The organism is Agrobacterium larrymoorei, from assembly GCF_013322225.1.
Classification (GTDB): Bacteria; Pseudomonadota; Alphaproteobacteria; order Rhizobiales; family Rhizobiaceae; genus Agrobacterium; species Agrobacterium larrymoorei_A.
The window spans coordinates 56,569-114,239 of record NZ_JAAMFB010000024.1; the positions used below are offsets into that span (position 1 = coordinate 56,569).

At 58.5% G+C, this 57,671-nt stretch carries 52 protein-coding genes and 1 tRNA gene (2 of these 53 only partly in view); 32 read left to right on the forward strand and 21 right to left on the reverse strand.

The features are described 5' to 3' along the window. Positions 1–761, forward strand: partial view of a bile acid:sodium symporter family protein gene (locus tag G6L28_RS15560; protein WP_174064793.1) — the 3' portion only. 256 nt of this gene lie to the left of the window's left edge; the window shows 761 of its 1,017 coding nt (coding positions 257–1,017); the start codon falls outside the window, past its left edge; the stop codon is at positions 759–761. A 319-nt stretch (positions 762–1,080) separates the two neighbouring features. Here the strand turns inward: G6L28_RS15560 and G6L28_RS15565 are convergent, their stop codons facing one another. Continuing rightward, positions 1,081–1,566, reverse strand: coding sequence for an Hsp20 family protein (locus G6L28_RS15565; protein WP_174064744.1), 486 nt, complete (start codon positions 1,564–1,566; stop codon positions 1,081–1,083). Positions 1,567–1,979: 413 nt separating this feature from the next. Here G6L28_RS15565 and G6L28_RS15570 point away from each other — a divergent pair, with 413 nt between their 5' ends. Next, complete coding sequence (locus G6L28_RS15570; protein ID WP_174064745.1) at positions 1,980–2,921, forward strand: alpha/beta fold hydrolase; 942 nt, start codon at positions 1,980–1,982, stop codon at positions 2,919–2,921. Here the strand turns inward: G6L28_RS15570 and hisN are convergent, their stop codons facing one another. Both hisN and G6L28_RS15580 read right to left on the reverse strand, forming a co-directional pair. Further along, positions 2,922–3,698, reverse strand: coding sequence for a histidinol-phosphatase (gene hisN / locus G6L28_RS15575; RefSeq protein WP_174064746.1), 777 nt, complete (start codon positions 3,696–3,698; stop codon positions 2,922–2,924). 360 nt (positions 3,699–4,058) lie between these two features. Beyond that, on the reverse strand, positions 4,059–4,943 hold the full coding sequence (locus G6L28_RS15580) for an N-formylglutamate amidohydrolase (protein ID WP_174064747.1): 885 nt from the start codon (positions 4,941–4,943) through the stop codon (positions 4,059–4,061). Between the two features lie 180 nt (positions 4,944–5,123). Between G6L28_RS15580 and cpdR the strand changes: the two genes are divergently transcribed. Then, positions 5,124–5,486, forward strand: coding sequence for a cell cycle two-component system response regulator CpdR (gene cpdR, locus G6L28_RS15585; RefSeq protein WP_027675545.1), 363 nt, complete (start codon positions 5,124–5,126; stop codon positions 5,484–5,486). A gap of 82 nt (positions 5,487–5,568) precedes the next feature. Further along, positions 5,569–5,643, forward strand: a tRNA-Val gene (locus G6L28_RS15590). Positions 5,644–5,782: 139 nt separating this feature from the next. Here the strand turns inward: G6L28_RS15590 and G6L28_RS15595 are convergent. The 3 genes from G6L28_RS15595 to G6L28_RS15605 are packed head-to-tail and all read right to left on the reverse strand — an operon-like array spanning position 5,783 to position 6,742. Continuing rightward, positions 5,783–6,061, reverse strand: a complete 279-nt coding sequence (locus G6L28_RS15595) for a helix-turn-helix domain-containing protein (protein WP_174064748.1) — start codon at positions 6,059–6,061, stop codon at positions 5,783–5,785. After that, entirely contained in the window at positions 6,030–6,302 is a 273-nt protein-coding gene (locus tag G6L28_RS15600; protein WP_174064749.1) for a BrnT family toxin, read from the reverse strand. Before G6L28_RS15600 ends, G6L28_RS15595 begins: the two co-directional genes overlap by 32 nt. Positions 6,303–6,361: 59 nt before the next feature. Further along, positions 6,362–6,742 (reverse strand): acyl-CoA thioesterase, encoded by a 381-nt coding sequence (locus tag G6L28_RS15605; RefSeq protein WP_174064750.1) that lies wholly within the window; start codon positions 6,740–6,742, stop codon positions 6,362–6,364. Between the two features lie 304 nt (positions 6,743–7,046). Between G6L28_RS15605 and G6L28_RS15610 the strand changes: the two genes are divergently transcribed. Beyond that, complete coding sequence (locus G6L28_RS15610; protein ID WP_174064751.1) at positions 7,047–7,250, forward strand: hypothetical protein; 204 nt, start codon at positions 7,047–7,049, stop codon at positions 7,248–7,250. On the opposite strand, the gene G6L28_RS15615 is transcribed toward G6L28_RS15610, so the two are convergent. Continuing rightward, positions 7,195–9,003, reverse strand: coding sequence for an ABC transporter ATP-binding protein/permease (locus G6L28_RS15615; protein ID WP_234902599.1), 1,809 nt, complete (start codon positions 9,001–9,003; stop codon positions 7,195–7,197). The two genes, G6L28_RS15610 and G6L28_RS15615, sit on opposite strands and share 56 nt — an antisense overlap. 253 nt (positions 9,004–9,256) lie before the next feature. Here G6L28_RS15615 and G6L28_RS15620 point away from each other — a divergent pair, with 253 nt between their 5' ends. The 12 genes from G6L28_RS15620 (at position 9,257) to G6L28_RS15675 (ending at position 30,882) form a co-directional block, all read left to right on the forward strand. Next, on the forward strand, positions 9,257–12,586 hold the full coding sequence (locus G6L28_RS15620; protein WP_174064752.1) for a DUF2126 domain-containing protein: 3,330 nt from the start codon (positions 9,257–9,259) through the stop codon (positions 12,584–12,586). Position 12,587: 1 nt separating this feature from the next. Then, a complete protein-coding gene (locus G6L28_RS15625) occupies positions 12,588–15,008 on the forward strand; it encodes a circularly permuted type 2 ATP-grasp protein (protein WP_425292684.1) in 2,421 nt (806 codons plus the stop codon). 3 nt (positions 15,009–15,011) lie between these two features. Then, positions 15,012–15,893, forward strand: a complete 882-nt coding sequence (locus G6L28_RS15630; protein WP_174064753.1) for a transglutaminase family protein — start codon at positions 15,012–15,014, stop codon at positions 15,891–15,893. Between the two features lie 265 nt (positions 15,894–16,158). Continuing rightward, positions 16,159–17,466: a vWA domain-containing protein gene (locus tag G6L28_RS15635; RefSeq protein ID WP_234902600.1), complete on the forward strand. Its 1,308-nt coding sequence runs from the start codon at positions 16,159–16,161 to the stop codon at positions 17,464–17,466. Positions 17,467–17,686: 220 nt separating this feature from the next. Beyond that, entirely contained in the window at positions 17,687–20,149 is a 2,463-nt protein-coding gene (locus tag G6L28_RS15640; protein WP_174064754.1) for a glycogen/starch/alpha-glucan phosphorylase, read from the forward strand. Continuing rightward, a complete protein-coding gene (glgB, locus tag G6L28_RS15645) occupies positions 20,149–22,356 on the forward strand; it encodes a 1,4-alpha-glucan branching protein GlgB (protein WP_174064755.1) in 2,208 nt (735 codons plus the stop codon). The genes G6L28_RS15640 and glgB overlap by 1 nt, the downstream gene beginning before the upstream one ends. A 70-nt stretch (positions 22,357–22,426) precedes the next feature. After that, positions 22,427–23,689, forward strand: coding sequence for a glucose-1-phosphate adenylyltransferase (gene glgC, locus G6L28_RS15650; RefSeq protein WP_174064756.1), 1,263 nt, complete (start codon positions 22,427–22,429; stop codon positions 23,687–23,689). A 5-nt stretch (positions 23,690–23,694) separates the two neighbouring features. Next, complete coding sequence (gene glgA, locus G6L28_RS15655) at positions 23,695–25,137, forward strand: glycogen synthase GlgA (RefSeq protein ID WP_174064757.1); 1,443 nt, start codon at positions 23,695–23,697, stop codon at positions 25,135–25,137. Continuing rightward, entirely contained in the window at positions 25,138–26,769 is a 1,632-nt protein-coding gene (locus G6L28_RS15660) for an alpha-D-glucose phosphate-specific phosphoglucomutase (protein ID WP_174064758.1), read from the forward strand. A 532-nt stretch (positions 26,770–27,301) separates the two neighbouring features. Further along, entirely contained in the window at positions 27,302–29,254 is a 1,953-nt protein-coding gene (glgX, locus tag G6L28_RS15665) for a glycogen debranching protein GlgX (protein WP_174064759.1), read from the forward strand. A gap of 80 nt (positions 29,255–29,334) precedes the next feature. Next, the gene (locus G6L28_RS15670; RefSeq protein WP_174064760.1) at positions 29,335–29,823 is read left to right on the forward strand and encodes a MaoC family dehydratase; all 489 of its coding nucleotides are present in this window, start codon (positions 29,335–29,337) and stop codon (positions 29,821–29,823) included. A gap of 27 nt (positions 29,824–29,850) precedes the next feature. Next, complete coding sequence (locus G6L28_RS15675; protein ID WP_174064761.1) at positions 29,851–30,882, forward strand: DUF2332 domain-containing protein; 1,032 nt, start codon at positions 29,851–29,853, stop codon at positions 30,880–30,882. A 93-nt stretch (positions 30,883–30,975) separates the two neighbouring features. Here G6L28_RS15675 and G6L28_RS15680 read toward each other — a convergent pair whose 3' ends face one another. Then, a complete protein-coding gene (locus tag G6L28_RS15680) occupies positions 30,976–31,674 on the reverse strand; it encodes a nucleotidyl transferase AbiEii/AbiGii toxin family protein (RefSeq protein WP_174064762.1) in 699 nt (232 codons plus the stop codon). A 10-nt stretch (positions 31,675–31,684) separates the two neighbouring features. Further along, entirely contained in the window at positions 31,685–31,888 is a 204-nt protein-coding gene (locus tag G6L28_RS15685; RefSeq protein ID WP_174064763.1) for a hypothetical protein, read from the reverse strand. 120 nt (positions 31,889–32,008) lie between these two features. Between G6L28_RS15685 and G6L28_RS15690 the strand changes: the two genes are divergently transcribed. Together G6L28_RS15690 and G6L28_RS15695 are read left to right on the forward strand one after the other, a co-directional pair. Then, positions 32,009–33,379, forward strand: coding sequence for an APC family permease (locus G6L28_RS15690; RefSeq protein WP_174064764.1), 1,371 nt, complete (start codon positions 32,009–32,011; stop codon positions 33,377–33,379). 106 nt (positions 33,380–33,485) lie between these two features. Then, the gene (locus G6L28_RS15695) at positions 33,486–33,671 is read left to right on the forward strand and encodes a type II toxin-antitoxin system VapB family antitoxin (RefSeq protein WP_174064765.1); all 186 of its coding nucleotides are present in this window, start codon (positions 33,486–33,488) and stop codon (positions 33,669–33,671) included. Positions 33,672–33,711: 40 nt separating this feature from the next. Here the strand turns inward: G6L28_RS15695 and G6L28_RS15700 are convergent, their stop codons facing one another. The 5 genes from G6L28_RS15700 to G6L28_RS15720 are packed head-to-tail and all read right to left on the reverse strand — an operon-like array spanning position 33,712 to position 39,203. Beyond that, a complete protein-coding gene (locus tag G6L28_RS15700; protein WP_174064766.1) occupies positions 33,712–34,275 on the reverse strand; it encodes a sarcosine oxidase subunit gamma in 564 nt (187 codons plus the stop codon). Continuing rightward, positions 34,268–37,225, reverse strand: a complete 2,958-nt coding sequence (locus G6L28_RS15705; RefSeq protein WP_174064767.1) for a sarcosine oxidase subunit alpha — start codon at positions 37,223–37,225, stop codon at positions 34,268–34,270. Before G6L28_RS15705 ends, G6L28_RS15700 begins: the two co-directional genes overlap by 8 nt. Further along, positions 37,222–37,536: a sarcosine oxidase subunit delta gene (locus G6L28_RS15710; protein WP_174064768.1), complete on the reverse strand. Its 315-nt coding sequence runs from the start codon at positions 37,534–37,536 to the stop codon at positions 37,222–37,224. Before G6L28_RS15710 ends, G6L28_RS15705 begins: the two co-directional genes overlap by 4 nt. A gap of 9 nt (positions 37,537–37,545) precedes the next feature. Beyond that, positions 37,546–37,947, reverse strand: coding sequence for a hypothetical protein (locus tag G6L28_RS15715; protein WP_202033670.1), 402 nt, complete (start codon positions 37,945–37,947; stop codon positions 37,546–37,548). 2 nt (positions 37,948–37,949) lie between these two features. After that, positions 37,950–39,203 carry a sarcosine oxidase subunit beta family protein gene (locus G6L28_RS15720; protein ID WP_174064769.1) on the reverse strand — a complete coding sequence of 418 codons (1,254 nt, stop codon included), beginning with the start codon at positions 39,201–39,203 and terminating at the stop codon, positions 37,950–37,952. A 304-nt stretch (positions 39,204–39,507) separates the two neighbouring features. Here G6L28_RS15720 and rpsU (G6L28_RS15725) point away from each other — a divergent pair, with 304 nt between their 5' ends. From rpsU (G6L28_RS15725) to G6L28_RS15745, 5 genes are all read left to right on the forward strand, one after another. After that, a complete protein-coding gene (gene rpsU, locus G6L28_RS15725; protein ID WP_045228355.1) occupies positions 39,508–39,738 on the forward strand; it encodes a 30S ribosomal protein S21 in 231 nt (76 codons plus the stop codon). 227 nt (positions 39,739–39,965) lie between these two features. Beyond that, positions 39,966–40,790 (forward strand): tetratricopeptide repeat protein, encoded by an 825-nt coding sequence (locus G6L28_RS15730; protein WP_174064770.1) that lies wholly within the window; start codon positions 39,966–39,968, stop codon positions 40,788–40,790. A 323-nt stretch (positions 40,791–41,113) separates the two neighbouring features. After that, positions 41,114–41,323: a cold-shock protein gene (locus G6L28_RS15735; protein WP_174064771.1), complete on the forward strand. Its 210-nt coding sequence runs from the start codon at positions 41,114–41,116 to the stop codon at positions 41,321–41,323. Between the two features lie 445 nt (positions 41,324–41,768). Further along, positions 41,769–42,005, forward strand: a complete 237-nt coding sequence (rpsU, locus tag G6L28_RS15740; RefSeq protein WP_174064772.1) for a 30S ribosomal protein S21 — start codon at positions 41,769–41,771, stop codon at positions 42,003–42,005. Positions 42,006–42,031: 26 nt separating this feature from the next. Next, complete coding sequence (locus G6L28_RS15745) at positions 42,032–42,256, forward strand: hypothetical protein (protein WP_174064773.1); 225 nt, start codon at positions 42,032–42,034, stop codon at positions 42,254–42,256. Between the two features lie 208 nt (positions 42,257–42,464). On the opposite strand, the gene G6L28_RS15750 is transcribed toward G6L28_RS15745, so the two are convergent. Both G6L28_RS15750 and G6L28_RS15755 read right to left on the reverse strand, forming a co-directional pair. Continuing rightward, positions 42,465–42,998: a hypothetical protein gene (locus tag G6L28_RS15750; RefSeq protein ID WP_174064774.1), complete on the reverse strand. Its 534-nt coding sequence runs from the start codon at positions 42,996–42,998 to the stop codon at positions 42,465–42,467. A 136-nt stretch (positions 42,999–43,134) separates the two neighbouring features. Beyond that, positions 43,135–43,356, reverse strand: coding sequence for an aa3-type cytochrome c oxidase subunit IV (locus tag G6L28_RS15755; protein ID WP_174064775.1), 222 nt, complete (start codon positions 43,354–43,356; stop codon positions 43,135–43,137). A gap of 425 nt (positions 43,357–43,781) precedes the next feature. Here G6L28_RS15755 and G6L28_RS15760 point away from each other — a divergent pair, with 425 nt between their 5' ends. Then, on the forward strand, positions 43,782–44,321 hold the full coding sequence (locus tag G6L28_RS15760; RefSeq protein WP_174064776.1) for a TRAP transporter small permease subunit: 540 nt from the start codon (positions 43,782–43,784) through the stop codon (positions 44,319–44,321). 28 nt (positions 44,322–44,349) lie between these two features. Next, positions 44,350–45,852 carry a TRAP transporter large permease gene (locus G6L28_RS15765; protein ID WP_174064777.1) on the forward strand — a complete coding sequence of 501 codons (1,503 nt, stop codon included), beginning with the start codon at positions 44,350–44,352 and terminating at the stop codon, positions 45,850–45,852. A gap of 98 nt (positions 45,853–45,950) precedes the next feature. Here the strand turns inward: G6L28_RS15765 and G6L28_RS15770 are convergent, their stop codons facing one another. Then, entirely contained in the window at positions 45,951–46,706 is a 756-nt protein-coding gene (locus G6L28_RS15770; protein ID WP_174064778.1) for a gamma-glutamyl-gamma-aminobutyrate hydrolase family protein, read from the reverse strand. 296 nt (positions 46,707–47,002) lie between these two features. On the opposite strand from G6L28_RS15770, the gene G6L28_RS15775 reads away from it, so the two are divergent. Further along, on the forward strand, positions 47,003–48,109 hold the full coding sequence (locus G6L28_RS15775) for a TRAP transporter substrate-binding protein (RefSeq protein WP_174064779.1): 1,107 nt from the start codon (positions 47,003–47,005) through the stop codon (positions 48,107–48,109). Between the two features lie 103 nt (positions 48,110–48,212). Here G6L28_RS15775 and G6L28_RS15780 read toward each other — a convergent pair whose 3' ends face one another. From G6L28_RS15780 to G6L28_RS15790, 3 genes are all read right to left on the reverse strand, one after another. Then, a complete protein-coding gene (locus tag G6L28_RS15780) occupies positions 48,213–49,175 on the reverse strand; it encodes a 2-hydroxyacid dehydrogenase (RefSeq protein WP_174064780.1) in 963 nt (320 codons plus the stop codon). Between the two features lie 79 nt (positions 49,176–49,254). Further along, a complete protein-coding gene (locus G6L28_RS15785) occupies positions 49,255–50,277 on the reverse strand; it encodes a LacI family DNA-binding transcriptional regulator (protein ID WP_174064781.1) in 1,023 nt (340 codons plus the stop codon). A gap of 127 nt (positions 50,278–50,404) precedes the next feature. Further along, positions 50,405–50,914, reverse strand: a complete 510-nt coding sequence (locus G6L28_RS15790; RefSeq protein WP_174064782.1) for a MarR family winged helix-turn-helix transcriptional regulator — start codon at positions 50,912–50,914, stop codon at positions 50,405–50,407. Positions 50,915–50,994: 80 nt separating this feature from the next. Here G6L28_RS15790 and G6L28_RS15795 point away from each other — a divergent pair, with 80 nt between their 5' ends. The 3 genes from G6L28_RS15795 to G6L28_RS15805 all read left to right on the forward strand — a co-directional run bounded on the left by G6L28_RS15795 (position 50,995) and on the right by G6L28_RS15805 (position 54,158). Then, on the forward strand, positions 50,995–51,804 hold the full coding sequence (locus tag G6L28_RS15795) for a creatininase family protein (RefSeq protein WP_174064783.1): 810 nt from the start codon (positions 50,995–50,997) through the stop codon (positions 51,802–51,804). A gap of 93 nt (positions 51,805–51,897) precedes the next feature. Beyond that, a complete protein-coding gene (locus G6L28_RS15800) occupies positions 51,898–53,010 on the forward strand; it encodes a CobW family GTP-binding protein (RefSeq protein ID WP_174064784.1) in 1,113 nt (370 codons plus the stop codon). A gap of 155 nt (positions 53,011–53,165) precedes the next feature. Beyond that, on the forward strand, positions 53,166–54,158 hold the full coding sequence (locus G6L28_RS15805) for a WD40 repeat domain-containing protein (RefSeq protein ID WP_174064785.1): 993 nt from the start codon (positions 53,166–53,168) through the stop codon (positions 54,156–54,158). A 309-nt stretch (positions 54,159–54,467) separates the two neighbouring features. Here the strand turns inward: G6L28_RS15805 and G6L28_RS15810 are convergent, their stop codons facing one another. Beyond that, on the reverse strand, positions 54,468–54,773 hold the full coding sequence (locus G6L28_RS15810) for a hypothetical protein (protein ID WP_174064786.1): 306 nt from the start codon (positions 54,771–54,773) through the stop codon (positions 54,468–54,470). A gap of 262 nt (positions 54,774–55,035) precedes the next feature. Here G6L28_RS15810 and G6L28_RS15815 point away from each other — a divergent pair, with 262 nt between their 5' ends. Both G6L28_RS15815 and G6L28_RS15820 read left to right on the forward strand, forming a co-directional pair. Beyond that, a complete protein-coding gene (locus G6L28_RS15815) occupies positions 55,036–56,199 on the forward strand; it encodes a hypothetical protein (protein WP_234902602.1) in 1,164 nt (387 codons plus the stop codon). Between the two features lie 225 nt (positions 56,200–56,424). Next, positions 56,425–57,671, forward strand: the 5' portion of a protein-coding gene (locus G6L28_RS15820) for a methyl-accepting chemotaxis protein (RefSeq protein ID WP_174064788.1). 568 nt of this gene lie beyond the right edge of the window; only the first 1,247 of its 1,815 coding nucleotides appear in the window; the start codon lies at positions 56,425–56,427; its stop codon lies off the right edge, out of view.

Genomic DNA, 57,671 nt, shown 5'->3' on the forward strand with positions numbered 1-57,671 from the left:
GTTACATTCCTGAAAGCATCCTGCCGCCACCACTTTATATGGGAATGCTGTTTCTCTGCGTGTTGCCCTCAACCGTACAGTCTTCCATCGCCTTCACCTCCATGGCGGGCGGCAACGTGCCTGCGGCGATCTGCTCGGCCTCCGCATCGAACATCTTCGGCATGTTCCTCACGCCCCTGCTTGTCGGTCTGCTCTTCACCGTTGGCGGCCATGGCGGTGGTTTCTCGCTGGATGCCTTCGGCCAGATCTTTCTGCAACTTCTGCTGCCATTCATCGCTGGTCAGGCACTTCAACCATGGATCGGCGACTGGATTCGCGCCCGCAAGAAACTGCTTGCCCCGGTTGACCGCGGTTCGATCCTGATGGTCGTCTATCTAGCTTTTTCGGAAGCGGTGATCGAGGGCATCTGGCAGGAATTCACCGTTCGCGACATCGCTGTGGTGATCGGCATCAACATTCTGCTGCTCACCCTCGTCCTCTGCGTCACCATGTTCGGCAGCCGCGCACTCGGCTTCAACAAGGCCGATGAAATTGCCATCACTTTCTGCGGTTCCAAAAAGAGCCTCGCCAGCGGCGTTCCCATGGCAAGCGCCATCTTCGCCGGACAAAGCATCGGCGCAATCGTGCTGCCGATCATGCTCTTCCATCAGATCCAGTTGATGGCCTGCGCGGTGATTGCGCAGAAATATGCGAGCAAGGCGAAACAACTCGAAGTGGCCAAAGCCGTGGAGTTGGAGGCGGCGGCGGTGAAGGTGCAGTAAGAAGAGGCGCAAGCAGGAGGCGTGACCCCTCACTTGCAATTTCTAACACTTAGCCTTTGGCTAAGATGTTGAAATTGCTTTCTCTCCCACAGGGGGAGAGATAAACCCGGCCGCACGCTGGAATTACGATTAAAGGGTGCGGTGGGATAGAAAGGCTGCCGCGGATTTACCTCTACCCTTGTGGGAGAGGAAGAAAAATCATGATCTTAGCTTCAGCTAAGTCATAGATTTTTCAGGTGAGGGGTTATGCCTGCCTCCATCACGACATAAAAAACGGCCCCCTCTCGGGAGCCGTCATCACATTCACCAATCAACTGGATCAGTTGACCTGAGCGGGCGTAACCTGGGCCTCGATCTGCTTCGGCGCATCGGAAGCGTCGGTGGCGATCGAAATACGGCGGGGCTTCATGGCTTCGGGAATGTTGCGAAGAAGGTCGATATGAAGAAGACCATTCTTCAGCGAAGCATTCTGCACCTCTACATGATCGGCAAGCTGGAAGCGGCGCTCGAAGGCGCGCGTGGCGATGCCGCGATAGAGGAACTCACCCTCGGAACCCTTGGTGGTGTCGTTGGCCTTCTCGGCCTTGATCGTCAGCACATTGGCGCGGGATTCGATGCTGAGTTCGGTTTCATCGAAACCGGCAACCGCCATGGTGATGCGGTAGGCGTTATCGCCCGTGCGCTCGATATTGTAAGGCGGGTAAGCCTGCGCCTGTTCAGGCTGGCCGATGCCGTCCAGCATCGAGAAAAGGCGGTCGAAGCCGACGGTGGAGCGATAAAGTGGCGAAAAATCAACGTGACGCATGGTGTCCTCCTAGGAAGCGACTGTTTGCGGTTAATGGTTTCCCATCCCGTTCTGGCGATGAAGAAACCGAAGCACGGCCCCGTTCTGGCGACCGTGACCAATAAGTGGGTAAGCAATTTTCGGAGTTCAAGGGGGTATTTCACCACCACCTCGCCTGAATGAAATCTGAACGACCGGTTCCGAAATCGTTCAGTTTCCAACCACTAGAAATCAATGCATCGGAGGTCATCTCCGCCGGCAGAAGTATATCGTCCCTTCTTCTTCTGTCTTATTCGCCGGAACCGCGACTGCTAACACCGACGGTTCCGGCAATTTTTCCGCAATTTTCCTTTGACGTGAAAAAGCGGCGCACCTATCCCATTATGAAACAAGGGGCGCTCCACCGATCCCCTTCTGTTTCAAGCAGGACATAGATGACCGAAGCCACTCTCTACGCGACAACTGGCAATCCAGTGCCAGGCCATCACATCGTCGGCACCTTCACCGGTCATCGTAATAAGACGTTGCGCTACGCCATCTTCAAGTCGGATCGTTCGGTCGCGCGCGGCACCATCGTGCTGCTGCATGGCCGCAACGAGTGCATCGAGAAATACTTCGAAACGATCAACGACCTGACCGCGAAAGGCTTTTGGGTCGCCACGTTCGATACACGCGGACAGGGCGCTTCCGAGCGGCTGCTGAAAAAAGCCCATGCGGGCTATGTGCGCCGGTTTTCCGATTATCAGAAGGACATTTCGCTGTTTCTCGAGCAGGTCGTCTTGCCCGACACGCGACTGCCTTTTTTCCTGATGGCGCATTCCACCGGCGGATTGGCGGCCCTTTCCATGGCACCGCAGCTTTCCAATCGCATCGAGCGCATGGCGCTCTGCTCACCCTTCATCGCGCTCAGCGGCCAGTCCGTTTCCCCACGCTGGATCAGGCTCATCGCCACCGCCCTTACTTACATGGGCCTTGGCGGCATACAGCTTGGCAGGAACCGCCGTGAACGCGATTTCGAGGGCAATCCGCTGACATCGGATCAGGCCCGCTTTGCGCGTACCCTTGCGATCCATACCGAGCACCCGGAGCTTTTCATCGGCGCACCCACGGCGCGCTGGCTCCATGAAGTTTTAAAGACGATGCCGAAGGTGACGAAGCAGGATCACCTGACGCGTATCTTCGTTCCAACGCTTCTTCTGGCACCGGTGCGCGATACGCTCATTCCTTATGCAGCCCAGGAAGAACTCTCCCGCAATTTTCGTGCGGCACAACTGGTACCCATTACCGGCGCACGTCATGAGCTTTTTCACGAGCGAGACGTCTATCGCGCCCAGGCGCTGGCAGCCATCGATGCGTTTTTCGCACCGGAGGAGTAATTAAAGACCGGAAAGAATCGCCAGCGCCTCTTCATGAACAGCCTTGCTCCCGGCTGCGATGATGCGTCCCGCCCCTTCCGGACGTCCGCCATCCCAGGTGGTGATTACACCGCCAGCCTGCTCGATGAGCGGGATCAGCGCGCCGACATCGTAAGGCTTCAGCCCCGATTCGATGACGAGATCGACATGACCTGCCGCAAGCAGCGCATAGGCATAGCAGTCCACGCCATAGCGGAACAGCCGAACCTTATCCTGCACCTGGCCGTAGCGCTGCGCTTCTTCCGTGGTGAAGATATGCGGCGAAGTGGTGAACAGCACGGCATCCGACAGGGCTTTGCAGTTACGCGTCCGAATCTGCTTTTCGCCATCCGGCCCCTTATACCAGGCGTTCTGCCCGTCTGCGAAATAACGCTCGCCGATGAAGGGCTGATCCATGACGCCCATGACGGAGCGTCCATTGGACTGGAAGCCGATCAACGTTCCCCAGACCGGCACGCCGGAAATGAAGGCACGCGTGCCGTCGATGGGATCGATAACCCAGACATGCTCACGGTCCAGCCCGACGCTACCATGCTCTTCACCCAACACGCCATGATCGGGAAATTCGCTTGAAATCAGCGCGCGAATAGCTGTTTCGGCAGCCTGATCGCCCTCGGTGACCGGATCGTATCCCCCCGCCTGCTTGTTATCCACGGCGATGCCGGTGCGAAAGCGCGGAAGCGTCTCCGCCTTGGCAGCGTCAGCGAGACGAAAGAAGAAATCACGATCTGGCAGCATCAAAAATCCCCGGCATCTGTCATTGGCTGAAGATGACATAGCGCGCCTTTGCCTGTGGCGTCCACTCTCTTGAGCCTGCTCGCGCACCAAGGTGATTCTTTCCCGAGATGCCTGTTCGGGAAGCATTTCCCTCCTCATTCCGCATCACGATGAGGCAAGCAGCCGGACGATTGTTCAATTAATAGGCATAAATAAAAATGATTGACAAATAAGCAAAATAACCTACTCTCTGAAGCACAGTCTTCGACTGTAAATACCCTCCTTGGGTGTTTCCTCCCTAGACTTGACCGCGCCAAGGCGCGGTTTTTTTTGCCCGGTCAACAGCTTCAAACTCTTCGGATTTTGGTAAGGATGCGTGGCCTACTCGGCAGCGAAGGCCATATCCACGGCATATTCCGAGACGAAGGCCGAAAGCTGGCGCATGAACATCTCAAGCGCGGCTTGGATGGCCGGGAAATCCGCAGCCCTCAGCAGTGTCTTTTCATCGACATAAAGCGCCCGGTTGACCTCGATCTGCAAGGCATGCAGCGAGCGGATCGGGCGACCGTAATGTTCGGTGATGAAACCGCCCGCATAGGGCTTGTTGCAGACGGCGCTGAAGCCAAGCTCTTCAAGAAAGTGCAGCGCCGCCCGCGAGATTTCCGCAGAGGCGCTGGTGCCGTAGCGATCTCCAATGATGATATCCGGACGGATATTCGATCCCGCAAGACGGATATTGCCGGGCATGGAGTGGCAATCCACCAGCACCGCCATGCCGAATTGCGCATGGGTGCGGGACACCAGCCGGCGCAGGCAGGCGTGGTAAGGCTTGTAAATGCCCTCGATACGCTCAATGCCCTCTTCCACCGGCAGGCGGTGTGCATAGATGTCCATATTCTCCGCCACGATGCGCGGCACGGTGCCCAGCCCGCCTGCAACCCGCATGGAGCCGATATTCGCATAGGACGGAAGCTGACCGTCGAACATGCGCGGATCGAGCTCATAGGGCTCGCGGTTGACGTCCAGATAGGCGCGCGGAAAATTGGCTTTCAGCATCGGCGCGCCGATATCGGGCGCTGCCGAAAACAGCTCGTCGACGAAGTAATCTTCGGATCGGCGGATCTCATAGGAGTCGAGCCGGGAGGCTTCCAGAAAGGAAACGGGGTAGCAGCGACCGCTATGGGGCGAATTGAAAACGAACGGAATCGTGTGAGCTGCGGGCTCGCGCACCTCGAAAAGCTCGTATTCGCCCGTTACCCAATCCATTCCGCGCCGTTTACCATGTCATAATTCTGCCAGATGCATCATGTTGCCAGTTGGCGAAGAGCAAGTCCATACTGGACAATAGTCACCGCGTCATGATTCGACCATTCACACGATATTTACTCTGGAAATGGTACAATCGCGATAAGGTATTCCAATAATTCAGTAGTTACGGTCACTTACATGGTTCAGAAAATTCTTCTCGCCGAAGACGACAACGATATGCGCCGCTTCCTCGTGAAGGCGCTGGAAAAGGCAGGATACAAGGTTTCCTCCTTCGATAATGGCGCAAGCGCATATGATCGGCTTCGCGAAGAGCCTTTTTCGCTCCTCTTGACCGATATCGTCATGCCGGAAATGGACGGCATCGAACTCGCCCGCCGCGCCACCGAACTCGACCCCGACCTCAAGGTCATGTTCATCACCGGCTTCGCAGCGGTCGCACTCAACGCTGATTCGAAGGCTCCGAAGGACGCAAAAGTCCTTTCCAAGCCTTTCCACCTGCGTGACCTGGTGGATGAAGTCAACAAACTCCTTGTCGCATAAGGGTTCTCACAAAAACCTGTCACAAAATCGAAAAAGGCAGTTGACGCTCCATCCGATTTTGTGATTTATGCGCCGCAACGGAGGGCGTGTAGCTCAGCGGGAGAGCACTACGTTGACATCGTAGGGGTCACAGGTTCAATCCCTGTCACGCCCACCATCCGAATTCAGAAATATCAAGGCCTTGCGAGAAATCGCGAGGCCTTTTTGCATGGTGGGCTGGAGGTTTGTTGAACTTGCCAGAGTGATGTAAAATCGAAAATCAGGCCGCCCTTTGAAATGGTGACACCTTATCGGCCTTATGCCACGGCCTGCGCCACCATATCAGGATGCCGCCCGATGACGCGCACGTAAGCCACGGCGAAATCCGGTGCGGTGGCCCTGGCCTGCTCCCAATCCCGCAACGTTCCAACCGGGACGCGGAATCGGCTTGCGAATTCCGATTGCGATAGGCCGAGCGCCGTTCGCGTCTTGCGGATCAGCCGGGCGCGCTGGCCGCGATCCATGGCCTCTGCCGTCACGTCGAAGTCTTCCGCATCGGACGGGTCAGTAGGCAGAACGATATGCTCTTTCTTCACCTTTATTGCTCCTTCTTACCGATATGAACCGGGGTAAGTCGTTCCGCCAGACAAAGACGCCCGTAAACAACCTGCCCTCAACGACCCCGACCACCTTGAACCGCTCTTCACCATCAACCTCGCGGATGGACGGAATGATCAGATGGTCGTCATCGTCAAAAATACGATCCCCGAAATCCAGCGGCAACTTATGCTTCTCGCGGTTTGCCGCATCTTTCGCCGGATCGAATTTCTCACTCATACTTCAGATCATACGGGATTTCAGTACATCCAGCAAGTGACGATTACCTTCTGCGGATTTCAGGCCACCGCCCGCGGCTTCCCCTCTTCATCCACCGCCACCATAATAAACACCGCCTCCGTCACCTTGTCCCTCGATTGCTCGGAATGTCTGCGGGTCCAGGCTTCGATTTTGAGCGTGATCGAGGTGCGGCCGACCTTTTCGATGCGGGTGTAGACGCAGAGGGTATCGCCTATTTTTACCGGCTTCTTGAAAACGATCTCGTTGACGGCGACGGTGACCGTGCGTCCGCCTGCCACGTCGTTCGCACGCACGAAGGCGGCGAGGTCCATTTGGGACATGACCCAGCCGCCGAAGATATCGCCTGCTGGGTTGGCGTCGGCGGGCATGGCCAGCGTGCGCAGGGTGAGTTCCATGTCAGCGGGCGGTTGAATATCCATCTTCGAAAACCTTCTCGTCACCGGCCTCCCGACCAGAGGGATACCGCAGGCACCCCTCACCTCCAAGTGCGAATTCATCCCGGCTGCCCTTCGCTGTTTGCACGGGACGCCAACGCAGTGCCGGACCCTGCCGCGTAAAGCTGCACAGCTGTGCAAAGGTCGCGCGTTCATGACGTGCAACAAAACAACAGCTTAACGCGCGTCCAAGGCGACGCGCTTTAAATGTTAATTAACCATAATTTGGCAGTCTCTCGTTGAATTAGCTTATCTTCATATACTTCCAGATGCGGGCGAGGGTTCCGAAATGGCATATGACTGGAGTGGCAACGAGATCAAACAGAAATACTGCGATCTGGCTATCGTCGCGGGCATGCTGACAATCGTATCGATGATGGTCACCGCACCCTTCATGCTGCGGCTTGAAGGGCCGCCGCAACCGCCATCGACCTATGTCAAGATCCCGGGACAGGATCGGGAACTGACGCCGATGCTGCTTGCCCGGTCTTGACGATATCGAGGTGCAGTACGCGCGGGGACATGGTCTGGAGCACGGCTTCTGAGCGTCCTATATAGATGATCGCGGTGTCTTTCATGTCCGAAAGCACCGCCGTCAGCCGGTCTATCGTGTCGGGCTCCAGCCCTTCGAGAAGATCGTCGATGAAGAGCCAGCGTGGTTTCAAAAGCACCGCATTCGCCACGCGAATGCAGGCTTGCTCGTCGGAGTCGAATTTCTTGTCCCACCGGATATTGTCGTCCATCCGGGGGATGATGTGGCCAAGCCCGCAGAGTTGCAGGGCGTGGAGAAAGTCCTGCTCCTTGAATTTTTGTGGGCTGCGTGGATAGGACAGAATTTCGCGCAACGGTGCTGCGGGTAGATAGCCGTGCTGGGCGATAAACAGCGTTTCCTCGCGAGGCGGCATGGTAATCTTACCGCGACCCCACGGCCATAATCCGGCAAGTGCGGCAAAGAACAGACGCCGGTTTACACCCTGGTCGCCGTTTACCATCACCCGGTCGCCGGCGTTGATTTCCACCGGAACTTCCCGCAGCCTGAAAACCCGCGACATGTCCTGCCCGCCCGCGTCCGGGCATATTTCGACGGAGCTCAACCGCACCGGGCCTGTTGCGCTTTTTTCGACGTCGATTGTGTTTGCCTGCCGCTCCACGCTGTCCATCTGGATCAGCGCATTGCGAAAGGTGGAAACACGCTGCAGATTTGCTTTCCACGCGGCGATCGGACCGAAATTATCAATATACCAGCGCAGTGCGACATTCACCTGGTTGAACGCGCCGACGGCCATCATAAGCCCACCGAAAGTGAGGTGGCCTGAGAAATAGACGGGCGCGGCGATGAGGATCGGCGCAACGATGGCAAGCCAGCCATATCCGGCAGACACCCAGGTCAGATGCGTCAGCGCCATGGCGAGCCCGCGAATGACGCCGAGAACGGAGTCGATATCTTCCCGAATGCGATGCCGCTCGTTCTTTTCGCCACGCGCCAATGTGATGGCCGTCAGGTTTTCACTGGCCCGCATAAGCGAGAACCGAAGCTCTGCCTCCTTCGAATAACGCTCGGCATTCAGCGGCACCATCCTGTAGCCGACGAGGTTGCTGAGCAGCGAGGCAGACCCGGCATAAACCAGAACGGCCCAGACCATATAGCCGGGAATGGCCACCATCTGGCCACCGATCTCGATGGCGAAACCGGCAGAAAGCCCCCATAGCACACCGATGAAACTGACCAGCAGAATGGTGGCGTTGACGAGACCGATGGAAAGCGCCGTGCTGCTTTCCGCCAGATTTCGCACGTCGTCATGCAAACGCTGGTCGGGATTGATGGCAATCGATCCGAAGCTCGCCAGCTTTGCGGCGCGCCCCGGCTTGAACCACTGGTCCACCATATCCTTTGCCAGACCCTCGCGCATGTTGAGCGCCGTCATCTGGTTCAGCCACGTCTGAAACACGTTAAGCAGAAGGAGGGAGCCCGCAATGACGGCAAAGACCTGTAGCTGGTGCAGGAAGGCGCTCAGATCCCGCCGCTCCAGCGCGTTGTAAAAAGGCGCGTTCCACTCGTTCAGTTTTATCTGCCCGTATGCCGTCACGAGGATGATGGTCAAAAGCGCGCAGGCAAGCAGAATGAGGCGATATCGCACCGGCGAGCCCCAGAAGGCGCGACCCATCATGCCGAGCTGCGCGCTGAAACTCAGGTCGAAGCTTGAATAATTGACAGCCTCAGGCGAAGATTTATCTTGAGCTTTCAATACCTTGCCACTTCCTGAAATCGTAACGCCGGATATGCTTATAAAATCGGATTATCTGTATTTGTCGTGACAGCAATATCATTCCGACACCGCTTGTCCACACACGCCATATTGCCTTGGCAAATCATGTGCGAGGCAATGCGAAAGCCGCGCCAAATGTTCCTTGCATTCTTTTCGTGCATTGCACAAAATCGGGCAAACAGAGGGGGCGGAGGAAATCCGCATAGACCGGAAAAACCGGGCAAGGGCACGCATGTCGATCAAAGCCAGTATCTACCACCTGACGCATTATAAATACGACAGGCCGGTCCGCCTCGGGGCCCAGATCATCAGACTGAAACCCGCCCCGCATTCCCGCACCCATGTCATCAGCCACTCGCTGAAGGTTTCGCCCGCCAACCATTTCGTGAACCTCCAGCAAGACCCCTATGGCAATTTTCTGGCCCGTTACGTGTTTCCCGATCCGGTCAGCGAACTGAAGATCGAGGTCGATCTGGTCGCGGATATGGCGGTCTATAATCCCTTCGATTTCTTCGTCGAGGAAAGCGCCACCAAGTGGCCCTTCGATTACCCCGAAACGCTACGGGAAGATTTGTCGATCTACCGCACGCCGGAGCATGGCGGGCCGCTGTTCAACGCGCTGATGCAGACCATCGACAAGACGCCGGGCCAGCCGACCGTGGATATGGTGGTTGGTCTCAACGCGCGTTTGCAGCAGGAAATCGGCTACGTCATTCGCATGGAACCGGGCGTGCAGACGCCGGAAGAAACGCTCGCCTCCGGCAAGGGCTCTTGCCGCGATACCAGCTGGCTGCTGGTGCAGGTGCTGCGCAATCTCGGTCTCGCCGCCCGCTTCGTCTCCGGCTACCTCATTCAGCTTGCGCCGGATCTGAAGGCGTTGGACGGGCCTTCGGGAACGGAAGTGGATTTCACCGATCTGCACGCCTGGGCGGAGGTCTATCTGCCGGGCGCGGGCTGGGTTGGCCTGGATCCTACCTCCGGCCTGTTGACCGGCGAAAGCCACATCCCGCTTTCCGCGACCCCGCATTATCGCAATGCCGCGCCCATTTCCGGCGGTTATTACGGTGAGGCGAATATCGAGTTTGCCTTCGACATGAAGGTCACCCGCGTGGCAGAGCATCCGCGCATCACCAAGCCTTTCTCGGATGAAAGCTGGGACAGGCTGAATGCGCTGGGCGAAGAGGTGGACCGGGTTCTGAATGCCGAGGACGTGCGCCTAACCATGGGCGGCGAGCCGACATTCGTATCCATCGATGATTTCGAATCCGATGAATGGAACACCGGCGCGGTTGGCCCGACCAAACGCGAAAAGGCCGATGTGCTGATCCGCAAGCTGCGCGAACGCTTTGCGCCCAACGGCTTCCTGCATTACGGTCAGGGCAAGTGGTATCCGGGTGAAAGCCTGCCGCGCTGGACCTTCTCGCTCTACTGGCGCAGGGATGGCAAGCCGGTCTGGCACAATGCCGATCTGGTGGCGGCTGAAGGCGTCGATACCGGCGTTACCGCGCAGGATGCGGAAAAGCTGCTCGCAGGCATCGCCTCCAATCTCGGCATAGCGCCGGAACTGGTCTTGCCTGCGTATGAAGACCCGGCGGAATGGCTGATCAAGGAAGCCAACCTGCCGGATAATGTCGATCCGTCCAATTCGAAGCTGAAAGACCCGGAAGAACGCAGCCGCATCGCCCGCGTGTTCGAGCGCGGCCTGACGGAACCCACCGGCTATGTCCTCCCCGTTCAGGCGTGGAATGCGCAAGCCGCTGATGGCAGGCGCTGGATGAGCGAGAAGTGGAAGACGCGGCGCGGCCGCATCTTCCTCGTTCCCGGCGATAGCGCGGTTGGATATCGCCTGCCGCTCGGTACGTTGCCGCATGTGCCGCCGTCATCCTATCCCTATATCCACGAGGCCGACCCTTCCATTCCACGAGGACCGCTGCCGGAAACCGTGGCACCCGCTGCACGCCCGCAGCAGGAAGCATCCTTCCAGCCCAGCGAAGCGGCAACACAGCAGCGCATCGAACAGTCGATCAGCGATATCAACGGCGAGGTCCGCACGGCCATGTCGGTGGAGGCGCGTGATGGTCGCCTTTGCGTGTTCATGCCGCCCGTGGAAAAGATCGAGCATTATCTCGACCTCATCGCCGCCGCAGAAGCCGCCGCGACCGACCTAAATTTGCCCGTTCACATCGAGGGTTACGCGCCGCCGCATGACGAGCGGATGAACGTCATCCGCGTCGCGCCCGATCCCGGCGTCATCGAGGTCAATATCCACCCGGCATCCAGCTGGAAGGAATGCGTCGATATCACCACCGCGATCTATGAGGATGCGCGGCAATCACGTCTGGGCGCCGACAAGTTCATGATCGACGGTCGCCACACCGGCACCGGGGGCGGCAACCATGTGGTGGTGGGCGGGGCGAACCCGAACGACAGCCCGTTCCTGCGTCGCCCGGATTTGCTGAAAAGCCTCGTGCTGCACTGGCAGCGCCATCCTTCCCTGTCCTATCTGTTTTCCGGCCTGTTCATCGGCCCGACAAGTCAGGCACCGCGCATCGATGAGGCCCGCCACGACAGCCTCTACGAGCTGGAAATCGCCATGGCGCAGGTGCCAGCGCCGGGCGAAGGAACCCCGCCGCTGCCATGGCTGGTGGACCGGCTGTTCCGCAACCTTCTGACAGACGTGACCGGCAACACCCACCGTTCCGAGATCTGCATAGACAAGCTGTTTTCGCCGGATGGCCCCACGGGTCGCCTCGGCCTCGTGGAATTCCGTGGCTTCGAAATGCCGCCGAATGCGCGCATGTCGCTCGCCCAGCAGCTTCTCGTGCGGGCGCTGATCGCGCGCTTCTGGAAGAACCCGATAGGCGGCAAGTTCGTACGCTGGGGTACGGCGCTGGCCGACCGCTTCATGCTGCCGCATCATGTCTGGGCGGATTTCCTCGATGTTCTCGCAGACCTTCGGCAACACGGCTTCGACCTGCAACCGGAATGGTTCGCTGCGCAGCTTGAGTTCCGCTTCCCCTTCTTCGGAGAAGTGGAATATGAGGGCTCGAAGCTGGAACTGAGGCAGGCGCTGGAGCCATGGCACGTCATGGGCGAACAGGGCGCCATCGGCGGCACGGTGCGTTTCGTGGATTCCTCCGTCGAACGCCTTCAGGTGAAGCTGGAAACCGCCAACCCCGCCCGTTACACAGTGTCCTGCAATGGCCGCGCCGTGCCTCTGAAGCAGACGGAGCAGTCCGGCGTCTCGGTTGCGGGCGTGCGCTTCAAGGCGTGGCAGCCTGCATCGGGCCTGCATCCCGTGCTGCCCGTCAACACGCCGCTAACCTTCGACATTTATGATACATGGTCGAACCGATCGATCGGCGGCTGCATCTATCATGTTGCCCACCCGGGCGGGCGAAATTATGAGACATTCCCGGTCAACGGAAATGAAGCGCAGGCACGGCGGCTGGCGCGTTTCGAACCATGGGGGCACACGTCCGGCAGCTACACTCTGTGGCCGGAAACGGTGTCGCCAGAGTTCCCGCTGACGCTCGATCTCAGACGCCCGCAAGGAGTATAAGGTGGCGAAAGCACCGGCAATGGAACGGAAAGGGGAGGAAACCGGCATGGCGTCCATGCTCGGCTATCGCGCCCTGCCCGGCGTTGCCGATGAAATGCTGGATATAGATGGGCGCATCCGCCCCGTCTGGCAGCCCTTCGTCAACGCGCTGTCGCGCATGGACGAGCGCGAGTTGCACGAGCGCTTTTCCCGCACCGACCGTTATCTGCGCGACGCCGGTGTGTTCTATCGCGATTACAGCGCGCAAGGCAGCGGGGGTGGCAGCAGCGAACGCAACTGGCCGATTTCCCACGTTCCGGTGCTGATCGACGAGAAGGAATGGGAGGCCGTACAACGCGGCCTTGTCCAGCGTGCCAACCTTCTGGAAGCGGTGGTCGCCGATATTTACGGCGAAAACAAACTGGTGCAGCAAGGCTTCGTGCCGCCGTCCCTGATCGCCTCCAACCCGGAATATTTGCGCCCGCTGGAAGGGGTCAAACCGGCGGATGGCCATTATCTGCATTTCTGTTCCTTTGAAATCGGTCGCGGGCCGGATGGCAACTGGTGGGTGCTGGCAGACCGCACGCAGGCGCCCTCAGGCGCAGGCTTTGCGCTGGAAAACCGCGTGGCGACCACCCGCGCCTTTTCGGATATCTACGCCGAATCCCACGTTCACCGCCTCGCTTCCTTCTTCGGCGCATTCCGCGACACGTTGCAGGCTCGCCGCCAGCACCCGGATGACCGTATCGCCGTTCTGACCCCCGGCCCTGCCAGCGAAACCTATTTCGAACATGCCTATATCGCCCGCTACCTCGGCTTCATGCTGCTGGAAGGCGAAGACCTGACGGTCGTCAACAACCGCGTCATGGTACGCACCGTCGCGGGCCTTAAGCCCGTCGGCGTGCTGTGGCGGCGGCTGGATGCCTCCTATGCCGACCCGCTGGAGCTGGACCAGAACTCCCATATCGGCACCCCCGGCATGGTGCAGGCGCTGCGTGCCGGTTCGCTCAGCATCGTCAACGCGCTCGGCACCGGCATTCTGGAAACCCGCGCCCTTCTCGCCTTCATGCCCGCCATCTGTCGCCATCTCATGGCCGAAGACCTCGCCATGCCGTCCATCGCCACATGGTGGTGCGGCCAAGGGTCGGAACGGGAACATGTGGCGCGCAATATCGAGCGCATGGTCATCGGCCCCGCCTATTCCCGCCTGCCCTTCTTCGATGATAACGGCCAGTCCGTGCTCGGCTCCAAACTGCGTGAAACGGCCAAGGATTCCATCAGCGACTGGCTGGCAAGCGACGGCCAGAAGCTGGTCGGTCAGGAAGTGGTCACGCTCTCCACCACACCCGCCTTCGTGGATGGCAAGCTGGTGCCGCGCCCCATGAGCCTTCGCGTCTTTGTCGCGCGCACGCAGGATGGCTGGCAGGTCATGCCCGGCGGCTTTGCCCGCATCGGCCGCAGCAACGATGTGGCGGCCATCGCGATGCAGGCGGGCGGCAGTGCTGCCGACGTCTGGATCGTCTCAAACAAGCCGGTGGAGCGCACCACGCTTCTGCCGCCGGAAGAAAACTTCATCCGCAACATGCCAGGTAGCCTGCCCAGCCGCGCTGCGGACAATCTCTTCTGGCTGGGCCGCTATATCGAGCGCTCCGAAGGCGCGCTGCGAATCTTACGCGCATGGCACGCCCGCTATGCCGAGTCCGCCGATCCGAAACAGCCGCTTCTTGCCCATGTGACGAAGTATCTGGAAACCGTCGATATCGACGTAGACGAGCCGGTTCCCGCCAGCCTGATCGCCAATATCAACAGCGCCATCTATTCCGCCAGCAATATCCGCGATCGCTTCTCGCCGGATGGCTGGCTGGCGCTGAACGATCTGGCAAAGACCGCCCGCCGTTTCCAGAGCAAGATCAGCGCGGGCGATGACGCCACCCACGCCATGACCATCCTCCTGCGCAAGCTCGCGGGCTTTGCCGGTCTGGTGCATGAAAACATGTACCGCTTCACCGGCTGGCGCTTCCTCGCTGTCGGTCGCTATCTGGAACGCGGCCTGCATATGACGCGCCTGCTCGGCCACATGAGCGGGCCGGATGCGCCGGATGGTTCCTATGACATGCTGCTCGAAATCGGCGATAGCGTCATGACCCACCGCCGCCGCTACAATGTCGCCACGGCAGGCCTCACCGTCATGGACCTGCTCGGGCTCGATCCGCTCAACCCGCGCTCCATCCTGTTCCAGCTCAACGAAATCCGCACCGAGGTGGAGCAGTTGCCGAACGCCTTCGTCAACGGCCAGATGTCGCCTTTCTATCGGGAGGCGATGCGCATCCATTCCGGTCTCGCCGTCATGACGCCCGAACAGCTCTCCGGCGCGGTCTTCAGCCAGCTGGAGAAGGATCTGGAGCGGCTCTCCGACATTCTCGCACAAACCTATCTCGGATAACCGATGCTCTACGATCTTTCGCTGCACATGGGTTATCTCTACGATACGCTTGCCTCAGGCGCGCGCCACATCATCCGCGTGACCCCACTCTCCATTCCCGGCAGGCAGCGGCTGGTGGCGGGCTCGCTCAGCGTCTCCCCGACCCCGGATGAGCGCACCGTCTTCAATGATTTCTTTGAGCAGAGCGCCACATCGGTTTACCTGCGCACAGCCCATGACAAGCTGGATATCCGCATGCAGGCGCGCGTAGCGGTGGAGAACCCCTCGTTGACGGCTGATTTTTCGCCGGAATTGCCAAAGCTTCAGGCCGAGCTTGCCGATGTCTGGTCGCTTGATCCACAATCGCCGCATCATCTTGCGGGCAACAGCCCCCGCATCGGCGAAAACGCAGCGATTGCCGCCTATGCCCGCGAAACGATCAAGCCCGGCATGACCATCCGCGAAATCGCTTTCGCCGTCTGCAATCGCATCTACAAGGACTTCACCTACGACAGCGAAGCGACGACCGTGGATACGACGCCAGCGCAGGCTTTCAAGCTGAAGCGCGGCGTCTGTCAGGATTTCTCCCACATCATGATCTCAGCACTCCGCAGCCTCGGCATTCCGGCGGGTTACGTCAGCGGCTTCCTGCGCACCATTCCGCCACCGGGCAAGGAGCGGCTGGAAGGTGCAGATGCCATGCATGCATGGGTGCGCGTCTGGTGCGGCGAATCCACCGGCTATATCGAACTCGACCCGACAAACGATATCGTCGCTGGCGGTGATCATATCGTTGTCGGCTATGGTCGCGACTATGCCGATATCGCCCCTGTCATCGGCGTGCTGAAAAGCTACGGAAACCAGCAGACGATGCAGGCCGTGGATGTCGTGCCCGTCAAGAACTGAGCGTTCTTTTACGGCACAGCCGTCATCGCAAAACCTGTATCAAAAGAAGCGATGGCGCAGTGTTACAACAAAAAATTGTCCCATTTCAGAGACTCGATAAAATTGCTCACGTAACGTTAGGGGAATCTATACCCGCATAATTGTAGTCAAATATCATGATTTACCGGAGCTATTCTGCATTTCTTCGAAACGCTAAACCGCTCCTCCTTATTTTCACGCATTGTCCAGACGCAAAACCGCTTCACACTTTTGCTGGAAATGCTCGATGGGGTTGAACATGATGTTCATGAAGGCTGCGGGTATGAGATCGATACGGGCTTTCCTTGCCGACCGGCAGGGCAATTTCGCTATGATGACAGCAATAACCCTGCCCGTGCTTTTCGGCGTTGCAGGTGCCGGGGTGGAAATGACCCGCGTCATGCAAATCAAGTCCGAGTTGCAGAACGCAGCGGACGCGGCAACGCTTTCGGTTGCAACCGACGCCCGGATTTCCGAGGGCAAGAAAAGCGATGCGGAATATGCCCAAGCCGTGAAGGACCATATCAAGCGTCATCTGGACGAGATTCACCAGCGCGAGGAACAGACGACCGCGACAGAACAGGGCGAGGAGCAATATGTTAATGATGACGGAAAGGACGATTTAGACGTCGAACTCGATCCCGTCGCCAGCCGTTCTGAAACGTCCAAAGGCACCGTCTTCAATATTTCTGCCACGATGAATTACCCCATCGCGCTTAACCCGCTGCTCGGCTTCATCGGCGCGGAAACCATGACCGTCAGGATCAGCAGCACGGCGCAAAGCACCTTCAACAAGGGTGTGCCGATGTCGATGTATCTCGTGCTGGACCGCTCCGGCTCGATGTCTTTCAGGACGGATACGCTGGACAGCAAGAAGTCCTGCCAGAACTACGAGTTGAGCAACTGGAACAGGTATCCGACCCTGCCCAACTCATCGCCCTGCTACGTCAACAAAAGCACGTCCCTGAAGACGGCAGTGTCCTTTCTGGTCGAAACGCTGAACAAGTCCGACGCCACTTACAAGGCCAGCAGTTCCCCGCAGTCCACGCTCGTTCGCACCGCAGCGATTGCCTATAATGATGTGAGCTTCACCGCCCAGGCAATGGATTGGGGCACCTCGAAAGCAAACACTTATGTTCAGGCCATTCCGCAATATCCGACAGGCGGCACCAATGCCAATGCGGCCTTGACCACCGCCTTCAACGCTCTCAAGGCGACGAACAAGACCGAAGCTACCGAGCATGCAAAAAACAAGAATACGCATTTCGAACGCTATATCGTGCTGATGACCGACGGCGAGATGACCGGCTCCAGCTCCAGCTGGAATGCCACCATCGACGGCCAGGTGCGCGCCACATGCGCCGCTGCGAAAGCCGATGGCATCAAGATTTTCTCCATCGCCTTCATGGCCCCGGACAAGGGCAAGTCGCTGCTGCAAACCTGCGCGACCAGCCTCGACAATTATTACGCACCGGAAAACATGGAGCAGATCGTGGCCGCTTTCGGCGATATTGCCCGCAAGGCTGCAAGCATTTCCAGCCGCCTGACGAACTAAACAGCTTTTTCTCAGGAAGCATTTCAACCACGCGGGGGTCGCAAAAGCCCCGCGTGGTTTTTGATGTTTGTCAACACGCTTGTCCGGTCAGTGCCGTGCAATCCATGTTTGCAAAAAGGGCTGTTGCCACAGCGGCTTATCGATGCATAAACTGAGCGTGAACAACATGACGGCTCACGAGAATCAGACCCTCTCCTCCCATCAAGGTGCTGACCGACCCATGATCAATAAACTCGCTACCAACGATCTTCCCCGCCCCGCGCCGCGCAGTTCAGACCCGACGATCCTCGCCAACGAGATCATCGAGCGACTGACCTATCGTATCGGCAAGGACGTCAAAGTTGCCAAACCGCATGACTGGCTGACCGCAACCATCCTCGTCGTGCGCGACCGCATCATCGACAAGTGGATGGAATCCACCCGCAAGGCCTATCAGAACGACAGCAAGCGCGTCTATTACCTGTCGCTGGAGTTCCTGATCGGTCGCCTGATGCGCGATGCGATTTCCAATCTCGGCCTCATGGAAGAAATTCGCGATGCGCTGACCTCGCTGGGCGTCGAATTCGACGTGATCGCCGGGCTCGAGCCGGATGCGGCGCTGGGCAATGGCGGTCTTGGCCGTCTCGCCGCATGCTTCATGGAATCCATGGCCACCGTCGATATCCCGGCTTACGGCTACGGCATTCGTTATGTCCACGGCCTGTTCCGCCAGCAGATGGCCGATGGCTGGCAGGTGGAACTGCCGGAAACATGGCTTGCCCACGGCAACCCCTGGGAATTCGAGCGCCGCGAAAGCTCCTACGAAATCGGCTTCGGCGGCGCCGTCGATACGGTCGGCGGCTATGAAGAACCGCAGCGCTTCGTCTGGAAGCCAGCCGAACGCGTCATCGCAATGGCGGTCGATACGCCGGTCGTCGGCTGGCGCGGCACCCGCGTCAACACGCTGCGCCTCTGGTCCGCCCAGCCCATCGACCCGATCCTGCTCGACGCCTTCAATGCGGGCGACCACATCGGTGCGCTGCGCGAAAGCAACAAGGCGGAATCGCTCACCCGCGTTCTTTACCCGGCAGACGCCAATCCGGCGGGTCAGGAACTGCGTCTGCGGCAGGAATATTTCTTCTCGTCCGCGTCGCTGCAAGACATTCTACGCCGTCATTTGCAGCAGTACCCGGATTTCACCAATCTGGCAGACAAGGTCTCGATCCAGCTCAACGACACCCATCCGGCCATTTCCATTGCCGAGATGATGCGCCTGCTGACGGATGTTCACGGGCTGGAATTTGAGGAAGCGTGGGATATCACCCGCGGCACCTTCTCCTACACCAACCACACGCTTCTTCCCGAGGCGCTGGAAAGCTGGCCGGTGCCTCTCCTGGAGCGCCTTTTGCCGCGCCACATGCAGATCATCTACGCGATCAACGCCAATACGCTGGTCTATGCCCGCAAGGAAAAGAAGTTCGCGGATCAGGAAATCCGCTCGATTTCGCTAATCGACGAGGGCGGCGAGCGCCGCGTGCGCATGGGCAACCTTGCCTTCATCGGCTCCCATTCCATCAACGGCGTGTCGGCGCTGCATACGGACCTCATGAAGGAAACGGTGTTTTCCGACCTTCACCGGCTGTACCCGGACCGCATCAACAACAAGACCAACGGCATTACACCGCGCCGCTGGCTGATGCAGTGCAACCCCGGCCTCACCGATCTCATCCGCGAAGCCATCGGCGATGCGTTTCTGGATGATGCGGAAAAGCTGGTGGAGCTGGATCGTTTTGCAGAAGATTCCGCCTTCCGCGAGAAGTTCGCTGCGATCAAGCGCCAGAACAAGGTGCGGCTCGCCAACACCATCACCCAGCGCATGGGCATCCGCATCGATCCATCGGCGCTGTTCGATATCCAGATCAAGCGCATCCACGAATACAAGCGCCAGCTTCTGAACCTGATCGAAGCTGTTGCGCTTTACGATCAAATTCGTTCTCACCCGGAACTGGATTGGGTTCCAAGAGTTAAGTTGTTCGCCGGAAAGGCAGCGCCGAGTTATCACAACGCCAAGCTCATTATTAAGCTCGCCAACGATATCGCACGCGTCATCAACAACGATCCGGCAGTGCGTGGGCTTCTGAAAGTGGTATTTGTTCCGAATTACAACGTGTCGCTCGCGGAAATCATGGTTCCCGCAGCAGACCTCTCAGAGCAGATTTCCACCGCTGGCATGGAAGCATCCGGAACCGGCAACATGAAATTTGCGCTGAACGGCGCACTCACCATCGGCACGCTGGACGGCGCCAATGTCGAAATGCTGGAGCATGTCGGAAAGGACAACATCGTCATCTTCGGCAAGACCGCCGATGAGGTGGCGAAGGCCCGCGCCGAGGGCCACAATCCCCGCGCCATCATAGAAAGCTCGACAGAGCTGGCGCAGGCCGTTTCCTCCATCGCATCGGGCGTCTTCTCGCCGGATGACCGCTCGCGCTTCGCAGGGCTGATGGACGGCATCTATAATAATGACTGGTTCATGGTCGCAGCGGATTTCGACGCTTACGCGCACGCACAGCGCGATGTCGATGCCATCTGGAGCGAGCCCACGAGCTGGTACGAAAAAACCGTTCGCAATACGGCGCGCATGGGCTGGTTCTCGTCCGACAGGACGATCCGGCAATATGCGTCCGAAATCTGGAGAGCATAATGAAGAAACCGCTCAATGAAGCCGAAGAGAAAAAGACTGGCGCAATAGCAAAGGCTGAAATCGAGGCGATCAAGAGCGGTTTGCATTCCAATCCATTCGCCGTTCTCGGTGTCCACCAGACACCGGACGGCTATGTGGCCCGCTGTCTCATTCCCGGCGCGGAAGAAGTGACCGTGCTGACACTGGACGGCACGGTCGTGGGCGAACTGACCCGCACGGATGCGGACGGCTTTTTCGAAGGCCCGATCGGCATCACCAAACGCCAGCCAATCCGTTATCGCGCCGCCCGCGACGATGCGGAATGGGCTGTCACCGACCCTTACAGCTTCGGCCCGGTCCTCGGCCCCATGGACGACTACCTCGTCCGCGAGGGCTCGCATCTTCGTCTGTTCGACAAGATGGGCGCACATCCTCTGAAACTCGAAGGCTGCGAAGGCTTCCACTTCGCCGTCTGGGCTCCCAATGCACGGCGCGTTTCCGTGGTCGGAGATTTCAACAACTGGGATGGCCGCCGTCACGTCATGCGCTTCCGCAAGGACACCGGCATATGGGAAATCTTTGCACCGGATGTCTATGCGGGCTGCACCTACAAGTTCGAGATCATCGGTCCCCATGGCGAACTTCTGCCGCTGAAGGCGGACCCCTATGCCCGCCGCGCCGAACTGCGCCCCAAGAACGCGTCCGTCACCACACCCGAACTGGTGCAGGAATGGGAAGACGACGCCCACCGAAAGCATTGGGCAAGCGTCGACCAGCGCCGCCAACCGATCAGCATTTACGAGGTCCATGCCGCGTCCTGGCGCCGCCGCGAAGACGGCTCAATGCTGACATGGGACGAACTGGCAGCCAGCCTCATCCCCTATTGCGCCGACATGGGTTTCACCCATATCGAGTTTCTGCCCGTTACCGAACATCCCTATGATCCGTCATGGGGCTATCAGACCACCGGCCTCTATGCCCCAACCGCCCGCTTCGGAGAGCCGGAAGGCTTCGCCCGCTTCGTCAATGGCGCGCACAAGGTCGGTATCGGCGTTCTGCTGGATTGGGTGCCCGCCCACTTCCCGACGGATGAACACGGCCTGAAATGGTTCGACGGCACCGCGCTGTATGAACATGCCGACCCGCGTCAGGGCTTCCACCCGGACTGGAACACCGCGATCTATAATTTCGGTCGCGTCGAGGTGATGTCCTACCTCATCAACAACGCGCTCTACTGGGCCGAGAAATTCCACCTCGACGGCCTGCGCGTCGATGCGGTCGCCTCGATGCTCTACCTCGATTATTCCCGCAAGGAAGGCGAGTGGATACCCAATGAATATGGCGGGCGCGAAAACCTTGAATCGGTCCGCTTCCTGCAAAAGATGAACACGCTGGTCTATGGCAACCACCCCGGCGTCATGACCATTGCCGAGGAATCCACCTCATGGCCCAAGGTCTCGCAGCCGGTTCATGAAGGCGGTCTCGGCTTTGGCTTCAAGTGGAACATGGGCTTCATGCATGACACGCTGAGCTATTTTCAGCGTGAGCCGGTGCATCGCAAGTTCCACCATCAGGAACTCACCTTCGGCCTGCTCTATGCGTTTAGCGAGAACTTCGTGCTGCCGATTTCCCACGATGAAGTGGTACACGGCAAGGGCTCGATGATCGCCAAGATGCCGGGCGACGACTGGCAGAAATTCGCAAACCTGCGCGCCTATTACGCCTTCATGTGGGGTTACCCCGGCAAGAAGCTGCTGTTCATGGGACAGGAATTCGCGCAGTGGAGCGAGTGGAGCGAAAAGGGTTCACTCGACTGGAACCTGCTGCAATATCATATGCATGAGGGCATGCGCCGCTTGGTGCGCGACCTCAACTTCATGTACCGCTCGAAAGGCGCGCTCCATGCGCGCGATTGCGAGCCAGAAGGCTTCCAGTGGCTGTCGGCGGATGATCATGAGAACTCCGTCTTCGCATGGCTGCGCTCCGCACCCGGCGAAAAGCCGGTCGCCGTGATTGCCAATCTCACGCCTGTCTATCGTGAGAATTTCTACGTGCCGCTGCCCGCCGCCGGGCGCTGGCGCGAGGTTCTGAACACGGATGCCGAGATTTACGGCGGCACCGGCAAGGGCAATGGCGGGCGCGTGCAGGCGGTCGATGCCGGAGGCAGCATCGGCGCGACACTGACGCTTCCACCACTTGCCGTCATCATGCTGGAGCCGGAACAATAGGCCACATGCCTGACATGCAGAATAACGGGAACATTAACGGAATAGCCGGGAATTTTATGGGAGGACATCCATGAACGAGAAAAGAGTTCAGCCACTGGCGCGCGATGCAATGGCCTATGTGCTCGCAGGGGGGCGCGGCAGCCGCCTCAAGGAACTGACGGACAGGCGTGCAAAACCCGCCGTCTATTTCGGCGGCAAAGCGCGCATCATCGACTTCGCACTGTCGAATGCGCTCAACTCCGGCATTCGCCGCATCGGTGTGGCCACGCAGTACAAGGCCCACTCGCTTATCCGCCACATGCAGCGCGGCTGGGACTTCTTCAGGCCAGAACGTAACGAAAGCTTCGACATTCTGCCCGCCTCCCAGCGCGTGTCGGAAACGCAGTGGTACGAAGGCACGGCAGATGCCGTCTACCAGAACATCGATATCATCGAGGCCCATGGCCCGGAATACATGGTCATTCTGGCGGGCGATCATATCTACAAGATGGATTACGAATACATGCTGCAGCAGCATGTCGATTCCGGTGCCGACGTCACCATCGGTTGCCTTGAAGTGCCGCGCATGGAAGCCACCGGTTTCGGCGTGATGCATGTGGATGAGAAAGACCAGATCATCAACTTCATCGAAAAGCCAGCCGATCCGCCGGGCATTCCGGGCAACGAGGAATTCGCGCTCGCCTCCATGGGCATTTACGTGTTCCACACCAAGTTCCTGATGGACGCACTGCGCCGCGATGCCAGCGACCCCAATTCCAGCCGCGATTTCGGTAAGGATATCATTCCCTACATCGTCAACCACGGCAAAGCCGTCGCCCACCGCTTTGCCGCTTCCTGCGTGCGCTCCGATTTCGAGCATGAACCCTACTGGCGCGATGTCGGTACGGTCGACGCTTACTGGCAGGCCAATATCGATCTCACCGATATCGTTCCCGACCTCGATATCTACGACAAGTCCTGGCCGATCTGGACCTATGCTGAAATCCTGCCGCCTGCCAAGTTCGTGCATGACGATGAAAACCGTCGCGGTTCTGCCACCTCGTCGGTCGTGGCGGGCGATTGCATCATCTCCGGCTCGTCGCTGAACCGCAGCCTGTTGTTCACAGGTGTCAGGGCAAATTCATATTCGCGCCTTGAGAATGCCGTAGTGCTGCCGAGTGTGAAGATCGGACGCCGCGCGCAGCTCAGCAATGTGGTGATCGACCATGGCGTGGTGATCCCGGAAGGACTGATCGTTGGCGAAGACCCGGAACTCGATGCAAAACGTTTCCGCCGCACCGAAAAGGGCATCTGCCTGATAACCCAATCGATGATCGACAAGCTGGACCTGTAGTGCCCATGAAAGTTCTTTCGGTCGCCTCCGAAATCTACCCGCTGATCAAGACAGGAGGGCTCGCCGATGTTGCCGGCGCGCTTCCTATCGCACTGAAAGCCTACGGCGTCGAAACACGCACCTTGATACCGGGCTATCCGGCGGTGAAATCCGCTGTGACGGATGCGGTAAAGATTGGCGAGTTTCCTGATCTTTTGGGCGCGCAGGCAGAAATTTTCGAGGCGCATCACGAAGGTCTCGACCTGTTGATCCTGGACGCCCCGGCCTATTTCGACCGGCCCGCCGGTCCCTATCTCGATTCGACGGGTAAGGATTTCGCCGACAACTGGAAGCGCTTTGCCGCCCTCTCCCTTGCGGCGGCCGAAATCGCCGCGGGCAAGCTCGACGGATGGCAGCCGGATTTGCTGCACGCCCATGATTGGCAGGCCGCCATGGCCCCGGTCTATATGCGCTATGCGCAAACGCCGGAAATTCCGAGCGTTCTCACCATCCACAACATCGCATTCCAGGGCCAGTTCGGCGCCAATATTTTCAGCGAGCTCAGCCTGCCTGCCCATGCCTTCACCACCGAAAGCATCGAATATTACAACGATATCAGCTATCTGAAGGGTGGCTTGCAGACAGCGACGGCGCTCAGCACCGTCAGCCCTTCCTATGCCGAGGAGATCCTCACGCCGGAATTCGGCATGGGGCTGGAAGGCGTCATCCGCAGTCGCGCCCATGTGCTGCACGGCATCGTCAACGGCATCGACGCGGAAGTCTGGAACCCTGCCACCGACCATTTCATACCGCACAATTATGTCGCCGCGAACCTGAAGCTGCGCACGCTCAACAAGGCCGCCGTCGCCAGCCATTTCCGTATCGATCAGGATAGCGGGCCGCTGTTCTGCGTCATCTCCCGCCTCACCTGGCAGAAGGGCATCGACCTGATTGCCGAAGTGGTGGACGATATCGTCGGCATGGGTGGGCGTCTGGTCGTGCTGGGTGCTGGCGAAATTCCTCTGGAAGGCGCGCTTCTGGATGCCGCCTCCCGCCATCCCGGCCGCGTCGGCGTCGCCATCGGTTATAACGAGCCGCTGTCACATCTCATGCAGGCAGGCTCAGATGCCATCATCATTCCGTCGCGTTTCGAGCCATGTGGCCTCACCCAGCTTTACGCGCTGCGCTATGGGTGTGTACCGGTGGTTGCGCGCAATGGCGGTTTGAACGATACGGTCATCGACGCAAACCACGCCGCAATGTCTGCCAGAGTGGCGACAGGTGTGCAGTTTTCTTCCATTACGCCGGATGGATTGCGACAGGCAATCCGCCGCACCATACGATATTACCGAGAACCGAAGCTGTGGACGCAGGTGCAGAAACAGGGGATGAAATCGGATGTTTCCTGGGAAAAGAGCGCCGGGCTTTACGCCGCGCTTTACGCCCAACTTACGTCGAAAGGCCATTGAATGACGATCAAGACCGTCCAGACCAAACCTTTTCAGGACCAGAAGCCGGGTACATCCGGCCTGCGAAAAAAGGTGCCGGTTTTCGCGCAGGAGAACTACGCGGAAAACTTCATCCAGTCGATCTTCGATAGCCTCGAAGGCTTTGCCGGACAGACTTTGGTAATCGGCGGCGATGGCCGTTATTACAACCGCGAAGTCATCCAGAAGGCGATCAAGATGGCTGCCGCCGCTGGCTTCGGCAAGGTGCTGGTCGGTCAGGGCGGCATTCTCTCCACGCCTGCCGCCTCCAACATCATCCGCAAATACAAGGCCTTCGGCGGCATCGTGCTGTCTGCCAGCCACAACCCCGGCGGCCCGAACGAAGATTTCGGCATCAAGTACAATATCGGCAATGGCGGACCTGCCCCGGAAAAGATCACCGACGCCATCTTCGCCCGAACCAAGTCGATCGAGACCTACCGCATCGCGGAAGCCTCCGATGTCGATCTCGACAAGATCGGCTCTTCGGACGTCGCAGGCATGAGTGTCGAAGTCATCGATCCGGTGGCCGATTACGCCACCCTGATGGAAGAGCTGTTCGATTTCGACGCTATCCGCAATCTCATCACAGGCGGCTTCCGGGTCGTGGTCGATTCGATGAGCGCGGTCACCGGCCCCTACGCCGTCGAGATCATTGAAAAGCGCCTCGGCGCACCAGCCGGTTCCGTCCACAACTCCGTACCGCTACCGGATTTCGGTGGCCATCACCCGGACCCGAACCTCGTCCACGCCAAGGACATGTACGATGCCGTGATGAGCCGGGAAGGCCCGGATTTCGGCGCTGCTTCCGATGGCGATGGCGACCGCAACATGGTTGTCGGCAAGGGCATGTTCGTTACGCCTTCTGACTCGCTTGCCATTATCGCTGCCAACGCCAAGCTCGCGCCCGGCTATGCGGCTGGCATTTCCGGCATTGCCCGCTCCATGCCGACCAGTGCGGCCGCAGACCGCGTGGCTGAAAAGCTCGGCATCGGCATGTATGAAACGCCGACCGGCTGGAAGTTCTTCGGCAACCTGTTGGACGCTGGCAAAGTCACCGTCTGCGGTGAAGAAAGCTTCGGCACCGGCTCCAACCATGTGCGCGAAAAAGACGGCCTCTGGGCCGTGCTGTTCTGGCTGAACATCGTTGCCGCCCGCAAGGAAAGCGTCAAGGATATCGTCACCAAGCACTGGGCCGAATATGGCCGCAACTACTATTCCCGCCACGACTACGAGGAAGTGGATTCCGACGCCGCCAACACGCTGGTCACGACGCTGCGTGAAAAGCTGGCCACCCTGCCCGGCACCACCTATGGCGCGCTGAAGGTCAAGTCCGCAGACGACTTCGCCTATAACGACCCGGTCGACCAGTCCGTCAGCAAGAACCAGGGTATCCGCATCCTCTTCGAAGGTGGCTCCCGCATCGTGCTTCGCCTCTCCGGCACCGGCACCGCAGGCGCAACGCTGCGTCTCTATGTGGAACGCTACGAGGCCGACGCGTCGCGCCACAACATCGAAACGCAGGAAGCCTTGGCGGATTTGATCGCGGCGGCGGATGCGATTGCGGGGATCAAGAAGCATACGGGGCGTGATGCGCCGACGGTTATTACGTAAGGCAGAGGGTGCGGCTGGGTGACCTCTCCCCTTGTGGGAGAGAAAGCGATTTCGACATCTTAGCGTCAGCTAAGTGTTAGAAATCGCAAGTGAGGGGTTTTGCGGCAACCGCTGAGGACACCCCTCACCTGAAAAATCTATGACTTAGCTAAAGCTAAGATCATGATTTTTCTTCCTCTCCCACAGGGGGAGAGGTAATCCGGTCGCACCGTCGTCACACCCAAAACGTCATCCTCGGGCTTGACCCGAGGATCCACCAGCGGATCGGCAAACTGGAGGTGAACGAGTAAGTACAAACTTACATCTCCTCCATGCTGGACCCAGGGTCAAGTCCGAGCGTAAGGCATAAAAACGGTGCAACTCGGTTGTCTCTCCCCCTGTGGGAGAGAAAGCAATTTCAACATCTTAAGCGCAGCTTAAGTGTTAGAAATTGCAAGTGAGGGGTTACGCTTGACGCGGCGTTGCGCGACCGGTCGCACCGTCTATCTCATAAAACAAACAACCCACGCTTCCAATCTTGAGGGCCAACACCATGCCTCCCATCACCAACCAAGGCCCGACCCTCACCCAATCCGGCACCACCTTCACCGTCTACTCCCGCCACGCCACCCAGATTGAGCTCTGCCTCTTCGACCCCACCGGCACCGCCGAAACCGCCCGCTTCCCCATGGCACGCGGCGACAACCACATCCACAGCATCACCATCACCACACCGAACGCCACCATCGGCACCCGATACGGCTTCCGCGCCCACGGCCCCTATGCGCCCGACCAGGGCCAATGGTTCGACCCATCGAAACTGCTGCTCGACCCCTACGCCACGGAAATAGATCGCCCCTTCCAACATCACCCGGCTCTCTTCACCTTCGGCGAAGACACCGCCAGCATCATGCCGAAAGCCATCGTCGCACAGCACGAACCGGCCAAACGCCAGCCCCCGCACTTCACCCCCGGCGGCCTGATCTACGAAGTGGCCGTCAAACCCTTCACCATCCTTCACCCGGAAATCCCCGAAAACATCCGTGGCACGGTCGCGGCACTCGCCCATCCCGCCATCATTGCGCACCTCAAGAAAATCGGCGTCAGGGCCATCGAACTCATGCCTATCGCCGCATGGATCGACGAGCGGCACCTGCCCCCGCTCGGCCTCACCAATGGCTGGGGCTATAACCCCGTCGGCTTCATGGCGCTTGACCCGCGCCTCTGCCCTGGCGGCGTCAAGGAACTGCGCGAAACCGTCGCCGCGCTACACGACGCAGGCATCGGCGTGATCCTTGATCTCGTCTTCAACCATATCGGTGAAAGCGACCGCTTTGGTTCGACGCTCTCGCTGCGAGGGCTCGATAACCCTACCTACTACCGCCATCTGCCCGACAATCCCGGCACGCTGGTCAACGACACCGGCACCGGCAACACGCTGGCTTGCGATCACCCACAGGTCCGCCAACTGGTGCTGGATACGCTGCGCCACTTCGTCACCCATGCCGGTATCGATGGCTTCCGCTTCGACCTGGCGCCCATCCTCGGACGAACGGTCGAAGGCTTCGACGCAGCTAGCGAAACGCTTACCGCCATGCACGACGACCCGATCCTACAAGACCGCATCCTGATTGCCGAACCCTGGGATATCGGCCCGGGCGGCTATCAACTCGGCAATTTCCCGGAAACCTTTCTCGAATGGAACGACCGCGCCCGCGATGATATCCGCCGATACTGGCGTGGCGATCCCCACACCACTGGCGCGCTGGCAGATGCGCTCGCCGGTTCCGCCTCGATCTTCTCGCGCTACGACCGAACCAAAACCCGCAGCGTCAACTTCATCGCCGCCCATGATGGCTTCACCCTGTTCGATCTCGTCTCCCACGCCCACAAGCACAATGAGGCAAACGGCGAGGAGAACCGCGACGGCCACAATGAAAACCACTCCTGGAACAACGGCATAGAAGGTGTGACCGATGACGCAGGCGTCAACGCCGCGCGCGTCGCAGATGTCAAAGCCCTGCTGTCCACCCTCTTCGTCAGCCGCGGCACCATCATGCTCACCGCAGGCGACGAAGGCGGACGCAGCCAAGGGGGCAACAACAATGCCTATTGTCAGGATAACCGCATTACATGGGTCGACTGGACCGCTCTCGTCCCGGACCTCATCGACCACACCGCTTTCCTGAGCCAGCTTCGCCAGCGCTTCGACGTCTTCGGCAAGATGAATTTCCTCTCGGCAGATGACGTCGAGTGGCTCTCCCCAACCGGTGAGCCGATGAGTGTCAGCGATTGGGAAAGGCCGGAGAGCAAACCCCTCGCCATGGTGCTGAAGACGCTGGACCTCCAGACGGGCAATGCCGCTCGCCTTGCGATCCTCTTCAACAGCACCCGCGAAATCGTGCCCTTTTCCTTACCCGGCGACAACTGGACAGCCGTGGGCACGGATTTCGGCAACCCCGCTTACCTCCCCGCCCGCTCTGTCGTCTTCTATCTCCAAACCTGATTTTGCAGTGCAAAAAAGTTGATTGCGCTTCCTTCATACAGTTGTAAACTTTCAATAAAATCATCCGCTCGTGAGGAACCATGCCCAAGGAAATTGCTCTGGCCGAGGTGAAAGACCTTGTCGGCACCGAGGTCGGCATATCAGACTGGATTACCGTCGATCAGGCGATGATCGATGCCTTCGCCAAGGCGACGCTGGATGACCAGTTCATTCATACCGACCCGGAGCGCGCCAAGGAGGAAAGCCCCTTTGGCGGCACGATCGCGCATGGCTTCCTGACTCTCTCGCTGCTGTCAGCCATGAACTACAGCGCCCTGCCGAAAATCCGCGAACAGACCATGGGCATCAATTACGGCTTTGAAAAACTGCATTTCGTCTCCCCGGTCAAAAGCGGCGCGCGTATCCGTGGCCATTTCACTCTGGCCGAAGCCCGCTTTCGCGGCGCGACCATGCTGATGAACAGCTATGACGTGACGGTGGAAATAGAAGGCGAAAAGAAACCGGCCCTTACGGCCCGCTGGACGACGATCAGCCAGTTCGACCCCAAAGACAGGCCGGAAGACGCCTGAATACATTGCATTGCAGAGGAGGAAACCATGTCCGAGGAGGCCGTCAGGACCGCATTTCTCACCCAGGCCAAAGCCTGCGATGCGTTGGGTTCACCTTTCACCGCAAGGCTCTGCCGCGCATTGGCCGAAAAGCTCGATACGCAGACCGAAGTTGGCAAAACCATCCTCTCATGGACAGGCGACCCCGGCCCGTTTGGCGATTCCGTGCCGCTGCGCACAGCGGGCGCGCTCCATGCACTGGTCCTGACCGGCAAGATTTCCGCGATGACCGAGATCGCCGACCATGATCTCTGGAGCGCAGCCAGGGAAGCCTTCATCCACCACGAAAGCTTTATTCTCGAGCGGTTGAAGTCCGCTCCCCAGACCAACGAAGTCCGCCGCTCTGGCGTTCTTCTTCCCGCCTTTCTCACCATTGCACAGCTCACCGGCAAACCGCTGGTCCTGTCCGAAGTCGGCGCAAGCGCTGGCCTTAACCTGCAATTCGACCGCTATCGCTACCGTCTCGGCACCATGGAATGGGGCAGCGAAAGCGATGTTCTCCTCACCCCCGAATGGCGCGGCGCGGAACCACCTCGGGCGACCGATATCGACGTCATCGAACGCGCAGGCTGCGACCTCAACCCGCTCGATCCGTCCTCGGCAGAAGACCGCCTGCGCCTGCGTTCCTATATCTGGGCCGACCAGAAAGACCGCCTGGAACGCACCGAAAACGCTTTGCGCATCGCCTCGAACAACAGGCTGCACGTCGAAAAAGCCGACGCCATCGAATGGCTCGGGCGGAGACTGAAAACCCGCCACGAAGGCGCAGCCCACATCATCTACCATACCATCGCATGGCAATATTTTCCCGATGCACTCAAGAAACAGGGCGAAGCTTTAATCGCAGAGGCTGGCCAAAACGCAACCCCGACTGCCCCACTCGCCCGCCTCCAGATGGAAGCAGACGACACCCCCGGCAGCGCCAGCCTCACCCTGCAAATCTGGCCCACCGGCGAAAAACAGGAAGTAGGCCGCGCCGATTTTCATGGACGCTGGGTGGAATGGCGGGGGTGGGCTTAACCACAGATGTCGTAGTAGTGGCCGAAAACAACAGAACTGCAAGCGACTTGAGCGTGCCAATAAAAGTGTAAAGCGGTTTTGCATTCGAAAATGTCAGGCGTCTTCGACAGGCTTAAGTTCGTCATGAACGCTCAGAATTTCCTCGAGTAGAAATCTGTCCATTTGCATCGCGTCTATACAGGCAGTCAGCCAATCCCTGTCACGGATCATGTCTACCGCTCTGTTGTAAGCGCTGCTGACAGTTTCTCCATAGGCCTGCTTCGCCTTGACCCATGCTGTTTCAGGGATGGTGCCCCAGCGTGAAATCATCATGGACAGGTCGATGATATCCCGACTTCTGACAGCGCGATCTGGCCAACGGTCGGCATTTGCGAGCAGCTTTTCCGCGAACATATCACTACGATCCAACAGCGGGACGCCGTAACGGCCCTCCATCCGGCCGTCAAGTTCGATCCGGCCTTCACGAACGATTTCAAATTTGATGCGCGTATCACCAGTTTGTACGAATGTGCGAATACCATACTGATCAGCCTGCATATCCCGTAGTACGGTGATCTGTGCATCGGATTTCGCAAGGCCAGCGAACCCTTTCGACCAGACCGCTTCGCGCAGTTTTCTGTACCCATTCTGAGATGCGCATAAAAAGTCGATATCGACGCTCTCTCGATATTCGTCCAAACCAAGGGCAATAGCAGTCCCGCCGCCGAAATAGCACTGAGCCGTTTCCAGCAGGTGCCCATCCAGAGAGTTGAGAACGGTCAATATTGCATTGTGATGAGGGCGGCGAAACATGCGCAGGCCGTCAATTCGCAACGAGGAGCGGACCATAAAGGTCAACGAGTTCTGCCAAAAGCACCTTCTCCTCAGCGCTCAATGCGTCCGCGTCTATAAATCGCCAGTTCCGCTCGTACAGCGCAAATGCCTCGTCACCTTCCAGACACACGTTCTCATCGCGATTCCAGCAAATCGCTCGCAACTGCGGATATTTGTCGACGTGAACCTGCATGGCGTCCTCTTTCACGGACATATATATGCGATTTTACACCCGGTTTCCAGCGCAAGTCCTGCGGAACCCAGCACCTTATATCCGCGTTAAGCCCTTCATATTATTTGGGGGAAATCCAATATGGCAGAAAACGTGACGCGACCGGATGGGTCGGGCGAGCAGAGCACCGAACTCAAGCGCGTGATGGGACCGGGGCTGCTGCTGCTCTTCATCGTCGGAGATATTCTCGGGACAGGGATCTACGCACTCACAGGTCAGGTGGCGGCGGAAGTCGGTGGCGTCGTGTGGCTGCCTTTCCTCATCGCATTCGGTGTGGCGCTTCTAACCGCTTGCAGCTATCTGGAATTGGTGACGAAATATCCACAGGCAGCGGGCGCGGCACTTTATACGCACAAGGCATTCGGCGTTCATTTCATCACCTTCCTCGTTGCCTTTACCGTCATGTCGTCGGGCGTTACATCCGCCTCCACCGCCTCGCGTGCCTTTGCCGCCAATTTCACCACCGTCACCGGGTTTGATTTCGGTGCCTATGGCGTCACCGGCGTTGCCATCGCTTTCATCGCTCTGGTCGGCCTTATCAATTTCCGTGGCGTCGGCGAAAGCGTGAAGATGAACGTGGTGCTGACCGTCGTCGAGCTCACCGGCCTACTCATGATTATCGGCATCGGCTTCTGGGCCATCGGCAATGGACAGGGCGATGTTTCCCGCGTCTGGACCTTCGAGCCCGCAGGAGACCACGGCGTCATCTGGTCCGTGGTTGCTGCCACGACGCTCGCCTTCTTCGCCATGGTTGGCTTTGAAGATTCGGTCAACATGGCAGAGGAATGCAAGCAGCCTTCCCGCATCTTTCCAAAGGTACTGCTCGGTGGCCTCGTCATCACCGGCATCATCTATGTGCTGGTCGCCATTTCCGCCATCACGCTGGTTCCTGCAGCGGAACTCGGCGAAGGTGAAACTCCATTGCTGAAGGTGGTGCAGGCAGGTGCGCCTTCCTTCCCGATCGGCATTTTCGCCATCATCACCATGTTCGCGGTCGCCAATTCCGCGCTCATCAATATGATGATGGCCAGCCGCCTGATCTACGGCATGAGCCGCGAAGGCGTGCTTCCAGTGGCACTCGGCAAGGTCCACAAGGGACGCCGCACCCCGTGGGTCGCCATTACCTTCACCTCGCTGATCGCCATCGGCCTCATCGCCTTTGCAGGCGGCGTCCCGGCGCTCGGCGGCACCACCGCGCTCCTCTTGCTCGGCGTCTTCACCATCGTCAATATCGCGGTGCTGGTGCTGCGCAGGGACAAGGTAGCCCATAAACACTTCCGCACCCCCAGCATCCTGCCAATCATCGGCGCCGTCAGCTGCTTCTTCCTCGTCGGCCCATGGACAGGGCGCGATCCGGTGCAATATTCGATTGCGGCAGCGCTGTTGCTGATCGGTGTTGTGCTGTGGGCTGCGACGGTTGGCTTTATGAAGATGCAGCAGAAGGCGGCGTAAAAGCTGTCGCAGTTGAGGGCGGAAGAACAGCACCATGATGCATGGAATTTAGCACCACGCGGTGCTAAATTCCGATGATGTGAGGCGCACGAGGCAGGAACCCAACATGCGATCCACCATCAATCTCGATGATACTCTTCTTGAGCGCGCCAAATCTCTTACGGGCACGAAAGAAACAGCTGCGCTCATTCGGCAGGCTCTGGAAACGCTCATCCGGGTTGAGTCTGGAAAGCGGCTTATCGCGCTTGGGGGTTCCATGCCGCACGCAGAAGCCACCCCCGCTAAAGCATGACGCGCTATAACGAGATGCTTCAGGCTTCAATGCCTAAGCCTCAAGCGTCCCGCGCACCCTCATCCAGCAGACCAAATACATAGTGCGCAAACGAACGCCAGCATTCCACCCGGAACGTGTCATCCGCCACGCGTAGCAGCACCACTTCCGCCTTGCCGAAAATCGTGCGCGAGCATGCGCCGACCGGGAACACGGCGAGCGAAAGATCCTGCGGGCAACCGGCGTTGATGGCCGTTTCCGCGCCGGGGCCGGAGACGATGATGGCCGTGTTGCGGTGGGAGACGTCGGTGGCGGAGAACAGACCGGAGACGCCGGAAAGCGCGTCCAGGAGGTTGCTTTCGCCCTGATCGATCACCAGCCATTCGTCAGGCCCAAGCCATAGCGCGGAGCGCAGGCCGGAGGTGGCGGAGGCTTTGGGGCGTTGCGGCAGTGCCAGTTCCAGCGCCTGCGACAATGCCTCGACTGCCTCTGCCTTGGCGCGCAGTGAAATGCGAAACGCGGGAGCAGCCGTCTTGAGCGAAACGCTGGCTGAGCCACCGTGAATGCCATCCAGAACCGGAGTGCGGATTGCCTTTACAAGATCAGCCCCTAATATGTCAGCCATTGATGCGGCCTCCTTCCTTGTCGAAGAACACCATGTCCGTCACCTCGACCGCGATGGTCTTGTCGGCAAGCGGAATGTAGAGCGTTTCACCCATGCGGGCACGGCCATCGATCACCAGACCGAAGGCGATGTTGCGACCCAGATTTTCCGACCAGTAGGCGGATGTCACATGGCCGAGCATGGTCATCGGCTTCGGCTGGTTCGGATCGGCAACGATCTGGCCACCCTCATCCGGGAAGTCGTGTGGATTTTTCGGCAACAGACCCACCAGCTGCTTGCGCCCGGTGCGTACCAGATCGGGCCGCTTCAAGCCGCGAATACCGACAAAATCCGTCTTCTTCTTGGAAACGGCCCAGCCGAGACCCGCATCGTCTGGAGTCACGGTTCCATCCGTGTCCTGACCGACGATGATATAGCCCTTTTCGGCGCGCAGTACGTGCATGGTTTCCGTGCCATAGAGACAACCGCCGATGGCTTCAGCCCGTTCGGCAATCGCCTTCCACACCGCAGGTCCGAAATCCGCAGGCACGTTGACTTCGAAGCCCAATTCGCCGGTAAACGACACGCGGAACAGACGCGTCGGCACGCCGCAAATCTTGGCCTCCGCCACCGCCATATGCGGGAAGGCTTCCGGCGAAAGATCGAGACCCTCGACCAGCGGCGCAATGACTTCGCGTGCCTTCGGTCCCTGTACGGCAATCACCGCCCACTGCTCGGTGGCGGATGTCAGCCAGACATTGAGGTCCGGAAATTCGGTCTGAAGATAGTCTTCCATATGCTGCAACACGCGCGGCGCACCGCCGGTCGTCGTCGTCACATGGAAGCGATCTTCCGCAAGGCGACCCACCACGCCGTCGTCATAAACGAAGCCGTCTTCGCGGGTCATGATGCCGTAGCGGCAGCGACCCGGCTTCAGCGTATCCCAGGCATTGGTGTAGAGCAGGTTGAGGAACTTCGCCGCATCCGGCCCAACCACCTCGATCTTGCCGAGAGTGGAGGCATCGAACACGCCGACTGTCTCGCGCACCGTCTTGCACTCACGGTTCACGGCCTGATGCATGTCTTCGCCTGCGCGCGGGTAATACCATGCGCGCTTCCAGTTGCTGACATCTTCGAAGTCTGCGCCAGCAGCCACTTCCAGATCGTGCATCGGCGTCTTGCGGGCCGGGTCGAACAGCGCACCGCGCGAATGGCCGACCAGCGTACCGAAAGTGACTGGCGTATAGGGCGAACGGAAGGTCGTCAGGCCGACCTTCGGCAGATCGCGGTTCAGCGCTTCCGAGGCAATGGCAAGGCCATGCATGTTGGACATCTTGCCCTGATCGGACGCCATGCCGTTGGTGGTGAAGCGCTTGATATGCTCGATGGAGTGCATACCCTCACGCACCGCAAGGCGGATATCCTTGGCGCAGACATCGTGCTGGAAGTCGATGAAGGCCTTGACGCTATGCTCTTCGCCCGCACCTTCCGCAGCGCCGATCATGCCGCCGGTCCAGACATGCGCGTTGCTGCCGGAAAACTCCACCGCCCCGCCGCCTGCAGCAGCCGCCTCGGCAATTAGCGCGGAAAGATCATCGGTGCCGTTGCAGGCACCGACGGAAACGCCGTCCTGCACATGCACGTCCGGCAGGAAGCGCTGGTTGGCCGCATCGAATTTCAGCTTGCCGCGAGACTGCGAGAACAGATGCACGGAGGGCGTCCAGCCAGCGGAAACGATCAGCGCATCGACCTTGATCTTGCGCTTTGAAGAACTGCCATTTCGGCCCACCGTCATGGAAGAAACCCGCAGACGACCCGCCGTGTCATAGACGCTGTGACCGGCCAGCACCTCGATACCGAGTGCACGCGCCTCATCCAGAAGCTTCGCGTCTACGTTCTGGCGGCAGTCGACGATGGCGGCGATCTTCACACCGGCCCGCTTGAGGTCGAACGCGGTCTCATAGGCCGAATCATGGGCGGTATAGACACCCACAGAGTGGCCAACGGTCACGCCGTACTGGTTGAGATAGGTCCGCGCCGCCGATGCCAGCATGATGCCCGGCCGGTCATTATTGGCAAACACCATGTGCCGCTCGATGGCCCCGGTCGCCAGCACCACCTTCTTGGCCCGCACCTGCCACAGCCGCTCACGCGGCGCGTGCCCCGGTGTCGCCAGATGGTCTGTCACCCGTTCTGCCAGGCCGATGAAATTGTGGTTGTAATAGCCGAATACCGTGGTGCGCGTCAGCACCTCGACATTCGGCATGGCTTTGAGTTCAGCCAGCACCTTCTGCGCCCAGTCGTAACCATTCATGCCGTCGATGGTCGCACCGGTGTCGAAGCGCAATGCGCCGCCAACCTCGGGATTCTCATCGGCCAGAATAACCTTAGCACCAGTCTTTGCAGCAGAGAGAGCCGCCGTCAGACCCGCGACGCCAGCACCCGCCACCAGCACGTCGCAATGGGCGAAACGGCTGGCATAATGGTCGCTGTCGCCTTCCTTCGGCGCATTGCCTAGACCCGCCGCACGGCGAATGATCGGCTCATAGAGCTTGTGCCATGCAGCCTTCGGCCACATGAAAGTCTTGTAGTAAAAGCCCGCCGCAAACATCGGTGAGAAGAAATCATTGATCGCGCCGACATCGAAGGACAGCGATGGATAGCGGTTCTGCGATTCCACGATCACGCCGTCGAACACTTCCTGCACGGTGGCGCGCACGTTGGGCTGCTTGCGGCTGCTGTCACGCGAAACATCGATCAGCGCATTCGGCTCCTCGGGTCCTGCGGAAAGAAAGCCGCGCGGGCGGTGGTATTTGAACGAACGGCCAATCAGATGCACGCCATTGGCCAGAAGCGCAGACGCCACCGTATCGCCCTGCAACGCCGTATAAATCTTGCCATCGAAGGTAAACCGCGCGGTGCGGGCAGGCGTCAGGCGGCCGGCACCCTTGATACGATACGCACCGCTCATCGGGCCGCTCCTTCGCTGGATTGCATCAGTGTCTCGGCATCCGGCTTCGGCTCACCCGCCTTGTAGGTCAGGTAGAACCTGTCGCTCACCGAATTGCGGGCCGCGTTGAAGAAGCGCCCACAACCGTGAATGTGACGCCAGCGCTCGAAAACGAGGCCCTTGTCGTTGTCGCGCAGGAAGAAATATTCCGCGAATTCTTCATCCGAAATGGCCGAGATATTCTCAGGCCGGGCGATATGCGCCTCGCCCGCCCAGCGGAACTCCAGTTCGGAGCGCTCTTCTTCACAATAAGGACAACGGATCAGCAGCATGGTTACGCCTCAAAGAGAGCTTTCCGGAACCACTGTTCCGGCGGGTTGGTCACACAGGCGCTTTCCCATGGTGATGTAGGGAGAAAGCCTGTTCATCAGTTCTTCGAAATCGGCGAAGGGCCGAAACGCCCCTCCCCGCCCGATATTCACCATCGCCATCGACATCGCATTGCTATCGATATTGACCGGATATTCGTTTTCGCCCCGGTCGTTTTCCGGGACGAAATAGACGAGCTTATTGCTAAGGCTCGGCACGCACATCAAAAGACCCTTGCGCGCCGTAAACGGCCAGTTCGTCTCACCCTGCGCCCGTTCCAGTTTCTGCACGCGAAAATCGCTGGCCCCCGGCACCAGCCCTTCGGCTGGCAAGGTGGAGGCTGCAAAGCTGGAAGCCAGAAGCGCAGCGGGCATTATCAATGCGCCACCGCCGCAGCAGCCGCTTCATCGATCAAACGCCCGGTGCGGAAACGGTCCAGCGTCAGGCCGGATGCCAGACGATGCGGCTCGCCGCGCGCGATGAGGTGCGCGAAAAGATGCGCGGAACCCGGCGTTGCCTTGAAGCCGCCCGTACCCCAGCCGCAGTTGACGAACAGGTTCGGCACCGGCGTCACGCTCTGGATCGCCGAGCGATCCGGCGTGTTGTCGGTAATGCCGCCCCACTGGCGCATCATCTTCACGCGGCGGAACATCGGGAAAAGCTCGCAGATGGCATCCAGCGTATGCGTGATGATCTGCAAACCACCGGTCTGGGAGTAGGAATTGTACTGGTCCGTACCCGCGCCGATGACGAGTTCGCCCTTGTCCGACTGCGAAATATAGGCATGTACCGTGTTGGACATGACCACGCAGGGGAAAATCGGCTTCATCGGCTCGGAAACCAGCGCCTGCAACGGGTTGGAGGCAAGCGGCACCCGCACATCCGCCATATTCATGATGACGGAGGAGTGGCCGGCAGCCGAAACGCCGATCTTCTTCGCGCCGATGAAGCCGCGATTGGTCTCGACACCCGTCACCGCACCATCCGGGCCACGACGGATCGCGGTCACTTCGCAGTTCTGAATGATGTGAACGCCGCGATCCGATGCGCCACGGGCATAACCCCAGGCCACCGCATCGTGGCGCGCCGTGCCGCCGCGGCGGTGCAGCGCCGCACCATTGATGGGGTAACGCGCATTGGCGGAAATATCGAGCGGCGGACAGTATGCCTTGGCCTGCTCCGGCGTCAGCCATTCATTATCGATGCCATAGAGACGGTTGGCATTGATATGGCGGCTGAAGGACTGCTTGTCGTGAACATTGTGCGACAGCATCATCACGCCGCGCGCCGAATACATGACGTTGTAGTTGAGATCCTGGCTCAAGCCTTCCCACAGCTTCAGGGAATGCTCGTAAATGTCCATGCTCTCTTCATAGAGGTAATTGGAGCGAATGATCGTCGTGTTGCGCCCGGTATTACCGCCGCCGATCCAGCCCTTTTCCAGCACCGCGACATTGGTAATGCCGTGCTCTTTCGCCAGATAATAGGCAGCACCGAGACCATGCCCGCCGCCACCGATGATGATGACGTCATATTCCTTGCGAGGTTCCGGAGATGCCCACTGCGGAGCCCATCCCTTATGCCCACGCAAAGCCTCGCGAGCCACGGCGAAAACCGAATATTTGCGCATTCGCAAACCACTCCCTGAAAACCGGCTCGAATTATTCCGGTAGAAGCATACACATGGCAAATGAATAAGCACCGCAGTGTTCATTTTGCGACGCCGCGACATGAATGTTTTGACATTGCGAAAGAGAATATGGCGTTGCGCGGTTTTTCCGGCGTCGGCACAGTTAATCGCTGGACTTCGCGCAAACGATCTGATATTGCACCACCCCAATCGTATGGCTTCACGGCCAACCGAACGAACTTTTGTTTGCTGGCGAATGCGTTCATTCACGGCAAGATAACCAAACCAAAGGAACGGGTTTCACGTGCAGGTACTAGTCCGCGACAATAACGTTGATCAGGCGCTTCGCGCTCTCAAGAAAAAGATGCAGCGCGAAGGCATTTTCCGCGAAATGAAGATGCGCGATTACTACGAGAAGCCTTCGCAGAAGCGCGCTCGCGAAAAGGCTGAAGCCGTTCGCCGCGTTCGCAAGCTGGCTCGCAAGCGCATGCAGCGCGAAGGTCTGATCGCAGGCCCACGCGCTCCTGCCCGTTAATTCAGGGCTGGACGGTCGTCTTTTCGACGTTTTTGAATGCTTATGGGGCGGGGGCGATTATTTCGCCGCCGCTCTTTGAGTTTGTGGACTCACGTTTTTTGATCTGATTTGCGACCGGGAAACCGGCCTGTAGAGGGAACCCATATCGCATGAACGCTGTTGATACCCGTGATTCCAGATTTCCATCCGCCCTCCTTCACGGCGTATCCCAGAAACAGAGACAGACGATGCGGCTTCGTTTCCCCCTTATCATATGCGGCCTCGTCGCTGCTCTTTCCGGCTGCGCAACCACCGCGCCGAACAACGATGTGTTTCAGATCGACCGCGCACAGGGGTCAGAGCAGAACATCTCGTCGCTGACATCAGTCATCAACGCCAATCCGCAAGACCCGGAAGGCTACAATGTCCGTGGCTCGGCCTATGGTCGCGCAGGCGATTCCAAGCGCGCGATTGCCGACTTTAATCAGGCGCTCCAGCTGAACCCCCGTTTCTATCAGGCCTATGCCAACCGCGCGCTGGTCTATCGCAACATGGGTCAGCAGCAACAGGCCTTGCAGGATTACAATTCCGCGCTCCAGATCAACGCCAATTACGATGTGGCGCTCATCGGTCGCGGCAATCTCTACCGCCAGACCGGCCGCGTCAACGAAGCCTTCAACGACTTCACCGCCGCCATCAACACGGATACGACGGACGGACGCGCCTATCACAATCGTGGCCTGATCTACCAGTTGCGCAACCAGCACACCCAGGCCATCGAAGACTTCTCCAAGGCCATCTCGCTCTCGTCCAGCTCGCCGGAACCCTATAACGGTCGCGGCATCTCCTACGTCGCCCTGAACGACGACGAGAACGCTTTCGCAGACTTCAACCATGCCATCGCATTGAACGGCGATCTCGCAGAATCCTGGGCAAACCAGGCACTCGTCTACGAGCGCCGTGGCGAACGCGACAAGGCTGCGAAGTCCTATGGCCATGCCGCGCGTCTCGATCCGAAATACAAACCGGCGGTAGACGGCCTTGCACGCACCAGAGGCGCTCAGGCGTCGTAAGCAGCGTCAGCAATTCAGGTAGAATGACGAAAGCCGGAAGCGTCGCTCCCGGCTTTTTTGTATTCGGGCCTTCCAGGCTATGGAAAATGGCGATTTAAATTATACATATAAATCAACGTGATGGCGGCATTGATCGACAGCATTCGGCGTTAATTCAAAGAAACTGCTTGTAAAATCAAAAATTGAGAATACCTTATACCCATCGACCATTGCTTGTGACGTCGGTCCAGAGCTTAGCTCCCGTCGGATTTCCTCTCAAAACATCGATCTATTCCCGCAAGGTATCGCGGGAGCAACAACGATTGCTACGAAAGGAAATCGTTATGAACACTGGAACTGTAAAGTGGTTCAACGCCACCAAGGGCTTCGGCTTTATCGAACTCGACAACGGCGGCACGGACGTTTTTGTCCACATTTCTGCTGTTGAGCGCGCTGGCATGCGTTCGCTCTCGGACGGCCAGAAGATCAAGTTCGACATCGTGCAGGACCGCAAGTCCGGCAAGAATTCTGCCGATAATCTTCAGGCAGCTTGAATTTGTCTCTCGATTACGCTGACCACGGATGTACTGGCAGCATGATCGTTTGACCGGTGAAGGTCGAGCAACGCTCGGCCTTTTGCTTTTTCCAGACGTGTCGGATGGTAGCGTCGGGCAGCTCATGAAAAAGACATGCATTTGATGGCAGGGCAGGATATGATGCTTAAGGCCCTCATACGAAGCCTTCACGGTGAGACTGTCGAACACGGTGACGATCTCCACGACGAGGCAGGAACCATCCCGGCGCCGTCCTGAACGTTGCGAATCCACCGCTTTCGTATCTATCTGATAGCAAATATTCGACTACGCTTCAGTCAAGACAATCGCGTTATTGCTCAACGGGCTGTTCCAACAGCCCTTCTCGCGGATCAGATCAGCTGAGTTGATCGTGATCTCCTCACAACCCTAGAATAAGCGGCGAAACGTCGCGTAAGGAGAACTTTTGCAGGTACTCGTTAGAGAAAACAACGTCGACCAGGCGCTTCGCGTGCTGAAAAAGAAAATGCAGCGCGAGGGTCTATTCCGGGAAATGCGCGCACGAGAGTCCTACGAAAAGCCGTCCCAAAAGCGGGTTCGCAAGGAAGCGGAAGCAGTTCGCCGGCAACGGAAACTTGAAAAGAAGAAGTTGCAGCGAGAAGGCTTGCTTCCCGCACCCAAAAAGGTTGCCCGCCCTCGCTGACAGATGCCTGATGAAAGGATGTCATTATGACCGTCACGAAAGACGAATTCTTTAAGCCGGAGAAGCTGACCGCTCAGCAAAAGGCAGCGGCCACCAATAGCGCGGCTGCGCAAATCCTTGCCGCAGAAGCCGCGCACCGCACGAAGAAGACCGATCGGTTGCGAGAGCTTCGCCTGGCGCACGAAGCGACATTGGTTGCGGTCGCTCCAAAAGTTTCACGCGCGAAGAAAGCCAAGGCTCTAACACCGTAAACCATGTCGCGTTTAATTGCCCTCAATTAAGCGATAACGCACATGCAAGAAACGAGCATCTAAAGCGGGTCGCAGTGAATAGGGTTCACCGCGACCCGTTTTAGATGCCTGTTTGCCTGTTGACTGGAAATGCCTTTAACGGGGCGCTACCGTCCTTATGACGACGACCTATTGCACTGTCTGGAGTGAGCAAGCGCCAAAGGCCCGATTACTGGACTGGCTGCACCGTTCCTGCCGGTAGCTCGACATCGGCGAATGAAGGATAGACTTCGCGCAGAATGTCGACCTGCTGTGCATCGCTCACCCTCAGCAGATACCACTCGCCAGAATCGACAAGCGCCAGAGTATGCGAGATCGCTTCGAGTTTGGTGCCTTCGGTTTCCATCAGCGTTCGTGTCGGCACCAGCACATAGGGCGTGCCGTCAGGAGCCTCGTGATATTGTGCCTTGTCGAAATCCATGTCGAACTCGAGAAGCTTGACCGAAGCGAGTGCTATCTGCATTTGCGTGGTCAACGCAGCGCGAAGCTGTTCCAGCGAAATACCGGCTTTGGACGCGATTGCCTGAAGCACCTTCGGCGGGATCGTATCGCTGACGGCCTTGAAATCGCTCTTTGTCAGCGCCGCATCGAAGCGCTGGATCTGCTGCCCAAGACCGGCCTTTTCGGCAGCCGTGAAGTCTCTCGCATGGGCTGCCTGCCAACAGCAGGGCAGAAGCATGAGGGATAGCAAAAGCGCTTTCATCGCATGGACCTCTCGTCTGCACTCAAGACCGGAAAAGGGATGCGGCGCAAAGCTACGCCGCGTCAGATGAAAGACTGTCCGGGTCTAAAATCATGCCTTGCAAAACCGTGCAGCGGTTTTGCGAACAAGACATGCATTAGAGGATGAAGAAGCCCGCAGCGCTCAGGATGAGGAACACCAGCAGGCCACCGAAAAAGCCACCGGTCGTAAAGAAACCGACCGCCATGGCGACCATCAACATGCAGACCAACATCGTGCCGTATTTCGACGCCACCAGAAAACCGTTATAGGTTTTCTCATGTTCCGAGTAGTCCATCTGCGCGCCGACCTCGACTGGACCGGTATGATGTTCGCTCATGCAATTTCCCCTCTATTGATCTGCCGTCACGCCGGTCGTCACTCTACCCTTGCGGGACGTCATCCCTGACAACCATGCTTTGCAGCACACTCCTGTATCAGAAGTAACACGAAGTTCGAGACGGGTGCAATGGAGTGTCTTGCTCTCACAAACGCAAAAAATGAAGTTGCGCACCGCAACAATATTGCCTCGCTTGATGACGTTCTTTGCAAAGCCGCAACATATACCCGACCAAAAGCAAGGAAATGAGCGAACAACCTCACGCGGCCAGCGTTCATGGTTGCATTTCATAAATCCTGCCCATACACGATTCATGGTGGGAGGATTCTGGACCGGACGAACGAAGCGGAGGGGGCTGCGCGTCGTAACCGTGAGGGCAGGCCCGTTCTCCCCACGAACCCGCAAAGGGACAAGAGGGGAATATAATGCAAGCGCTGCTCAAACTAAGCCGCCTGATAGACTGGTTCAGCGAGGCCATGGGGAAGTTTTCGGGCTACCTCGTGCTGATCTGCTGCCTCGTCAGCGCCGGAAATGCCATCGTCCGCTACCTCTTCAATTACAGCTCGAACGGCTGGCTGGAAATCCAGTGGTACATGTTCGCCTTCATCGTTCTCATCGGCGCGTCCTACACGCTGCGCATGAACGAGCATGTGCGTGTGGATATCATCTACGGCGCGATTTCATCGCGCACGCGGCTGTGGGTCGATATTATCGGCATCGTGCTGTTTCTGCTGCCAGCCTGCTTCTATCTCGCCTGGCTCAGCTGGCCCATGTTTGTCCTCTCATGGGACCAGAATGAGATTTCCTCCAATGCCGGCGGTCTCATTCGATGGCCGGTGAAGTTCATCATATTCGCGGGCTTCGCGCTTCTGGTGCTTCAGGGAATATCCGAACTGGTGAAGCGCATCGCTGCGCTGAACGGGCTCTATCAGCTCGACACCAAATACGAAAAACCGCTCCAGTAATTTCGGCGCTGATCGCAAGGATATTTCCATGTTCGAATACGGTATTCTGCCACCGCTGATGTTCCTGGGCATGATCATCTTCATGCTCTACGGCTTTCCCGTGGCCTTCTCGCTCGCAACCGTCGGCATGCTGTTCGGCATCATCGGCATCTTTACGGAGCATTTCTCACCCGCTTTCATGCAGGCGCTGCCTTTGCGCATCTTCGGCATCATGTCCAATGACCTTTTGCTGGCAATCCCCTTCTTCACCTTCATGGGAGCTTTGCTGGAACGATGCGGACTTGCGGAAGATCTGCTGGAAGGCACGGGCAAGCTGTTTGGCGCCATCCCCGGCGGCCTCGCCTATGCCGTGATTCTGGTGGGCGCGATCCTTGGTGCCATCACCGGCACGGTTGCTGCATCGGTCATCACCATGGGCGTCATCTCGCTGCCCATCATGCTGAAATACGGCTACAATCCACGGCTTGCGACCGGTGTCATCGCCGCGTCCGGCACCATCACGCAGGTCATCCCGCCGTCGCTGGTGCTGATCGTTCTGGCAGACCAGCTTGGCCGCTCCGTGGGCGACATGTATCTCGGCGCCATCGGCCCGTCGATCCTGCAGGTCACGATCTTCCTGCTGTTCATCTTCATCATGTCGAAGCTGCGTCCCAGCGATCTTCCCGCCCTGCCGCCGGAAGCGCGCGGAGAGCTTAACCGGGCGCTCGTCTTCAAGGTGCTGGCGGGCATGATCCCGTCCATCGTGCTGATCTTCCTCGTCCTCGGCACCATCTTCATGGGCCTTGCAACGCCAACCGAAGCCGGTGCATTGGGCGTCGTCGGAGCGATGGCGCTTGCCGCCGCCAACCGCCGCCTGACATGGGATCTGGTCAAGCAGGCCATGCATTCCACCATGCACATCACATCCATGGTGGTCTTCATTCTCGTCGGCGCGACGTGCTTCTCGCTCGTCTTTCAGGGCATGGATGGATCGCTCTGGATCGAACACATGCTGTCTGGCATTCCGGGCGGGCCGATCGGCTTCCTGATCTTCGTCAACATCTTCATTTTCTTCCTGGCCTTCTTCCTCGATTTCTTCGAGATTGCCTTCATCGTCGTGCCCATGCTGGCCCCCGTCGCACAGGCGCTCGGCATCGATCTCATCTGGTTCGGCGTGCTGATCTGCATCAACATGCAGACCAGCTTCATGCACCCGCCCTTCGGCTTTGCGCTGTTCTATCTGCGCTCCATCGCGCCGAGATCGGTCAAGACCTCGGATATCTATATGGGCGCGATCCCCTGGCTCGGAATGCAGTTGATCCTCGTCGCCATCGTCATTTTCTGGCCGGAGTCCGTCACCTACTGGCTGGACAAGGGGCCTGAGATCGATCTCAACTCGATCAAGATCGAGGTGCCAGCCTTCGGCAATGGCGGCGGCAACACCATGCCGAACTTCGGCCTTCCGCCGATGGATGGCGCACCCGCTCAGCCTGGCGGAAATGGTCTGCCGGGAATGCCGAACCTTAATGAACCACCGAAGATAGGCCCGTAACGAGCGGCAACGGGCCTTCAGGGTGTTTCACGGTCTAACGGAAACGCCCTTTAGCCTCGGACGGCTGTCTCTTTACGGAAACGAACAGCTGAACGCGATCAGCTTCTGGTCGCCTGATACTGGCGTACGGCACGGCCGAAAGCCTCGAACAATGCCCGCGACGGTGCATCCGTTTGCGCCCAGTATTCCGGGTGCCATTGCACGCCGACGGCAAAGCCCTTCGCATCGATCACGGAGACGGCCTCGATGGTGCCGTCCTGCGCCGTTGCCTCGACTTGAAGACGAGGTGCAGTCTGCGCAATGGCCTGACGGTGCAGGGAATTGATCTGAACCTCTCCCGCCATGCCCAGATGCTCAGCGATGCAGGTGCCTTCGCGGATGAAGACCGGCTGGCGGATGCTGTACAGCACGTCCCGGTCTTCATGCTCGGGCTTGCGATGGTCCCAGTTGCCGGGCAAGTCCTGAATTTCGCTGGCGAGCGTTCCGCCGAGCGCCACGTTCAGCTCCTGAATGCCCCGACAGATGGCGAGCATGGGAATACCGCGCTCTATCGCGCGACGTATGAGAGGAAGGCTGGTGGCATCGCGGGCGGGGTCGAAGGGTCCATCGCTGTCCTTGGCCTCGACGCCGTAGAGCGAGGGATGCACATTGGTAGCGGAACCGGACACGAGAAGCCCATCGACACGGTCCAGTATCGCATCCGTATCGTTCCCCGCTTCAAAGGCCGGGATGATAAAGGACATGACATCGGCCACCTTGAGCGCGGCATTGAGATACTGCGTCTGGGCGGCATGCCAGTCCGCGCCGTCCAGATGTCTGATGTCGGCGGGAATGGCGATGATGGGTCTGGACATGGTGGCTCCGAAATGCGTTCTGCTTCTTGTGGAGCGAGTGAGGGGAGCCCGTCAAGCGGGAAGCGGGTGATCGGCAACATTTCATTCGCCTAAAGTATAAGGCAGGAAACCAATATTTTCATTGCAAATAATTGTTGAAGCTTCGGCCTGTTGTTTTTGCCGCAAAGCATCCTTGAGACCCGCCTATTCTCGCGCATCCCGCTTGTCAGTTGCATTTCGACATGCTTTCTTCTTGTGAAGGTCGATAGCGGAGGGGAGTCTTGCTAGGGCCGAAGATTCGTATCTGGGAGGATTGTATGGATCGTCGTTCATTCATTAAAAAAGGTGCGGTTGCCGGTGTCGGGGCAACGGCGGCCACGGTGCTGGCAGCACCCGCTATTGCGCAGCAAAATGCAAAGATCACCTGGCGCTTGACGTCCTCGTTCCCGAAATCACTGGATACGATTTTCGGTGGAGCGCAGGATGTGGCCAGCCACGTCAACGCCGCGACCGATGGCAATTTCAATATTCAGGTGTTTGCGGCGGGTGAAATCGTACCCGGCCTGCAGGCCGCAGATGCGGTGTCTTCCGGCACCGTCGAAATGTGCCATACCTGCTCCTATTACTATGTCGGCAAAGACCCGACTTTCGCCATCGGCACCGCCATTCCGTTCGGCCTCAATGCCCGGCTGACGAATTCGTGGTTCTACGAGGGCAACGGCAACACGCTGCTGAACGAGTTCTACGCGAAGCACAATCTCTATGGCATGATTTCCGGAAATACCGGCGTGCAGATGGGCGGCTGGTTCCGCAAGGAAATTAATACGATCGACGATTTCAAGGGCGTGAAGATGCGCATTGCCGGTCTGGCCGGCAAGGTCGTGGAAAAGCTCGGCGTCGTGCCACAGCAGATCGCAGGCGGCGATATCTACCCGGCACTCGAAAAAGGCACCATCGATGCGGCCGAATGGGTCGGTCCCTATGACGACCACAAGCTGGGCTTCCAGAAGGTCGCAAAATACTATTATTACCCGGCATTCTGGGAAGGCGGACCGGTCATCCACTCCTTCGTCAATCTGGACAAGTGGAACAACCTGCCGAAGAACTACCAGTCCGTTCTTCAGGATGCCTGCGCCTTCGCCAATACCAACATGATGGCGAAATACGACGCCAAGAACCCCACCGCGATCAAGCAGATCGTGGCGGAGGGTGCAACGTTGCGCCCCTTCAGCCAGGAAATCCTCGACGCCTGCTACAAGGCGGCGCTTGAGGTTTACGCGGAAATTTCCGCCACCAACGCAGACTTCAAGAAAGTCTATGAAGATCAGGTCGCGTTCAAGCGTGAAGGCTATCTGTGGATGCAGTTGGCGGAATACACGTTCGATACCTTCATGATGATCCAGCAACGTAACGGCAAGCTGTAATCCCGCTTCCGGTATCGCAAAGATGAAAAGCCCGGACCGGCAGGTTCGGGCTTTTGTCCATTCTGGCGTCGCAAGGTGCGGAGCGTGCAAGCCGTGCTCGCACTTACCCTTTTACAGGCGTTTCCGGCACTGGCGTCTTCACCTTGCGTTCGTTCAGCCATCCCAGCACATTGTCGGCCACCAGATCGGCCATGGCATTGCGCGTCGGCAGCGAGGCGGACGCCACGTGCGGCAGCAGCGTGACATTCGGCAGCGAGAGAAACCCTTCCGGCACCTTCGGTTCGGCATAGAACACGTCAAGACCGGCAGCACCGACGACGCCATCCTGCAAGGCTTTCAGAAGAGCATCCTCATCCACGCTGGAGCCGCGACCGACATTGATGAACACGCCATCCTTGCCAAGCGCGCCAAGAATTTCAGCGTTGATTGCCTTATGCGTTTCCGGCGTGCCTGGCACGATGCAGATCAGGATATCGACAGCTTGCGCCATTTCCTTGAGAGAGCGGTAATAGGTATAGGAAAGCTCGTCGCGCTTGCTGCGGGTATGATAGCCGATCTCGACCTTGAACGGCTCCAGCCGCTTGGCAATTTCCTGGCCGATGCGGCCCATGCCGAACAGACCGACCTTGCGGTTTTTCAGCGAGAAGGGAGACAGCGCAAACGGTCCTTCCGACACCCATTTGCCTTCGCGCAGATAGGTTTCCGCCTGATAAAGACGGCGCACGGTGTTGATGAGCAGCGCAATCGTCGTGTCGGCCACTTCGTCATTCAGCACGTCCGGCGTATTGGTAACGATGATGCCGCGCTTGGCCGCATGCTTGGCATCCACACCATCATAGCCCACGCCGAAATTGGCGATGACTTCAAGGTTGGGCAGCGCATCGATCCACGCCGCGTTGAAGATGCCGGAAACGGCAACCGCACGGATGCGCTCGGCGACATCGGCAGACAGGCTCGGCTCAGCTCCGGCGGGCGCGGTGACGACCTCCACCTTTCCCTCGAGACGTTCCAGCACACGCGGATTGATCTTGCCCGGAACGAGAACGGTGGCTTTGTTATCTGACATTCGGCTAAATTCCTCCTATGAGTTTGGAGGCAAGCTAGCGCATAGATTTAAAAACCGGAACCCGCTTTCGTGACAAAAACTACTTGCGCGGAATGCAAGGCCCGGTCGACTGGCGGATGCGCATTTCGGGCTTGATCAGGTGTATGCCGTCCGGCTCGTGGCTTCCGGACAGACGATCCAGCAGCGCGCGCGCCGCAAGCCGCCCCACTTCCGCCTGACCGTTGGAAACGGTGGTGAGCGCAGGTGTAGCGATGGAGGCCTCCTCCAGATCGTCGTAACCCGTCACCGAAATATCCTTGCCCGGCACGAAACCGGCGCGGGAAATGCCGTTCATCAGGCCGATGGCGACCAGATCGTTCCAGCAGACGGCAGCGGTCGGCTTTTGCGGCAGCGACAGAAAGTTCACCGCAGCTTCGAACCCGCCCTGCTTCGAGCGCGCGCCGGGAATGCGCAGGTTGGGATCGACCTCGATGCCCGCCTTGCGCAGCGCATTGACATAGCCCTGATAGCGGTCGCGGCCGGTGGAGGTCTGGTCCGTACCGCCCACCATGGCGATGGTGCGATGGCCAAGGCTGATAAGGTGATTGGTGGCAAGCGATATGCCGTAAGCGTCGTCACCGCGATAGGTCGGCATATCGACCCCATCCATGGAGCGGGCAACGAGAATGGCGGGCATTCCGTTTTCTTCCGCCAGCTTCAGATCCTCGGTCGGCGTGCCGATTGCAGGCGACATGATGACGCCGTCGCTGCCGAGCTGCAGCAGTGTTTCGAGGAAATTGCGCTGTTTTTCCACCGAGTCATAATGGTTGGAGAGAATGAACGTCTGGCGGCTGCGGTCCAGCTCGCTTTCGATAGCCTTGAGAATTTCGCCGTAAAACGGGTTCATCACATCATGAAAGACAACACCGATGATGCCGGAGCGGGAGGTACGAAGACTGGCCGCGCGGCGGTTATAGATATAACCCAATGCCCGCGCCTGCTCCTTGATCTTCTCCCGCGTATCGCCAGCCACAAGCGGACTGTCACGCAATGCCAGCGATATCGTGGCTGTGGAAAGCCCAAGGCTTTCAGCAATGGTGGATAGCTTTATCTTCTGCGCCATTGGTCCCCTCCGCAACGCAAACCACCCTCATCCCTAGTGGGCGTTTAAATTGTGACTAAACAATTTAAACCGGACTGGCAACGTTTTTAAAGATTTACCGCAGCAGCATGATAGCTTTTTAAAATATTTAATCGATTAATTCAACGGACTGGAGGTTGGCGTCGATTGCCCTCAACAGCTTCACCACGTTTTTCACATCTTTGGCCGACAGCCCCTCGATGGCGCGGGCGCCACAATTGGCAAGCGAGGTGTTGATGTGCTCCACGCTCTGCGCGCCCGCCTCGGTCAGCTTCACCAACGTCAGACGACCGTCGCCGTCACCCGCGCTACGCTCCACAAAACCCTGCGCCTCCATGCGCCCGATGGTGCGCGTCATCGTCGGCGCTTTCACGCCCAGCTTCTGGGCAATCTGCCCCGGCGTCATGCTGCCTTCCTGCGAAAGCGCCAGAATGACGCCATCCTGCCCGGCATAGAGACCGCTGGAGGCAAGGTTGTGGGAAAGCACGGTGCGCATGGAACGCGCCGCCTGGGTAATGGATTGGGCCAGCTCTTCGGGACTGTAGGACAAATCCTTTTTCTTGCCGGATTTGCTCTTCTTGGAAGACTTGTCCTTTTTGGCCAGCTTGTCCTTGCTCATTCAGCGCGTGCCTTTGTGTCAGATCGCAAAAAGACTATATGATGTTGTAACACTTAACGAATACGGGCGCAGATCGCCAGATGCCAAACACATACACGCAATTTGACGACGAAAAGATAACAGCCGGATTCGGAATGTCTGACGAGCGCATCGCCGTTCTACCGCTGGGCGCACATGAACAGCATGGCCCGCACCTGCCCTTCGAAACAGACACATTGATTGCGCAGGGCATCGTCGCACGGTTGCGAGAGGCTCTACCCGCCAGTCTCCCCGTAGACTTTCTACCCGTCGAACCCGTCGGCTATTCGGTAGAGCATATGAACGTACCAGGCACGAAGACGCTTGCCTTCGACGAAGCAGTAAACCGCTGGCTCGGGCTTGCCGAGGCGCAGCACGCCAAGGGTATCCGCAAATTCGTTATGCTGAATGCCCACGGCGGCAATTCACCCCTGATGACCATCGTGGCGACAGAAGCCCGCCTTCGCTTCGGAATGCTTGCCGTTGCCACCAGCTGGACCCGCTTCGGCCTGCCGGAAGGGCTGATAGAACCGCAGGACAAGGCCATCGATATCCATGGCGGCGATATCGAGACCTCCGCCATGCTGGCGCTCCACCCGGACAGGGTCGATATGGAAAAGGCCGAACACTTCCCCTCGCGCCAGAGTGAATTCGCCAAGCGCTTCAAGCATCTGCGTGCCTATGGCCCGCATGCTTTCGGCTGGATGATGTCGGATTTGAACGATCAGGGCGTGGCGGGCAATGCCAGTGTGGCCAGCGCCGAAAAGGGCGAGAGGATCATTGCCCATTCGGTCCGGGGGCTGAAGGAACTGCTGGAGGACGTTCATGCCTTCGACATGAAAACCTTTCAAGCCATGGATCAGAATTCTTGAACAGATTCTCTTTGAACTGACTGTCCCGCGCGCCTATATGGACAACAACGCATTCAAGGCCCGATCACGGCCATTTTCATTTCGAGGTTTTCCATGACCGAAGCAACCACCGAAACATCCGCTGCCATCAAGCCGATCCCCGTCACCGTGCTGACTGGATATCTGGGCGCGGGCAAGACCACGCTCCTCAACCGCATCCTGTCTGAAAATCACGGTAAGAAATATGCGGTCATCGTCAACGAGTTCGGCGAAATCGGCATCGACAACGACCTTATCGTGGAATCCGACGAGGAGATCTACGAGATGAACAACGGTTGCGTCTGCTGCACCGTGCGCGGCGATCTGATCCGCGTGGTGGAAGGCCTGATGCGTCGTCCGGGCCGTTTCGATGGCATCATCGTGGAAACCACCGGCCTTGCCGATCCGGTTCCCGTCGCCCAGACCTTCTTCATGGATGACGATGTTCGCGCCAAGACGGAACTCGATGCCGTCGTTGCGCTGGTCGATGCCAAGCACCTGCCACTGCGCCTGAAGGACAGCCGCGAAGCCGAAGACCAGATCGCCTTTGCCGATGTCGTCGTCATCAACAAGAGCGATCTCGTGACACCGGAAGAACTGGCCCGCATCGAGGATATCGTGCGCGCTATCAACCCGTCCGCGCGCATCTACAAGACAGAACGCTCGGGCGTCGATCTTGCCCGCGTGCTGGATCAGGGCGCGTTCAATCTCGAGCGCGCGCTGGAAAACGATCCGCATTTCCTCGAACACGGCCACGAAGATCACGTCTGCGGCCCGGATTGCGGACACGATCACAGCCATGACCATGACCATGACCATGACCATGATCACCATCATCACGATCACGACCACGGGCACCACCACCACGCCCCCTCGCCCATCCATGATGTGACGGTTCAGTCCGTCTCCCTGCGCGGCGGAGAGATGAACCCGGAGCGTTTCTTCCCGTGGATCCAGAAAGTAACGCAGACGGATGGCCCTAAAATCCTGCGCCTGAAAGGCATCATCGCGTTTAAGGACGATGCCGAGCGTTATGTGGTTCAGGGCGTCCACATGATCATCGAGGGCGACCACCAGCGTCCCTGGAAGGACGGCGAAAAGCGTGAAACCCGCCTCGTCTTCATCGGCCGCGAACTGGATCGCGAAAAGCTGGAAAACAGTTTCCGCGCTTGCGAAGTGAAGGCGTAACGGCCCAAAGACCTCCGTCATGCTCGGGCTTGTCCCGAGGATCTGACCAGGTTGCAAGTGTTGCAGCGTGGCAGATGCTCGGGACAGGCCCGAGCATGACGAACAGAGGGCGCAGCCCAACACCATAACAACCACATACGAAAGACTTGTTGCCCATGCCCACCGTTGCTCCTCTTGACCTTGAAGGCCACGTCGTCGCGACGCATTTTCTGGGCGATATCCCGATTTTCGCCACCGCTGCTGGCTCCATTCACCGGCTGGACGGTGGCGAGAAGGTAACGGAAGCCCATCAGGGTCTTCTCACCTGCATCCGCGATCCTTATTCCGCAACCCTGCTGACCGGCGGGGAAGACGGCAAGGTGCAGCGCATCGGGCACGATGGCTCGGTGACGGAACTGGCGCATGTTTCGCGCAAGTGGATAAGCGTTGTGGCAGGCGGCCCGCAGAACGCCATCGCCTATGGCGTCGGGAAATCCAGCTTCGTGCGCCTGAGCGATGGCACCACCAAGGAATTCAAGGAAGACCGCACGGTCGAGGCCATTGCCTTTGCGCCAAAAGGCCTGCGCATCGCAGCCGCCCGCTACAATGGCGTCACCCTGCACTGGGTGGCAACGGCAGGAGACCCGATCGATCTGGAATGGAAAGGCGCACATACCGGCGTCACCTTTTCCGCCGATGGCAAGTTCCTCGTTACCACCATGCAGGAAAATGCCCTGCACGGCTGGAAGCTGGAAGCGACCAAGGCCGGGATGGAATCGCGCCATATGCGCATGACCGGCTATCCCGCCAAGGTGAAATCGCTGTCATGGTCGGCCAAGGGCAAGTGGCTCGCCTCCTCCGGCGCACCCGCCGCCATCGTCTGGCCCTTCGCGGGTAAGGACGGCCCCATGGGCAAGGCACCGCTCGAACTCGGCAGCCGCGCCAACATCATGGCCACCCACGTCGCCTTCCACCCTGCGGAAGACGTTCTCGCCATAGGCTTCATCGACGGCATGGTCCTCGGTGTGCGTGTGGAAGACGGCAAGGAAGCCCTGTTACGCCGCCCCGGCAAGGGCGCGATCACCTCGATGTCATGGAGCAGCACCGGCAAGCTGCTGGCCTTCGCATCGGAAGCAGGCGATTGCGGGATTGTCGATATTTCGGCTTGATGGGTAGCAAGAAAACCCCTCTACCCGAGAAAACCTATGACTTCGCTTTGCGAAGATCGAGGTTTTCTATCCTCTCCCACAAGGGGCGAGGAAAAGACGCACCGCTTCGATACCACGTAATCGTAGAAGTAGCCGCGACGGCGCGGCTGGTTTTATCTCTCCCCCTGTGGGAGAGAAAGCAATTTCAACATCTTAGCGTCAGCTAAGTGTTAGAAATTGCAAGTGAGGGGTCTTGCTGCCGCCACCACCATCACACAAAAAAAGAGGGACCAACCCGGCCCCCCTCCAGTATCCCCATGATAACAAATCTCAGTAACGGCGCTTCTTCTTGCCGTAGCCACGATCGCGGTCGTTGTCGTTGTGGTTGCCGATGCCATCGACCGACGTGCTGTTGCCATTCAGAATGCCGCTGAGAATGCCGGTTTTGTTGCCGTTCAGCAGGCTGTTGTTGGACAAGAGGCCCTTGAGGCCAAGATTGACATTCGGCGATACGACGATCAGGCCGCCCTTGTTGCCATTGCCGCCCAGAAGGCCGCCGAGCAGGCCTCCTGCATGGGCAGGTGCCATGGAGATGGCGGTGAGAACGACAGTTGCGCAAGCGATTTTCGTAAGCATTAAACTCTCCTCTAAGCTGTTGATCAACGCCGTCTGGCGTGACCGGACAGTACAATTAGACGATTCTAATGCAAGCATATGCTAATGTTATAATGAATTGTTAATACTAACATTTTTGATTTTAATATAATTCTAACAAACCAATCTCTCGTCTTCTTGAAATGACTTGGCGCTGAAACCGCAGGCTGCATCGCGAGGCGCGCTCAAACATTATTAACCATCTATATATAAGATATCTCTGAATTAGCCATTGGAGATATCGATGCATTTGCGGAGCGTGGTCATTCTTGCCGCATGCCTGTCCAGCGCTTCTGCCGCCCTTGCCGATCCCCGCATCACCTATGAAACCGAGACCTCCTACGACACGAATTATTTCAGCGACCGCAGCAATATCGCGGCTCTCAGCCTGCGCACCACCGTCGGCTTCGAAGGCGAACTGGAAAGGGACGGCACGAAATTCGGCTACGCCTTCAACCATCAGGAAGTGCTGGTTCCGCGCTATCGCTTTGCCGTTGAACATAATAGCTGGGTCAATTTTTCGCTGTCGCAAAAGGTCAGCGACCGGCTGGAATGGCAGATGCAGATGCGCGGCACCCGCGCCTTTTCGGGCGACATCGTCGATCCGGACCTGAAAGACCTCGTCACCTATCGACAGCTGGACCACAAGCTGGATTTCTCGACCTCCGTCACCCTTGCGGCGCTTGGCGGCAGGACAACGCTTTCGGGCAGCTATACCGCGCTATTGAAAGGAAAGGCCCGGTTTCGCCCCGCAGGCATCATGACGGCGCGGCTGGAGGCGAACGAGGCGCTGGCGGCCATCAAGGCAGAACATCTGCGCGAATTCGCCGGTGGCGAGATCGGGCTCACGGGAGCCTATAATGTGGCTCTGGTTCCCGAGAACCAGCAGCAGATCTATGAGCGCTTCCCCGCCTCCAACCTGCGCGGCTCCCTGGCCTTCGGGCGAAAATTCGGCGAACGGTTTGCGGTGCTGGGCGAAGTCGGCTTCACCACGCTTCGCGGCAGCGAGATAAGCAATGAGGTGAAGCGCACGCGTCCCTACCTGCGCGCCGAGGCCGAATGGCAGCTTCATGACAGTATCGCCCTTGCTGCGGGCTATTCGCAGGACTACGCTCTATTCGATCTGGACGATCCAATCGCGGAATTTCAGCATCGCTGGAAAATGGTGATAAAGACGAAGCTCACGGAAAAGCTTACCGCCGATCTGGCGCTGGAGCGAAGCCGGAACGAATGGGTCTATTACGACAATGTCTCGACCCAGCGGCGCTTGGTCGCCACGCTGGCATTCGATACCGGCAAGGATCGAAAGCTGGAGCTGGAGTTTTCACGCCTCCTGCACGACTCAGATGACAGAAACGATGTGTATCGCGGCAGTAGCATCTCCACCAGATTAAGCGGCATATTCTAGAAATTGCAATCGACAGTCCATATCGCCATGCCGCGTCTACGGCATTATTTGCTCACGTAAGAAAAACAGAACTTATTTATTTACAAATTCTAATAAAAAGACGCACTCGCTTATTCATTATTAATAAACGCTATTACTGCAAGTATACGATGAAATTAATCGTAGAATGTTTGTCATCAAATTACTTACCCTTACGTCAATTCGATCCTTCCGAAAGCACATCCGATGAAACTATCTCTTTCCGCAGTGGTAACGGCCACGGGTCTGGCGCTTGTAGCGGGCGTTGTTCTTACGCTTCTGACCGGTGCCGATGCCTTGAGCAGGCTGAAGGTCAACGGCCCGATCTATCAGCAGATCGTCGACGGCAAGGATTTGATCGCGGATATTCTTCCGCCACCGCTTTACCTCATCGAGACCTATGCATTGGCCAATGAGAGCGCGCTACACCCGCTGACACTGCCTGCGAACGAGACACGTATCGCGGAGCTGAACCGGCAGTATCAGGAGCGCCGCGAATATTGGAAGAGCACGACGCTCCCCGATGAATTGAAGCAGAAGCTGCAAAATGACGTACTGATCAAGGGCGATGCGTTCTGGAAGGAATTGGACGGCGCCACCCTGCACGCCCTGTCTTCCGGCAACAGCTCTGCGGTCAACGCGGCTATGGCGCAGTTGCGCGATAAATTCCACGATCATGAAAAGTCGGTCAACGAACTTGTGGAAATGGGCACCGTCTATGGCAAGTCGCGGGAGGATTACGCAGCTTCCGAAACGGAGCTGCTGCAGGGCTCCAGCTATGCTCTCGGTGGTATCCTGATCCTGCTGTGCATCGGCTCCACCGTCTTTCTCAGACGCCGCGCCATCGCGCCGATCCGCTATATTACCGAAACCATGTCGCATATGGCGGGTGGGAAGCTGGATGACGAAATCCGCCACCACAAGCGCGCAGACGAAATCGGGGCCATGGCGCGTGCGCTTTCTGTGTTCCGCGATGCGGGCGTTGAAAAGCTGCGGCTGGAGAAAGAGGCGGAGCAATCCCGCGCCGCCGCCGAAGCGGACCGGGAACGGCGCGAGGCGGAGCGCCTGTCGGATGCCGATGACCTTCGCTTCGTCATCGAACAGCTGGGCAGCGGCCTGAACCGCCTGTCCCATTGCGATCTCGCCGTCACGCTCGACCGCCGCTTCGATAGCCGTTTTGAGAGCCTGCGCAACGATTTCAACAGCTCGGTGGAAACGCTGCGCTCTACGCTAGGCCAGATACTGGCGCAAACCGGCCAGCTTCACGGGCAAGGCAGTGAAATGCGCGGTGCTGCGGATAACCTTTCCCGTCGCACCGAGCAGCAGGCAGCCGCCCTCGAACAGACCGCAGCCGCGCTGGAACAGGTAGCTTCCACCATCAAGACCTCGGTGGCACGGGTGGATGACACGCGCAATCTGGCAAAGGAAGCGCGCCATTCGGCATCCCGCTCCTC

Bases quoted from the DNA above. Each gene is read 5' to 3' on its own strand.
- G6L28_RS15565 (WP_174064744.1), bottom strand. From the start codon at position 1,566: ATGCGTCACGTTGATTTTTCGCCACTTTATCGCTCCACCGTCGGCTTC.
- G6L28_RS15570 (WP_174064745.1), top strand. From the start codon at position 1,980: ATGACCGAAGCCACTCTCTACGCGACAACTGGCAATCCAGTGCCAGGC.
- hisN (WP_174064746.1), bottom strand. From the start codon at position 3,698: ATGCTGCCAGATCGTGATTTCTTCTTTCGTCTCGCTGACGCTGCCAAG.
- G6L28_RS15580 (WP_174064747.1), bottom strand. From the start codon at position 4,943: ATGGATTGGGTAACGGGCGAATACGAGCTTTTCGAGGTGCGCGAGCCC.
- cpdR (WP_027675545.1), top strand. From the start codon at position 5,124: ATGGTTCAGAAAATTCTTCTCGCCGAAGACGACAACGATATGCGCCGC.
- G6L28_RS15600 (WP_174064749.1), bottom strand. From the start codon at position 6,302: ATGAGTGAGAAATTCGATCCGGCGAAAGATGCGGCAAACCGCGAGAAG.
- G6L28_RS15605 (WP_174064750.1), bottom strand. From the start codon at position 6,742: ATGGATATTCAACCGCCCGCTGACATGGAACTCACCCTGCGCACGCTG.
- G6L28_RS15610 (WP_174064751.1), top strand. From the start codon at position 7,047: ATGGCATATGACTGGAGTGGCAACGAGATCAAACAGAAATACTGCGAT.
- G6L28_RS15620 (WP_174064752.1), top strand. From the start codon at position 9,257: ATGTCGATCAAAGCCAGTATCTACCACCTGACGCATTATAAATACGAC.
- G6L28_RS15630 (WP_174064753.1), top strand. From the start codon at position 15,012: ATGCTCTACGATCTTTCGCTGCACATGGGTTATCTCTACGATACGCTT.
- G6L28_RS15635 (WP_234902600.1), top strand. From the start codon at position 16,159: ATGGGGTTGAACATGATGTTCATGAAGGCTGCGGGTATGAGATCGATA.
- G6L28_RS15640 (WP_174064754.1), top strand. From the start codon at position 17,687: ATGATCAATAAACTCGCTACCAACGATCTTCCCCGCCCCGCGCCGCGC.
- glgB (WP_174064755.1), top strand. From the start codon at position 20,149: ATGAAGAAACCGCTCAATGAAGCCGAAGAGAAAAAGACTGGCGCAATA.
- glgC (WP_174064756.1), top strand. From the start codon at position 22,427: ATGAACGAGAAAAGAGTTCAGCCACTGGCGCGCGATGCAATGGCCTAT.
- glgA (WP_174064757.1), top strand. From the start codon at position 23,695: ATGAAAGTTCTTTCGGTCGCCTCCGAAATCTACCCGCTGATCAAGACA.
- G6L28_RS15660 (WP_174064758.1), top strand. From the start codon at position 25,138: ATGACGATCAAGACCGTCCAGACCAAACCTTTTCAGGACCAGAAGCCG.
- glgX (WP_174064759.1), top strand. From the start codon at position 27,302: ATGCCTCCCATCACCAACCAAGGCCCGACCCTCACCCAATCCGGCACC.
- G6L28_RS15670 (WP_174064760.1), top strand. From the start codon at position 29,335: ATGCCCAAGGAAATTGCTCTGGCCGAGGTGAAAGACCTTGTCGGCACC.
- G6L28_RS15675 (WP_174064761.1), top strand. From the start codon at position 29,851: ATGTCCGAGGAGGCCGTCAGGACCGCATTTCTCACCCAGGCCAAAGCC.
- G6L28_RS15680 (WP_174064762.1), bottom strand. From the start codon at position 31,674: ATGTTTCGCCGCCCTCATCACAATGCAATATTGACCGTTCTCAACTCT.
- G6L28_RS15685 (WP_174064763.1), bottom strand. From the start codon at position 31,888: ATGCAGGTTCACGTCGACAAATATCCGCAGTTGCGAGCGATTTGCTGG.
- G6L28_RS15690 (WP_174064764.1), top strand. From the start codon at position 32,009: ATGGCAGAAAACGTGACGCGACCGGATGGGTCGGGCGAGCAGAGCACC.
- G6L28_RS15695 (WP_174064765.1), top strand. From the start codon at position 33,486: ATGCGATCCACCATCAATCTCGATGATACTCTTCTTGAGCGCGCCAAA.
- G6L28_RS15700 (WP_174064766.1), bottom strand. From the start codon at position 34,275: ATGGCTGACATATTAGGGGCTGATCTTGTAAAGGCAATCCGCACTCCG.
- G6L28_RS15705 (WP_174064767.1), bottom strand. From the start codon at position 37,225: ATGAGCGGTGCGTATCGTATCAAGGGTGCCGGCCGCCTGACGCCTGCC.
- G6L28_RS15710 (WP_174064768.1), bottom strand. From the start codon at position 37,536: ATGCTGCTGATCCGTTGTCCTTATTGTGAAGAAGAGCGCTCCGAACTG.
- G6L28_RS15715 (WP_202033670.1), bottom strand. From the start codon at position 37,947: ATGCCCGCTGCGCTTCTGGCTTCCAGCTTTGCAGCCTCCACCTTGCCA.
- G6L28_RS15720 (WP_174064769.1), bottom strand. From the start codon at position 39,203: ATGCGCAAATATTCGGTTTTCGCCGTGGCTCGCGAGGCTTTGCGTGGG.
- G6L28_RS15730 (WP_174064770.1), top strand. From the start codon at position 39,966: ATGCGGCTTCGTTTCCCCCTTATCATATGCGGCCTCGTCGCTGCTCTT.
- G6L28_RS15735 (WP_174064771.1), top strand. From the start codon at position 41,114: ATGAACACTGGAACTGTAAAGTGGTTCAACGCCACCAAGGGCTTCGGC.
- G6L28_RS15745 (WP_174064773.1), top strand. From the start codon at position 42,032: ATGACCGTCACGAAAGACGAATTCTTTAAGCCGGAGAAGCTGACCGCT.
- G6L28_RS15750 (WP_174064774.1), bottom strand. From the start codon at position 42,998: ATGAAAGCGCTTTTGCTATCCCTCATGCTTCTGCCCTGCTGTTGGCAG.
- G6L28_RS15755 (WP_174064775.1), bottom strand. From the start codon at position 43,356: ATGAGCGAACATCATACCGGTCCAGTCGAGGTCGGCGCGCAGATGGAC.
- G6L28_RS15760 (WP_174064776.1), top strand. From the start codon at position 43,782: ATGCAAGCGCTGCTCAAACTAAGCCGCCTGATAGACTGGTTCAGCGAG.
- G6L28_RS15765 (WP_174064777.1), top strand. From the start codon at position 44,350: ATGTTCGAATACGGTATTCTGCCACCGCTGATGTTCCTGGGCATGATC.
- G6L28_RS15770 (WP_174064778.1), bottom strand. From the start codon at position 46,706: ATGTCCAGACCCATCATCGCCATTCCCGCCGACATCAGACATCTGGAC.
- G6L28_RS15775 (WP_174064779.1), top strand. From the start codon at position 47,003: ATGGATCGTCGTTCATTCATTAAAAAAGGTGCGGTTGCCGGTGTCGGG.
- G6L28_RS15780 (WP_174064780.1), bottom strand. From the start codon at position 49,175: ATGTCAGATAACAAAGCCACCGTTCTCGTTCCGGGCAAGATCAATCCG.
- G6L28_RS15785 (WP_174064781.1), bottom strand. From the start codon at position 50,277: ATGGCGCAGAAGATAAAGCTATCCACCATTGCTGAAAGCCTTGGGCTT.
- G6L28_RS15790 (WP_174064782.1), bottom strand. From the start codon at position 50,914: ATGAGCAAGGACAAGCTGGCCAAAAAGGACAAGTCTTCCAAGAAGAGC.
- G6L28_RS15795 (WP_174064783.1), top strand. From the start codon at position 50,995: ATGCCAAACACATACACGCAATTTGACGACGAAAAGATAACAGCCGGA.
- G6L28_RS15800 (WP_174064784.1), top strand. From the start codon at position 51,898: ATGACCGAAGCAACCACCGAAACATCCGCTGCCATCAAGCCGATCCCC.
- G6L28_RS15805 (WP_174064785.1), top strand. From the start codon at position 53,166: ATGCCCACCGTTGCTCCTCTTGACCTTGAAGGCCACGTCGTCGCGACG.
- G6L28_RS15810 (WP_174064786.1), bottom strand. From the start codon at position 54,773: ATGCTTACGAAAATCGCTTGCGCAACTGTCGTTCTCACCGCCATCTCC.
- G6L28_RS15815 (WP_234902602.1), top strand. From the start codon at position 55,036: ATGCATTTGCGGAGCGTGGTCATTCTTGCCGCATGCCTGTCCAGCGCT.